This is a genomic window from Shewanella electrica (assembly GCF_022321485.1).
Lineage (GTDB): Bacteria > Pseudomonadota > Gammaproteobacteria > Enterobacterales > Shewanellaceae > Shewanella > Shewanella electrica.
Genome location: NZ_JAKOGG010000004.1, coordinates 1 through 57,671 on the forward strand (window position 1 = coordinate 1; position 57,671 = coordinate 57,671).

A 57,671-nucleotide genomic window follows, 5' to 3' on the forward strand; every position below is an offset into this window, starting at 1 on the left:
AGCAGAGCAGAGCAGAGCAGAGCAGAGCAGAGCAGAGCAGAGCAGAGCAGAGCAGAGCAGAGCAGAGCAGAGCAGAGCAGAGTGTAAGGTTATTCATGCCTTGGGCCTGTCGGGACGTGGCTGTTGACCTTTGCAGCTAGTTCCTGCATCAGGCATAGCGTGATTTAAATTTAAATCTAGCGTTGGTCGCACTACCGAGCTTCGCAGCTTGATTTCTTTTTTTTCGCCCTCATATTGAGGCTTATGAAGACGCATTTGTTGCAGTTTATCCATCGTTTTATTTTGCTTGTAGCGATTGGATTATTAGTATCGGTTTATTCTGGCGTGGCATCGAACGCGACCTGGAAGGCTTTTACGCCGATAAACACTGTGTCTCATGTCATTGTGCAGCATGGCGGCGCGGTGGATAGTTCTCCGGGCGATTTTGTACCGCCGGTCGAAATTCATCACCATGCCGTTACTAGCGATGGTCTTTGGTATGCACCTTCCACCAGTCAGCGCTGTTTGAGCATGTCTGTACTGGCGCAGATTATTGATCCTCCAAGTTATTCACTCGCTGCTGTTTTACCTCTGCCTTTGGTGCCTCTGTTTAGCTATGGATACGCTGTTGCGTTGCCAAGCAATGCATGGACATTGAGTTATCAAAGCCATCGGCTCAGGCTTAATGGCTGGCAGGATGCCAATCTTCAATATCGATTTAGCCAGCAGGCTTAGTTGTTTTTGTCGCGTCGCTAATTAGCGACAACATTATTCATTAGGTAATGGATGGGAACGTCGCTACAGATGTTCTGCACTGTTGCCTGTGTCTTGTGGTCAAGGCCACAGCTCAATGAGACAAAGAGCATACTATGTTAATCGATCCTATTTTGGGCGCTTCGCACAAACGTCGCCCTGCCGCTGTACTCAATCACTATGCTAAGTGGAAATACTTAGTCCTCATTGTGACGTTAATCATTATGGCACTAAGCGCTTTGCCTACTTGGTTTGGGGAAGACAGTGCGATTCAGATCCCGGCCTCTGCTGGGTTACGTCTTGATAGCCAAGCTATCGCGACCACCTTACAGCAACATCAGATCGCCCTAAAGCGGTTAGATGCCTCTGCGCAGAAAACCCTTGTGGTGCTTGATGATCCACAACAGCAGACCAAAGCCAAAGCGGTATTGGCGGGTTACGCTGCCAGCCCTGACAAGCTGGCGTTAGCGCTGACACCTGCAGCGCCATCTTGGCTACTTAACCTTGGTTTTTCGCCGATAAAACTGGGCCTCGATCTTAGAGGCGGCGTGCAGTTTCTGCTTGATGTGGATGTTATGCCCGTCTATCAGCAGCAAGGCGAAGCGTTAACCAATGGATTACAGGAATTTTTGCGTAGCAAACATCTGCCCGCAGTCACTGTGCGTACGCTTAACGACGCTAGTTTACAGTTGAATGTTACTGCGGATACGAGTAGTGCCATACGCAGTTTTTTAACCGCCCAATATCCGCAGTGGCAAGTGCGCCATGATGGCGAACAACTACTGCTACAGCTCATTGCGAAGGAGCAAGACAACTTACGCAATGAGACGGTACAGCAGAATTTGCAAATCATGCGTAGCCGTATCGAAGAGTTAGGTATTACTGAGGCATTAGTACAGCGCCAAGGTGAGAATCGTATTCGCATTGAGCTTCCCGGTGTACAAGATCCGGCTGCTGCTAAAGACGTTATCGGTGCCACGGCGACATTGGCATTCTATGAGGTGTCGCCACGCAGTGTGGGGACGCTGTCGTTGCCAGATAACCAAGGAAGGCGGGTTAATGTGACTAAACAACCGGTTATCACTGGTGCCCATATTCTCGATGCCAGATCCGGCGCAGGAGAGATGGGCCAAGCTGAGGTCAATATCACCTTAGATGCCGTTGGCGGCAAACAGATGACGGCTTTCTCTAAAAGTCATCTCGGTAAACCCATGGCTACTGCGTTTAGTGAATATGCGCGCGATGCTGAGGGTAAGTTGACGCAGCGCACCAAAGTGATCAGTGTGGCAACCATCCAATCGGTACTGCCTGAGCGTTTCAGAATCACAGGTGTGGGCAGCCATCAAGATGCACAGCAATTGGCGCTATTACTGCGGGCCGGTTCCATGACGGCGCCGGTCACAATTGTGGAGGAGCGTACTATCGGCCCCAGCCTCGGTGCTGAGAACATCCACAATGGCTTTGCCGCATTGGCGCTCGGTATGGCGGTCACCTTGTTATTTATGGCGCTGTGGTACCGTCGCCTAGGTTGGGTCGCTAACGTCGCGTTGCTTGCCAATATGGTGCTGTTGTTTGGGCTCATGGCGTTGATTCCCGGTGCAGTATTAACCTTACCGGGGATTGCTGGGTTGGTGCTAACTGTCGGCATGGCGGTCGATACTAACGTGCTCATCTTTGAACGCATACGAGATAAATTAGCCGAGGGGCGTAGTCTTGCACACGCCATCGACCGCGGCTTTGATAGCGCGTTCTCCACCATCTTTGATGCCAACTTCACCACCATGATCACCGCTGTCGTACTGTATTCCATCGGTAACGGTCCGATCAGAGGCTTTGCACTCACACTCGGTTTAGGACTGTTGACCAGTATGTTTACCGGTATTTTTGCCTCCAGAGCCATCATTAATTTGGCCTATGGCCGTAATTTTTCTCGTGATGTAAGGATCTGATATGAAACTCTCTTTTTCAAATAGCTGGCGTTACGCGTGCAGCGGGATATCGGTGGTTTTGATGGTGCTTTCTATCGCGATTATTGGCTGGAAAGGGCTAAATCTCGGCTTAGATTTCACTGGCGGGGTGGTGAGCGAGATCCGCATTGATAAGCAGATTAGTGCCACCGAGATGCGGCCGCTGTTACAACAAGCCTATGGCAGTGATGTGTCTTTAATTGCGGCTGATGAGCCTGGTCGTTGGGTATTACGTTATCCCGCAGCGGCGGGCGATACAACGCCGCCATCTTTGGCGCAAATACTGTCACCACTAAATACTTCACTGGAAGTACTCAATACCAGTATTGTCGGGCCACAGGTGGGGGCTGAGTTAGCGGAACAAGGTGCGCTAGCGTTATTGGTGGCGGTTATCTGTATCCTCGGTTACTTGTCGTTTCGCTTTGAATGGCGCTTGGCGAGCGGTGCCTTGTTTGCCTTGGTGCACGATGTGATTTTTGTGATCGCTTTTTTTGCGTTAACGCAGATGGAGTTCAATCTGACCGTATTAGCCGCCGTGCTGGCGATTCTCGGCTATTCGCTGAATGACTCGATCATTATTGCGGACCGTATTCGAGAATTGTTGATAGCTAAGCCGCAAACGCCAGTGGCTGAGGTGAATAACGCCGCGATAGTAGCGACTTTCTCGCGTACTATGGTGACCTCGGGCACAACGTTGATGACCGTTGCGGCGTTGTGGCTGATGGGCGGTGAGCCGCTTCAGGGCTTCTCTATCGCGATGTTTATCGGCATTTTGACGGGCACCTTTTCCTCTATTTCGGTAGGTACATCGTTGCCTGAGTGGTTGGGGCTAACCAGCGAACATTACCGACCCAAGGCGTTACCCGAAACGCCTTAATGGACGTATGCAGAAGCCAACTATTCGAGGGATACTCGCCCTCGAATAGTGGCGTATGAGCAGAGGGTTGATGTTGGTGCGTGAATGCAAATCATCAAAGACGCCAACTGGCGCAACAGCACCTGTGTTGCGTCGGTTGCCGTACCAAAGCGGTTTAAATCCTGAACTGACTCACTGACGCTTGTAACGCGTCAGCCAATTGGGCGACTTCATTACTGGCGCTGGCGGTTTTGCTGGCACCCGCGGTAGTTTCATCTGACAGTTGGCTGATATCAGTCAACATGGCTGAGATCTGGTTAGTGACGTGACGTTGCTCCATCGCGGCGGCGGCTATCTGTGAACCCGCTTGATGCGCCTGCTGCACGGCGTCAGTGATGGCGCGCAACGCATCTTGAGTGCTGGCGGTGCTTTCAACACATGCTTGTGCTTGCTGCTGACCTTGTGACATCACTTTGACCGCTTGTTGTGCGCCTTGTTGTAACATTTCAATCATCTGGCGGATTTCATTGGTGGACTCTTGCGTGCGCGAGGCAAGGTTACGCACTTCATCGGCGACGACTGCAAAGCCTCGTCCTTGTTCGCCTGCGCGCGCCGCTTCAATGGCTGCATTCAGCGCCAATAGGTTAGTTTGTTCGGCCACGCCTCGAATAACCTCCAAAATCGAGTCGATCGCATTGGTGTTTTGATGCAGTGAATCAATGACCTCCGTCGCTTTGATGACCTCTTGCGCCAATAACAGAATGGTCTGTTGATTCTGCGCCATGACGTTGGTCATGCTTTGGGTTTGTTCATTGGCCAGCTGGATTTGGGTTAATGCGCTATCGGCACTGTCAGAGACTTGAGCGGCGCTGGATTCTAATTGGTCCGTTGCCGAGGCGGCTTGGATAATCTGCTGCTTTTGTTGCTGGATATGATTTACGGCACTGTCAGTCACGTGTGAGGTTTGCTCGGCTGAGCGACTGAGCTGATTGGAACGGTCAATGATGCTACTGATGACATTACGCAGATTGTTAATCAGCTGATTGCAGTTTTTGGCAACTTCGGCCAGTTCATCTTCGCCGATGTCGTTGAGTTTATGAGTGAGGTCGCCAGCGGCGATGACGTTTAAGGCCGAGTTGATGTTATTCAGTGAGCGTTTAAGTGGCACGATCACCGCGGCAGCGACACCAATGGCAACCACAATGGCAATACACACCACAATCAAGGTGTTGACGGCTGAGTTGTCAATCTCGCCAAGGGTTTGAGCATTTAGCTGTTCAGAGAGTTGTTCTATCGCTTCAGATAGCTGCTTCATGGTCGCGACCATGGTGGCTTTCAGTTCTGCGGCTTGGCTGAGTATGGTTCTGGCGTCTTGCGCGAGCTGTAACTGCACGTCTTTCTGGGTTTGTATTGATTGCTCGCCGTTGATTTGCGCAATGAAGGTGACAACCGTTTGCTGAAATTTGGCGAGGTTGGCGGCACTCGTTATTCCCGCCGGGGTCGCTTGTTGTTGCAGTCGTTCAGTGGCCTCCATGGTCGCATTAGCCATGTAGTTGAGTTCATTGATTAGTAGCTCAAACTTACCTTGTTCAGTCACGGCCACCAGATCGTAGAGGCTAGTCATCATTTTGTTGATATTACTATCAATGCTACTGGCTGTTTGGGCGGCTTGCTGCTGCATCGGATCATCACTTAACTCAAGATCGGTCAGTTGCATGATGGCGCTGCCAAGATCTTCATCAAGTTCGCGTTCTAGCGCTCGTTGTTGTTTTACCAATGTCTCTTGAATGTCCAATACTTGTTTGCGGTCTTGGAGTAGCTGATTGCTGAGCTGGCTAAACTGTTGGTACTGCTGCGTGAGGCTTTGCAGGTTTTCAATCACTTTGGGCTGTTGTTGTACCAGTTCTGTCAGCTTGCTGATCTCTTGATTGAAACGGGTTTGTTCCTCGGCATATTGCTTAAGGATGTCGGGCATCTGCGAGACGCTGTCATTGTAGTAGCCCACCAATAGAATACGTTGTGCTTCACCTAAGGTTGCGGTCAGCCGGGTGGTGCTAGTTAAGGTCGGAATGGTGAGCTGCTGCGTAATGGCGGTGGTGGTTTTAAGCGATTGGTTGCTTAACCAATTAACCACACCTAGCACTAACAGCAGCAGGATCAGCGTGGTAAATCCCGCAATGATACGGGTGGAAACATTGAGCTTCATAAGGACTCCGTAATAGTGGTCAGCCGTGATGGCTTAGCAAATACGGAGCGGCTTATGACTTGTGCTATTTAATGGCGTTCTGAGTGATAAACTGATTTGCTTCCAGATGCCACATGGTCATAAATTCTCCCCAGCAGCAACCAGTATCTAATGGCATAAACTCATGATTGGTTGACTGTCCCATCAGCGCCGCCCAGTGACCGAACACTTTGGTGGTGCCTTGGCTACTAGAAGGGAAGCTGTACCAAGGTTTGAGATCTGCACGAGTGCTCTGGGATGGCGGTAACTTACATGAAAAATCCAGCCGTCCGTCAGAATAAAGATAGCGCATTCTGGTAAGAGCGTTGATGCAATATCGCAATTGGGCAAATCCGCTAAGCTGGTCGTTCCAGCCTTCGGGCTCGTTGGTATACATCTTTTGCAGGATTTCTTGCACGTAGTCAGGCCGCTGTAATGCGTTAGCCACTAAATCCGCTTCCTGCTGCGCGGTGGCAATATCCCACTGTGGTGGTATGCCTGCGTGGGTCATCACGATTCGGTGTTCTGGCAGTTGCTGAATAAGTGGTTGCTGTCGCAGCCAATCAATAAGGCTATTAACGTCTTTAGCTGCCAGCAGTTTGGTGAGTTTATCCGAGTTTTTCACGCGGCGAAGCCCGGCATGAACTGCCAGTAAGTTAAGGTCATGGTTGCCCAGTACCACGCGGCCGGCATTATCTAGCGACTTGAAATAACGTAGCGTAGCGAGTGAATCTGGCCCGCGAGCGACTAAATCCCCCACAGCCCATAACACGTCTTTGGCCGGATTAAACGCCACACTATCGAGCAGCAATTGCAGTTCGGTAAAACAACCTTGAATATCGCCGACAAAATAATTAGCCAAAACAACTCCTAGGGGCCGATGATCTATCGTGTTTAATGTTTACTGCCAAAGTATCCAGTGCTGGTCAGCTAGTGAATAATACCTGGCACAGCTAACCGGAAAGGGGCGATCAGTACGTCAAATGTTTTGCCGTGGTCATCGACCATCTGATATTTACCATGCATGACGCCAACAGATGTCTCTAACACCGTGCCGCTAGAATAGCGATAGGCCTCGTTCGGTTTGATGCGAGGTGTTTCGCCCACTACGCCTTCTCCTTGCACTTCACTTATTTTGCCGTTGGCATCGGTGATGATCCAGTGGCGAGTCTTGAGGGTGACCGCTTGGTCACTCAGATTGACTATGGTGATAGTGTAGCTAAATAAATGGCGGTGTTGTGGCGCTGATGATTGATCATCCAGATATTGGGTTTCAACGTGGATTTTAATGGCACTATCTTCGTTGGTCATATCCCTTCCCATGATCAAAAGGGCCGCAGTGATTGCGGCCCTGCTGTTAAGCGTTTTTACTGGTTAGCAGGTTGGCCAGTGCGACATATTGCGCCACACTGATCTGCTCAGGCCGCAGGCTGGCGTCAATATCCAGCTGGGTAAACTCTTCGTCGCTGAATAATCCTTTGAGGTTATTACGCAGCGTTTTACGGCGCATGTTAAAGGCCGTGCTAGTCACATGCTGTAACTGTTTGATGTCGTCGCATGGATAGGGCGGCTGTTCATATGGCAGCAAGCGTACCACGGCTGAGTCCACTTTGGGTGGCGGAGTAAAGCTTTCTGGCGGCACTTCGAGTACCGGGATCACTTGGCAATAATACTGTGCCATCACGGTTAAGCGGCCATAAGCTTTGCTTCCCGGCGTTGCCGACAAACGCAATACCACCTCTTTTTGCAGCATAAAGTGCATGGTGGCGATGTGTTCGGCGTACTCAAACAGATGGAACATCAGCGGCGTAGAGATGTTGTAAGGCAAGTTACCAAACACCTTTAGCTTTTTGCCCGGTTGGAGCAACTGACTAAAATCAAACTGCAACGCATCACCTTGATGAATTTCCAGTTTGTCTTTTAGCACCGGATGTTGTTTAAGGCGCTCAACCAGATCGCGGTCTAGTTCAACCACAGTCAACTTGTCGATTGACTCGGCTACCGGCTCGGTCAGCGCGGCTAGACCGGGACCGATTTCCACCATGATGTGATCATTATCGGGTGAGATCGCCCCAACAATACGGTTAATAATATTGTCGTCAGTTAGGAAGTTCTGACCGAAGCGTTTTCTGGCCGTGTGGCCAAGATGGACTTTATTGCTCATTAACTCTCAATCTAAATCAGTTCTTCGTCGCTAGCTCAATGGCTTTGTTCAATGCACAGGTGAAGCTGCCGAGATCGGCTGTGCCAGTGCCAGCTAGTTCCAGTGCGGTGCCGTGATCGACCGACGTTCTTATGTAAGGAAGACCGAGGGTAATGTTTACCGCTTGGCCAAAACCCATGGATTTTAGCACGGGTAGGCCCTGATCGTGATACATAGATAGCACCACATCAGCATCTTCAAGATATTTGGGTTGGAATAGGGTATCGGCAGGCAGCGGACCGACTAAATGTAATCCTTCGGCACGCAGTTCATCGAGTGCGGGAATCATTACGTCTAACTCTTCACGGCCAAGATGACCATTTTCACCGGCATGCGGATTGAGACCACAAACATAGATTTTTGGCTGTTCAATCGCAAAACGTTCCACTAAGTCATGATGCAGGATGCGAATGACTTGATGTAAGCGTTCACGGGTAATCGCTTTAGACACATAGGCCAACGGGATATGCGTGGTGACCAAGGCAACTTGCAGTTTAGGGCAAGCCAGCAGCATCACCACATCTTTACAACCTGCTTGATGTGCAAAAAACTCGGTATGACCGGAAAACGGAATGCCCGCTTGGTTGATAATCCCTTTATGGACGGGGCCGGTCACTACCGCATCAAATTCGCCGCTGATGTTCTTCTCGCCAGCGTAGGCCAGTGTATCGACCACGTAGTTACTGTTCTGTTCGTCTAACACACCACAGCGCGATTCCACCGCCATACTAAATGGCACAATGGTCAGAGTACCTGCCTCTTGCGGTTTTGGCGGCATGGACGGCTGATACGGTCGCAGGTGCAAGGTTAGGCCAAGCATTCTGGCGCGGGCTTGCAGCAACGATGGATCAGCGCAAACGACTAACTCAACAGGCCAGTCGTGCTGAGCGAGTTGTACCACTAGCTCAGGTCCAATACCGGCAGGCTCACCGGCGGTAATCGCGATACGTTTGGTAGTCAAACTGATTAACCTCTGATAGGCGCAGGCTCAAAGACTTCAATGTAGGCACTTGCGCGCATTTCGTCGAGCCAAGCTTGCAACTCTTCATTGAATTTTCTTCTAAAAATCAACTGATGAGCGCGGTTAGTATTAAATTGTTCGGTTGCATCTGTCATACGAGTGTCTTCTAACTCGATGATGTGCCAACCAAAAGTAGAACGGAACGGTTCACTGATTTCGCCCACTTTCATATGGTCCAGCGTGTCTTTAAATGCTGGCACGTAGACGTCAGTTTGCGACCAACCCAGTTCGCCACCTTTGGTTGCTGAACCTTCATCTTCTGAATATTGGCGCGCCAGATCAGCAAATTTAGCGTCACCGCTGCGTATTTTCTTCAGGAACTCTTGCAGCATAGCTTTGGCGCGTTCTTCTGACAGAATTGGCGATGGTTTCAACAGAATATGACGGGCTTTAACTTCTTTGATCTCTTGAGTTTCCAGACCACGAGCATCCATCACTTTGATGATGTGGAAGCCTGCGCCACTCTTGATTGGGCCGATGATGTCACCTTTTTTCGCGCCGTTGACGACTTCGGCAAATAGGGTTGGCATCTCGTTGATGTTCATGTAATCCCAGATACCGCCTTCCAGCGCTTTCGGGCCTGAAGACGCCGCAATCGCGGTAGTACGGAAATCGGCGCCGTCATTTAGACGTTTCAGTACCGTTTCTGCACGATTACGTGCTGACTCAAGTTGTTCGGTGGTGGCGTTTTCTGGTACATCGATCAGGATATGACCGATTTGGAATTCCACGTCTTTTAAGCCTTGGTCTTGGATCAATTTGACCAAGTGGCTGATCTCTTGTGGAGACACTTGAATACGACGTTGCACTTGAATGCGTTGGATTTCGCCTAGGGTGATGTCCTGACGCAACTGTTCGCGATAATGGCTAAAGCTTTCGCCGTCAGCTTCTACTTGCGCTTGCAGCTGTTGCACGCTCATGTTTTGTTGCTTAGCGATGTTGGCGATGGTTTCATCCAGTTGCAAGTCGCCCACATGCAGACCAATACGGTCAGCGGTTTGCATCTGCAAGCGGGTCAAAATGAGTCGTTCAATGACTTGGCGACGCAGCGCTTCCGAAGAGGGCAGCTCCTGCTTGTTTTTTAGCGCATCGGTTTTTACTTGTTGGAGCATGTTCTGAATTTCACTTTCCAGAATTACCCCATCATTCACCTGTACCGCAATCCGGTCCAAAGGCTGTGGGTCTGCTACAACGGCATGGCTCAACGCCAGTGCAAACAATCCGAATATCAGTTTTTTACCAGGTACCATTAAAAAAATCCTTGCCACATTTTTTATCTAGCTGCAGACGCTCTGCGGCCATGTCGTTCAGTTTTGACTACGAGTTCATTTCGAGGTTCAGCAATCTAACATAAAAGTTACCTAATTCCTTAGATAAAGTGGTTTACGGTAACTGAACACCCCATCATCCATCATATCGGCAACGCCGAGCGGACCTGTGCCACCAAGGCCTTTAATCACAAAGTTCAAGGTGAATGAGGTTTCAAATAACTCGCGGTTATCTAACACCGGATTGTAGTTATCTTCGTAGTTGGTTTTGATGCGATAGTGATAAGCAAATCGCACTGCCCAGCAGCAAGATTCATACTGCAGACCGGTATAGTTTTCTACTGAGCGGTCTTCGTTTAAGTCGTAATAGAAGTTACCCACAAAGTAGAGATTATCGGTGAGCGGCCAAGCCGTACGAATACCGGCTTGTTTGATATCCACTTGGTCATTGGTGTTACTGTTCAGCAGATCTGGCACGTAACGATAACTGAGCTGTACCAACTTGTTTGGGCCTGGACGGTAATCAAGGGTCGCTTCGCTTTTTTTGTTATCGTGATGGCGTGTGTCGTATTGAATCGCTGTGCTAAAGAACCAGTCATCATAGAGATGCAAGTCCATCTCGGCCGCTAGCACCGAGGTGGAACTATCTTCTGATAGCTCATCAGCATACATGTTGACTTTGCTGTTTTCGAAGTACGCAATCTGCCCCAAACTAAAACGGAACTGCTCGACGTTGTGTTCGTCAAACAAGCGGCTAGTCAAACCTACGGTTAACTGGTTGGCATCAGCAATCCGGTCAAGGCCGGAGTAACGGCGATCACGGAATAAGCCGATGTAATCCTGTTGCAGTTCAGCGGTATCGTAAATACCAATATTGGACTGATCGCGGTGGCCAACGTACAGATATTGAAACTGCGGCTCTAAAGTTTGGCGATAGTTCTCATCGAAGTATTCAGTAAAGCGCTCAAAGTTAATTTTGCCATGTACTCGCACTTCAGGAATGGTGCGGTTTACGTCTTCATCCAACTGTTCTACAGCGAGGTTACGTTGCGAATAGTTAGTTTGGAACAGTTTCACTTCACTGGTGATTGAGCCTGCTGGTCCTTGGATCGGTAGAGATAAACTTGGCTCAACATGTAAACGGGTAGCGGTATTAAAGCCGTTACCGCGATGTTCAAAGTTAGTCAGCTCTGAGTAGAGATTAAAATCCAACTTTTGCCAGATGGAGGGGGCTCGGTAAGCAAAGCTCAACTGTGGCATCACTTGGTATGGGCTGGTGACTTCGCCCAGCACTTTAATATCTTGCACGCGAGCACTGAAATCCCAGTTATCAGTTAAATAGCTGATGTCACCAATACGCGATAATTGGTTTTCTGTGGCGCGACTGACGTCAGAATCTAAATCGGTAAAGTAGTTGTTATCCGAGATATCGACATAGTTAGCCATCACACGCCAGTTTTTATCGATGGCGCCTTGATGGTTAAAGTTGACTAACCAGCGGTCAGCATGGTTCGACAACATGTCATCTTTACCGAGATATTCTAAGTTAACTTGGCCTGCTTGACGTTCGCCCGCTAAATAACGGAATTCGGTCTTGGTATAGATACCGCGCGAGGTCATGTAATCCGGGGTAAACGTGAGGTCGTATTCTGGGCTGATATTCCAGTAGAACGGCGTCGCAAACTCAATACCGTTTTTGGTACTGGAGCTGAACTTAGGAAACAGAAACCCAGTCTTACGCTTATCAGAAATAGGGATGGTCATGTACGGCACATAAAACACCGGTACACTGCCGATCTCTAACTTTGCGTCCCAGATTTCCCCCCACTCGTCATCAGGATCAAGTTGAATGCGGCGTGCATGCAACGCCCATGATTCATCACCGATAGGGCAAGTGGTGAAATTACTGTTTTTTAAAATGACTTTATTGTCTTTAGTAATTTCAAGTTTTTCAGCACTACCGTGTAATTGCTGCCCATTGAGCCAGTACTGGGCGCTATCGAGCGTGGCGACTTTTGAACTCATCTGTGCATTTAGTGAGTCAGCGGTAACCGTCACCACGCCATCTTGGAACACTAAACGACCGTTGGCTTCAAAGCTTTGTCGCTGTTGATCAACAATGGCCTGATCGGCCTTAATCTGACGGCCATTTTGTTGAAAGGTAACATCACCATCAAAGGTGGCCTTGTCGCCTAAGGTCCCTTCAGACTGATTCGACTTGATATGGACTATCTGGTTGGTCACTTTGTCCAAGTTGGTCGGCTTGGCTAACGGCGATACCGGAGGAGTAATGATGCATTGGTCATCACTACTGGCGTCATTCTGCGTCGCCTCAGCTGCAACCGCAGTTACAGAGGGCAAAAGGCATAGCGTCACTAAAGTTCGTTTCAGCATCGTTGGTCTTATTTTGCTGGATTCTCATCTGGACAAGTTTAGGTGGGGAAAAGTTGCATCGCTGCATGCAGCGCTGTCAGCGAAAAATCATCCGCAAACTCGACTGTTTCCTAGTGTTTTCCGCCGCTATAATAATGCAATTTTACGCCAAGAGCCACGAGGTTGCCTTGTCTGATCCGAGATTTCTACACCTACAGCAATGGCTTGCTGAATTTTTTGGCAGCCCTGCGCAACTTAATTTAATTTCCGGCGATGCCAGTTTTCGGCGCTATTTTCGCGTCCAACACGGGCAGCAACACTATATTGTTGCTGACTCGCCCCCACAAAAAGTGGATAACCAGCCGTTTATTGCGTTGGCGAATGCTTACTTAGCGGCGGGCATAAAGGTGCCAAACATTGTGGCTGTAAATCAACAACAAGGCTTCATTTTGCAACAAGATTGTGGCGATACGCAGTTATTGTCATTACTTAATGAACAGAATGTAAGCCATTGGTATCAGCAAGCGTTGGCGATTTTGCCAAAAATAGCCACAGTGACCGCTTCAGACATCGGCCCATTACCCGATTACGATGCGGCGTTTGTTGAGCGGGAATTGGCGATTTTCCCCGAATGGTTGTTGGCTGAACATTGGCATATCAGTTTATCCAGCACCGAACAGCAACTATTACAACAGAGTTTTGCGCTGTTGGTTGATAACGCCTTAGCACAGCCGAAAGTTGGCATGCATCGCGATTTCCATAGCCGCAATTTGATGGTGATGGACGATGAACTGGCGGTGATCGATTTTCAAGATGCGGTGCTCGGCCCGATCACTTACGATGCGGTGTCCTTGCTACGCGACTGTTATGTACGTTGGCCTGATGCCATTGTCGATACGTTATTGGAGCATTTTTACCAACAGTGTCTCGCTCAGCAACAGCTGAGTGCGGCGGTGAGCTTGACCCAGTTCCGTCGTTGGTTCGATTTGATGGGATTACAGCGCCACATCAAAGCTGCGGGGATCTTTGCCCGCCTGCTACATCGCGATGGCAAGTCAGGTTATATCAAGGATATTCCGTTGACGCTGCAGTATATTGTCGACATTTGTCGCCGCTATCCTGAGTTACAAGCCTTGGGTGATTGGGTTGATGAGCAATTACTACCGCGCACATTACAAGGATAGCTGTCTGTGAAAGCGATGATTTTAGCCGCTGGCCGTGGTGAACGGTTGCGGCCCCTTACCGATACCTTACCTAAACCGCTGGTAGCAGTGGCGGGTAAGCCATTGATTGAATATCATATTGAGCGTTTGGCTGCGGCCGGCTTTAGCGACATAGTGATTAACTGCGCTTGGCTGGCGGATATATTGCAGCAGCGGTTGGGTGATGGTTCTCGCTTTGGCGTGACGCTGCACTTTAGCGTAGAGCGCGAAGCACTCGAAACTGGCGGCGGTATTAAACAGGCGCTGCCGCTGTTGGGGAATGAGCCATTCTTGGTGATCAATGGCGATATTTTTATCGAACGGTTACCGACATTGCCGCTGCAACTCGCTGCCGACAGCTTGGCGCATTTGTGGCTGGTACCTAACCCAGAACATCATCCCGAAGGCGATTTTGCCTTGCAAGCTGGCAAGGTCAGCAATGCTGGCTCTGATAAATTTACCTTTTCCGGTATCGGCATTTATCATCCCGCGCTTTTCGCCGATTGCCCACAGTCCCGTTTTGCGTTGGGACCGGTGCTGCGTGATGCCATGACGCAAGGGCGGGTGAGCGGGGAAATCTTTACACCTTACTGGTGCGATGTCGGCACCATTGAACGTTTGGCGCAGGCAGAAGCCTTTGTCACTCATCACTCAATCTCTCAGTAACAACAAAAGTATTAAGAGCCGCCGTAGGCGGTAGCACAGGAATAACCATGCAGATTTGGGGTAAGTTTTTTGGTGGCGTGATCGGCTTTATGTTTGGCCGTTTTTTTGGCGCAATTTTAGGTATTTGGCTTGGTCACCAATTTGATAAACGCTTGTCTGGCGCGCCTCAAGGCATGCAAGAACGCCAAGCGCTGTTTTTTAACACCACCTTCGCGGTGATGGGCCACATGGCCAAAGCCTCTGGTCGTGTGACCGAAAATGACATCCGCATGGCCACCGCGCTGATGGACAGTTTGCGCTTAGATGGCGATGCTCGCCGTGAAGCCCAAGCGGCATTTCGTCGCGGTAAAGCCAGTGATTTTGATTTGGAAGCGCATCTGCGTAGCTTTCGCGATCTGACCTTTGGCCGCCGCGAAGTGCAGTTAATGTTTTTGGAAATCCAAATCCAAACCGCATTGTCGGATGGCGACCTGCATCCACGTGAATATGCTATTTTGCAAACCATTGCTAATCGTCTTGGCCTTGGGCAAGCGCAACTCGACGCGATGCTGGCACGTTGGCAAGCGGAAAGCCGCTTTCAAGGTGGTGCTGCCAACAACTCTGGCCCATCGATTAAAGACGCGTATAGTGTATTGGGCGTCAGCGAAGATATCTCTGACCAAGACCTGAAGCGCAAATACCGTAAACTGATGGCTGAGAATCATCCCGACAAACTGGTTGCCAAAGGCCTGCCACAAGAGATGATGGAAATCGCCAAGCGCAAGGCGCAGGATATCCAAGTCGCCTACGACAAGATCAAGAGTACTCGCGGCATGCGATAACGACCCATTCATTCCGAGGAGCAGCAGGTGAAGGCACAACTTAGCAGTTTGTTAATTAGTTTATCTGTGTGTAGCTCCTCTTGGGCGGAAGTATTTGTCGCACCGTTTGGCGGCTACAGTATTGGTTCCGACGGTATCAACCTCGCGCGTTACGACGATGGTGCGGCGCAACTCAAAGACTCAGTGCATGGCGGCATCATGCTGGGACTGGCACAACGCGGTTACGGCGATGTGTATCTGTTTTACAGTCGCCAACAAACAGACTTGTTGCTGCAGCGCGATGTGGCACCGCCAGAAGAGATGACATTGGAATATTGGCATCTCGCTGGCACCCTCTATTTTAGCGAAGGTGACGTGCGGCCATATGTGGCTTCTAGCATCGGCCTGACGCGCTTTGCTGCCGATGCCGCCCGTGGCAGCACCAATAAGTTTTCCTTAGGCCTAGCCACTGGGCTCAACTATCAACTCGCCCACAATTTAGCGCTATTTACCGAGTTACGTGGGTTTGCCACCTTCTTTGGCGACGATAGTGGTATTGCATGTCGCCGCGATGAGCAGTGTACTTGGTACATTTCTCGCGACACCTTTTGGCAAGGGCAAGCCAATCTCGGTTTGCAATTTCGTTTTTAACAAAACAATGGAGTACAGCCGTGATCAACAAAACCAAAATTGTGGTGTTAGATGGATTCACTTTAAATCCCGGCGATCTATCTTGGGCGCCGTTACAGCAACTGGGTGAATTGACCGTCTATGATCGCACTAGCGCCGCAGATACCGTCGCGCGCGCACAAGACGCTGAGATTGTACTGACCAACAAGACGCTGCTGGGGGCCGATGTGTTGGCGCAACTGCCCAAGCTGCGCTATGTCGGTGTATTAGCAACGGGTTATAACGTGGTGGATCTGGCCGCTGCGAAAGCGCGTGACATTGTGGTGACAAACGTACCAGGTTATGGGCCGGATGCGGTCGCGCAAATGGTATTTGCGCATCTACTGCATCACACCCAACAAGTGGGCGCGCACCACCAAGCGGTGGCGAACGGCATGTGGCAAAACAGCATCGATTTTTGTTTCACCTTGTCACCGCTGACATCGCTGGCGGGCAAAACGATGGGCGTGGTCGGCTACGGCGATATTGGTTCGCGCGTGGTGAATATTGCGCTGGCGTTGGGGATGAAGGTGCTGCTTAATACCCGCTCGGAACGTACCGATTTACCCGACGGCGTGGTTTGGGCCACGTTGGATGAGTTGTATCGCGAGTCGCATGCCATCTCATTGCATTGTCCATTGACCGACGCCAATGCTGGCATGATCAACCGTGATACCTTGGCGCTAATGCGCGATGGCTGCATCATCATCAATACTGCCCGTGGTGGCTTGGTAGATGAAGCTGCGCTAGCCGAGGCGCTAAACGCTGGTAAAGTACGTGCCGGTGTTGATGTGTTATCGACTGAACCACCCAAAGCTGACAATCCGCTGCTAACCGCCGCTAACATCAGTATTACGCCGCACAATGCGTGGGCAACGACCGAGGCACGGCAGAACCTGCTGAACATCGCCATCAATAACGTGCAAGCGTTTGTCGATGGCAAGGTGATCAACTGCGTTAATCGCTAACGAGCTATGAGCTACGAGCTACGAGCTACGAGTTACGAGCTACGAGTTACGAGCTATAAGCTATAAGCTATAAGCTATAAGCTATAAGCTATAAGCTATAAGTTACGAGCTAAGAGTTACGAGCTACGAGTTACCAGCTAAGAACTACGAGCTTCTACGGATATGAAAAAGCCCAACACTGAGAGGTTGGGCTTTTTGCTGTTTAATCACTTACTCGCAGCGATTGAGCATCTACTTAGAACGTCACCGTCACTTTAGAAGCAGCAGCTAGCGCCTTTTCTACCGCAGCTTCAATGCTTTCATCACGCGCTAAGGCAACACCTAAACGGCGGCGGCCATTGATTTCTGGTTTGCCAAATAAGCGCAGTTGCGTGTTGGGTTGTGCCAGCGCTTCCGCTAAGCCGTCATAACGGATGTTGCTTGAGGTGCCTTCGCGCAGAATGACTGCCGAGGCACTGGCGCCGTGCTGGTGGATGTTGCTGATAGGCAAACCAAGAATGGCGCGCACATGCAGGGCAAACTCTGACAAATCTTGGCTGATTAAGGTCACCATGCCAGTATCGTGTGGCCGTGGCGAAACTTCAGAGAAATACACCTCATCGCCCTGAATAAACAGCTCAACCCCAAACAGGCCATAACCCCCTAAGGCATCAACAATCTTACGGCCAATCGCTTGGGCGCGCTCCAATGCCAGTGGACTCATGACTTGTGGCTGCCACGATTCGCGGTAATCACCATCTTCTTGGCGATGACCGATCGGCGCGCAGAAGTGGATGCCGTTAACGGCACTGATGGTCAGCAGGGTGATTTCATAATCAAACGCGACAAAGCCTTCGACAATCACGCGGCCTTGACCGGCGCGACCGCCTTCTTGGGCGTATTGCCAGGCTTTGGCGATTTGCGCGGCATCGCGGATCACGCTTTGGCCTTTACCGCTGGAACTCATCACCGGCTTGACCACACAAGGCATACCAATGCGGTTAACCGCGTCAGTGAACTCGGCTTCGGTATCGCAAAATTGATATGGTGAGGTCGGCAGACCGAGTTCTTCCGCTGCCAGACGGCGAATGCCTTCGCGGTCCATGGTCAAACGGGTGGCACGCGCGGTTGGCACCACGTGTAGCCCTTCCGCTTCCAACTCCAGTAGGGTTTGAGTCGTAATCGCTTCGATTTCAGGAATGATCAGGTGTGGTTGTTCCGTCGCAATCACTTGGCGCAGTGCCGCACCATCAAGCATATTGATCACGTGTGAGCGGTGCGCCACTTGCATCGCTGGCGCATTTGGGTAGCGATCCACACCAATCACTTCTACACCAAGGCGCTGCAACTCGATGGCGACTTCTTTGCCGAGTTCACCACAGCCCAGCAACATAGCGCGTTTTGCGCCTTCACACAGTGGAGTGCCTAACATCATTCGGGTACCTTTATTTCATTTTTAGTAGCGCAGGTGCGCGCGATGCCCGCTAGTGTACTGATTTCACCTCGCAACTTCAGCTAAAGCCACGTATTCGCTGCCAAACTCTCTGTGCGGATTTTGAAATAATCGTTTTTGTAGTGCTGAAAAAATCGCCTTTTAGCGAGCAAAGTGCTATACGTTAGCGTTCGATGATATGCCGATGGCATGAGTGTTTTTGAAATTCTGAGCGGGCGAGGTATGGAACAGTTAGCGTTTTTTGAAATTCCAAGTCCCTGTATTGGCATCTGCCAAACCGACGAGCGAGGTTACTGCAAAGGCTGTATGCGTAGCCGCGATGAACGCTTTGGTTGGCTTAATCTCAGCAATGCGCAGAAAGAAGAAGTGGTGCGTTTGTGCAAAGACCGCAAGCGCCGCCGTGCTTATGCGGCATTTAAGCAAAAGCAGCAAGCCCAACAAGCGGCCAGTGCCGAGCTGAGCCTGCAAAATCAGCAATTGGACTTTGATGATAAGCCAACGGATGACGTTGACCTGAGTGACTTTTCGCTGGACTAACGTTTTTAATTCAAATCATTAATGGTTTTAAGTGCTAATTTTTAGGCAATAAAAAAGCGGCTTACTCAGCCGCTTTTCTGCATTTTCAACTAGCTTACGCTTCCAGCTTCGCCAGTTCTGCTTTCTGTTCAGTCAGCTTTTCTTGGTCGCGTTGGTAGTCCGCCAGTTTAGCGCGTTCTTTTTCAATCACGTCTGCTGGTGCTTTAGCAACAAAGCCTTGGTTCGAAAGTTTGTTTTCGATACGGCCAGCTTCTTGCGCCAGTTTTTCCAGCTGTTTGTCGATACGCGCCATTTCGGCGGCAACGTCAATCAAACCCGCCATTGGGATCAGCAGTTCCATTTTGCCCACCAGTTGCGTGGTCGACATTGGTGCAGCTTCGCCGTCAGCCAGTACAGTGATGCTTTCCAGCTTCGCCAGTGAAGCTAAGAAGGTTCGATTGGCGTTCAAACGGGCAGCGTCTTTGTCGCTGACATCTTTCAGCAACGCGTTCAGCGGCTTAGATGGCGCGATGTTCAGCTCAGCGCGAATGTTACGTACCGCGACAATCACTTGTTTAACCCATTCCAGATCCGCTTGCGCTTCGGTATCGGCTTTATCGGCTTGATACTCAGGGAACGGCATCAACATCAGGGTTTCGCCTTCCACACCGGCCAGCGGTTTCACGCGATGCCAGATGGTTTCAGTGATGTATGGTGTCAGAGGGTGCATCAGGCGCAGCAGTTGCTCCAGTACGGTCACCAGAGTATGGCGAGTACCGCGTAGTTCTGCTTCAGTGCCGCTGTTCAATACCGGTTTGGTCAGCTCCAAGTACCAGTCACAGAATTGGTTCCAAGTGAACTCGTACAGGGTGTTAGCGGCCAAGTCGAAACGGAAGGCATTGATGTGGTCATCAAAGGTTTTTACGGTTTCGTTGAACAGGCTGATGATCCAGCGATCCGCCAGTGACAGGGTCATCTCGCCACCGTTCTGTCCGCAATCTTGCTCTTCGGTGTTCATCAACACGTAGCGTGAAGCGTTCCACAACTTGTTACAGAAGCTGCGGTAACCATCCAGACGTTTCATGTCCCAGTTGATGTCACGACCAGTTGATGCCATCGCTGCCAGAGTAAAGCGCAGCGCGTCAGTACCGTGGGCTTCAATGCCTTCAGCAAACTCTTTGCGGGTGCTCTTTTCAATTTTGGCGGCCAGTTGTGGCTGCATCATGTTACCGGTACGTTTTTGTACCAGTGATTCCAAGTCGATACCGTCGATCATATCCAATGGGTCAAGCACGTTGCCCTTAGATTTCGACATCTTGTTACCTTGCTCGTCACGGATAAGACCGGTGACGTACACGGTTTTGAATGGTACTTGTGACTTGCCATTCTCATCTTTGATGAAGTGCATAGTCATCATGATCATGCGCGCCACCCAGAAGAAGATGATGTCGAAACCAGTCACCAACACATCAGATGGGTGGAACAGTTTCAGATCTTCAGTGTTTTCTGGCCAGCCCAAAGTGGAGAAGGTCCACAATGCAGAGCTGAACCAAGTGTCCAGTACATCGTTGTCTTGGCGCAGCGCGATATCGGCACTCAGGTTGTTTTCGCTACGGACTTCCGCTTCGTTACGGCCAACGTAGACGTTACCAGCGTCGTCGTACCATGCAGGAATGCGATGACCCCACCATAGCTGACGCGAGATACACCAGTCTTGAATGTCGCGCATCCACGAGAAGTACATGTTTTCGTACTGTTGTGGCACGAACTTGATGTCACCATCTTCAACCGCTTTGATCGCTGGCTCAGCCAGAGATTTCACAGCTACATACCATTGGTCGGTCAGCAGCGGTTCGATCACCACGCCAGAACGGTCGCCGTATGGCACTTTCAAACTGTGTGGCTCGATTTTTTCAAGTAAGCCCAGTGCGTCAAACGCTTCAACAATCGCTTTACGCGCGGCGAAACGTTCCATGCCAGCGTATTCGCTTGGCAGGCTGTTATCCAATGCGGTGTTTTGGCTGCCGTCGGTGTTCAACACTTCAGCTGTGGCACGAATGTCAGCGTTCAGGGTCATGATGTTGAACATTGGCAGGCTGTGGCGCTTACCAACTTCGTAGTCGTTGAAGTCGTGCGCTGGAGTGATTTTCACACAACCCGTACCAAATTCGCGGTCAACATATTCGTCAGCCACGATAGGAATGCGACGATTGACCAGCGGCAGAATGATCTCTTTACCGATGAGTGACGCGTAGCGTTCATCTTCTGGATGTACCGCCACGGCGCTGTCACCCAGCATGGTTTCTGGACGAGTAGTGGCGACAACTAAGTAATCTTTGCCATCAGCCGTCAGGGCATCGCCCGCCAGCGGATAGCGGAAGTGCCACATGGAGCCTTGTTTTTCTTGGTTTTCAACTTCCAGATCGGAAATCGCGGTGTGCAGTTTTGGATCCCAGTTCACCAAACGTTTGCCGCGGTAGATCAGGTTGTCTTTGTACAAACGGACAAACACTTCTTGAACTGCTTTGGACAAACCTTCATCCATGGTGAAACGTTCGCGATCCCAATCTACAGAAGCGCCCATACGACGCAGCTGTTTGGTAATGGTGCCGCCAGATTGCGCTTTCCATTCCCATACTTTTTCCATGAATGCATCACGGCCTAAGTCGTGGCGGCTTTTGCCTTCTTCGGCTTCCAGCTTACGCTCAACCAGCATCTGGGTGGCGATACCGGCGTGGTCGGTACCGACTTGCCACAGGGTATTTTTGCCTTTCATGCGTTGGTAACGGATCAGCGTGTCCATGATGGTGTCTTGGAACGCATGGCCCATGTGCAGGCTGCCAGTGACGTTCGGCGGCGGGATCATGATGCTGTAGTTGCCGTTGCTGCTATCACCACTTGGTTTGAAGTAGCCTTTCTCTTCCCAGGCTTTATAGAGTGCCTGTTCAATCGACTGCGGGTTGTATGTTTTATCCATGGAACCAGTTTTCTCAAACAAAATTAATGGGTTGTGTTGCCAAATCTTGCGTACTCAAAGCAAAACCTTGGTCGCGATACTGGCGGTAACGGTTGCGCGCAATCGCCTTACGGGCGTCATCACCGGCAACAAAATCGATGATCTGGCTGAAATTGCCGGCAAATGCAGGGATTTCGGTCGCCAGATTAATCAGTATTGGCCGCCGTAAATTGGGGCCAACACGGTCAAATCCTATCTCTACCGGCGCACCTTTTGCGGGGCCTTCACCTTTAAGGTTGTGCGGCACAAAGGCGCTCGGTTCAAACTGCCACAGCAGTTCATCTACTTGATAAGCTTGCGATTGGTCATCGCAATGAATGTAGATCCACTGGCCGCTGCGATAATGTAACTGCGCTAATTGGCAGGCAAGCAACTGCGGCTGTTCCTCGTGGTTAACGGTTGAGGGCAGCAAGTAAAACAGCGCTTGAGTCATTGTCGTGGCATGCCTTATTGGGATCGATTCGCGAAGGATGGATTCTACACTAAAGCCTTAGGTAGGTTAAATAGATAGCGCCAATTGCTGCTGGCTTTGGGGTGAAGTTTTCAGTCGTTTTGCCAAGTTAGAAGACATCACGACTGAAAACGTCAGCGCGTTGGTGGCAATTAGCCCCGTTAAGCGTGGCTCAACTGCAGTTGATGACCGCCATTGTCGCTTGGCACAAAATCGGCGAAGTGATGAATGGCGTCCAATGAATCTTCGTGGTGGTGCGTTACATACAGCAACTGGGTGATATTACTGCTGGCGATGCGATTGAGCGCATGGAACACCAGTTTGCGGTTGAGGTAATCCAGCCCTTGATACGGTTCATCCAAAATCAGCAGTGCCGGTTGTTTGATGAGTGCGCGCGCGACGAGTAACAAGCGCTGCTGGCCGTAATCGAGTGAGCGGAAACCGGTTTTCTCAAGCGCTTGCATCTCTAACATGGTCAACCAAGTTTTGGCTTGGTCGATTTGCGCCAGCGAGGGTTTTTGATACAGCCCAATTGAGTCAAAAAAGCCCGAGAGCAACACTTCCAGCGCGCTGCAGTTGACCCGATATTGCAGGTGCAGTGACGATGACACCACACCGATATTCTTTTTAATGTCCCAGATGCTTTCACCGCTGCCGCGTTTCACCCCAAGAATGGTGATGTCGTTGCTGTAGCACTGCGGATGATCGCCGAGGATCAAACCGAGCAGGGTGCTTTTACCGGCGCCATTGGGGCCGCGCAGTTGCCAGTGCTCGCCGGCACGAATTGTCCAATTCACATCCTCAAAAATCAGCGTGTCGGTGTAGGCTACCCGTACGTTATGCAGTTCTACGCGTGGATCTGGGTATTCGTTGTCATTCTGCTGTTTTAGCAGCGACAGAATCTGCTCACTTTTTTGCGCTGACAGCGCCTGCATCTGCGTCAACAAAGGGTGGTTATGCCATTCATCGCGGCGCATGGTTTGCGTCAGCTTTTGCTCATCAAACAGCGCGATGTGGCTGATAAACTGTGGCAGTTCATCTTCGCGTGAGGTGAGAATAATGATTTGCGTGGTTGGCAGCAGCGATTGCAGCAGCTCGGTTAATGCGGCGCGGTGCGCCACATCTAACCCAGCGTACGGTTCATCCAAAATCAGCAGTTGTGGCTGACGGGCTAAGGCGCGCGCAAGCATCAAACGGCGGGTTTCGCCGGTAGACAGCATGCGAAAGCCACGGTTTTGCAAATGCACTAAATCAGTTTTTTGCAGCAAATCATTGAGTGTCGCTTCATCAATTCCTTCGGCGCGCAGCAATGCGCTCACGCTGTCACCGGCTTGAGCTTCGCTCTCATCGTCGGCTATTTGCTCATCCAGCAGCTGTTGCTGTTGGTGCAGCGACACACACGCCACTTTTTCTGGTAAGCCGTCAATGTGGCCTTTGCGTGCGGTGAGTTCACCAGTAAGAATGCCAACCAGCAGTTCGGCGGCTTGGCCGTGGCTGGCAAACACGCCCCAGTGTTCATCAGCGTTAAGTTGCCAATCATCAATAAACAGGGCGGTAGACGCGGTTTGGTATTTGAGGTTTTCGATATGCATTTGACGAACAACGGCTTACAACAAAAGAGGCGATTAATACTGCAACAATTGTTGAGCAATTGCCAGCGTGGAACAACGGCTCAGCCATGAGTCGATGGCTGAGCACGGCTAGTGATTATTGTTGTGGTGCTTTTGTTGGGTGCAGGTCGTCGGCCGTATGCGCTTTGCCATCTTTACCTACGCCCAATAGCTGGTAGCTATCTTCGCTGCGTTGATACACAAAATCCGTATTGGCTGAGCCCTTGGTTTTAGAGCTATCCAAATAAGAAACCTCGGCCAACGGAAAAGCCGCTTTGACTTGCGCCAGTGACTCGGGATATTGCCCTTGGCGATAGCGATATAGCTCAATCAGACGCGCAACGTCATCAATATCGCCGCTTTGCACGGGGTCAACGTGGTCGGTCTCAATCTGCACTGTTTGTGTGTCGGGGGCGCGAGCGTCAGTTATCTTGTGATATTGAATAAACACCATCACGCACAGGAGTACTAAATAGACGATACCGAGGCCACCGACTAAGGCCAAGGTTTTCCCATCCTTGCGTTTAGTTGTCAGTCCCCACACCAAGGCGATGATAGAAAATGGCAGCCCCAAGAAAGGGATAAAGCCAAGCCCACCAATCACATATTCCCCTACGCCGATAGGGCGTAAATATCTTGGTGGCGCGGTTGATGCTGTTGTGTCTGCGGCCGCCTCTGCTGCGGCTTGTTGGCGCTGGGCTATTTCGGCACAGATGGTTTGGTAGCGCTCAGGGTAGGCATCTTGATTAATCGCCTGTTTTACCTGTTCGAGTTCTTGGTCTGAGTAGCTGCTGTAATCTGGAGTCATGAGCTTAACTAATTTAACGGCTTAGCCTTGTATAGTTACTCATTGATATTAAAAGGTAAAGCCCCAGTTTTTTGGCTGGGGCTTTTGTTAAGCGCGATTAAGTAAAGCCGTGCTTATTTCACCGTAAAGGTGTTGTTGGCGCGGTTAGCATCAGGCAGTTTGTGCTCTGGGTCTAACGTCACCGACTGCAATGGCTTGGTTAGTGGCAACACAATGCTTGGGGCGTTGTGATTCATCCACACCTCAATTGGCAGGCGCATATCTTCGCTAGTGCCATCTTTAAACTGCAAACGTAACGTGGCAGGCATCACCAGTTTTTGTTGGCTAGCAAAATGGATTTCAGTGCCTTTGATGCGTTTAGTATCAACAGCGTTGATGCCAGTAACTGCCATATCTAACTGCCAGTTATTGAGATACCAACCACGCCACCACCAAGTGAGATCTTCACCTGCGGCGCTTTCCATAAAGCGGAAAAAGTCTGAGGGGGTTGGATGTTTGTAAGCCCAGGTTTTGATGTAAGCCTTAAACGCAGGGTCAAAACGGTCGGGGCCTAAAATCTGCTCGCGCAGCAAGATCAGCCCCAAGGCGCCTTTGAAGTAACTCACTGAGTGACGATATTTTTCCGCCACCGCTTCTGCGGGTTGCATCAGTGATGGCGCTTCGGCATCGGCTAACAGTGGCAGAATTTCATCTACTGGATTACCGCCTTTAGGCGCGTATTCACCATCGCGTTTTGGCGCAAACTCACCGTTGTTGAATGCATCAGAGGCGTAGACGTCAATAAAGGTGTTAAAGCCTTCGTCCATAAAGGCATGACGGCGTTCATCGGAGCCGACAATCATCGGGAACCAAGTGTGGCCGAGTTCGTGAGCGGTGATCCAAAACAGTTTGTCGTCTTTATCGTTCATGCCATCAAACACAATGCCCGGATATTCCATGCCTGCGCCGTGGCCACCTAAGTTGACCGCGGCAGGCCAAGGATAGGGATACCATTGGCTGAAGTGTTCAATCGAACCTTTGACGTATTCAGTTGAGCGATCCCACTTATTGCTACCGGCGGCTTCTGGCGGATAAGCCGACATTGCCAGTGAATGTTTACCATCTGGCAGATTGATTCGGGCGGCATCAATAATAAAATCTGGCGAGGCGGCAAACGCCACATCGCGGGTATGCTCCATGCGGAAATGCCAATCTCGCGTGCCGTTGCTGCCTTTAGCAACTGCGGCTTGTGCATCGGCGGCGGTGCGAATGTAGACGGTTTTATCGCTTTCTTTGGCTTTAGCTAAACGTTGCTGCTCTGTCTTGCTCAGCACCGCTTTGGGATTGATCAGTTCACCGGAACCAACCACGTAATAGTTGTCTGGTACGGTCACGGTGTAATCGATGGTGCCGTATTCCAAGTAGAATTCGGAGCCCACATACGGATTGTTGTGCCAACCGTGTTGGTCGTCATACACCGCCATGCGCGGGTAAAACTGCGCCATCTCAAAAATCTTGCTGTTTTGCGTTGGCGTTACGGCAGTACGGCCACCCCAAGTACCGGGAATTTGATAGCTGTAACTGATCTTCAACTGCAACTTGCCGCCTTTGGCTGCCAGTGGCTGCGGCAGGCTGACGCGCATGCGGGTGTCATCAATCAAGATTTCGGCTGGATAGGTTTTGCCGCGATAAAGCACCTCTACCGAGGCGATCTGGTAACCATCGGTAAATTGGCTGCGATGCCATTCCGAAGCGATGCTGGCGCGCGAGTCCTTCTGGTACATGTTTTGGTCGAGCTGCAACCACAACTGTTCCAGTTGGTCTGGGCTGTTGTTGGTGTAAGTGATGACCTCTTCGCCGTGCAGTTGCTGCGTATCGATATCGATACGTGCCTGCAGGTTGTAATCCACTTTGTTTTGCCAATACAGTTCACCCGGTTTGCCAGCGCCGTTGCGATAGGCTGATACCGAGGTTGGCAGGCTTAATGGGGCGAACAATTCGCGGGCATCGTACGGGGAGGGGGCGGCGATGGTGCTGGCACTCATCAATATGGTTGAGCTAACAGCCACAACGCTAGCCACGGTTTTTGGCCAGTTGAATGACATATTACGTCCTTTTATTGTTTTTTTAGTTTCTCGTGCAGAGGAGATTTGTGCTCGCCGCAAGGCGACACAGCACCATACGATAACCATTGCCGTTTGACCAGAGGAGTGTCGCATTGGTTGGCAGAGGATTGAACGAAGGCTTAATTGTTGCTGGAGAGAGACAGGACGTGCGGCAAAGACCGCACGTCCTTCATGCTTAGCTGGCGCGGCTACTGACTAATGGCGCGCTTTGGCTGCTGGTGGTTACTTTCACCAAAATCGATTTAGACGTTGGCGTAAAGCTGCGGTCACCATAGCTATCTAATGGAATGAGCGCGTTAGCTTCTGGGAAGTACGCCGCCAAGTTGCCTTGAGCAATCTGGTGCGGTACGGCTTTAAAACCTTGGATTTTACGCTCAACACCATCATGCCAAATGGTGGTGATATCGACTAAATCGCCGGTTTCCAACCCCAAACGTTGCATATCGGTTTCGTTGAAAAACACCACATTACGTTCACCAAAGACACTGCGGTAACGATCATCGTAACCATAGATAGTGGTGTTGTACTGATCGTGCGAACGCATGGTTTGCATCAGGAAGGTGTGGTCTTCCGCATTGGCAGTCACCGGCACAATCTGTGCTGGCAGCGCGTGCCCAAAGAAGCGGGCTTTGCCAACCGCCGTGTTCCAAACGCGCTCACCCGCCGAGTTACCCAAGTAGAAACCACCTGGTACATCTAACCGTTGGTTAAAGTCATCAAAACCGGGAATCGTCTGTTCAATCAGATCGCGAATGCGGTCGTAGTTATCAACCATCGCTTGCCAATCCACTGGATTACGCGCGCCCAAAGTGGCCGCAGCAATACCTGCAATGATGGCAATTTCTGAACGCATCTGTTCACCGCGCATATCCACGCGGCCAGACGATGCATGCACCATAGAGAACGAATCTTCCACGGTAATTTTCTGCTCACCGCCAGCTTGAATATCAATATCGGTACGGCCCAAACATGGCAGGATGATGGCGTCTTTACCCGGATTGACATGGGTACGGTTCAGCTTGGTGGCGATGTTAACTGTCAGCTCAGCATTGCGCATGGCAGACGCCACTTTAGCCGTATCTGGTGCGGCGGCGACTAAGTTACCACCGAGACCGATAAACACTTTGCTCTCGCCCGCTTCTAACGCTTGCAGTGCTTCAACCACGTTGTGGCCGCGTGCTGCAGGTGGCGCAAAACCAAACACTTTTTCAAAGCGACTCAGGAACGCGGCATTCGGTTTTTCGTTAATACCCACGGTGCGGTCGCCTTGCACGTTAGAGTGACCACGTACCGGACACAAACCCGCGCCTTCTTTACCAATTTGACCAAACAACAACTGCAGGTTAACCAACTCTTGGATGGTGTTTACAGAGTGTTTGTGCTGGGTAATGCCCATCGCCCACGTGACGATGACGCTCTTAGCGTTTTGGTAGATATCGGCAATATTCTCGATATCGGCGCGCGACAAACCTGATTGCGCGATGATGTCATCCCACGGCGTGGCATCAACTTGCGCCAAGTAATCATCCATACCATCGGTATGTTCAGCGATAAACGCCAGATCGAATACTGACTTGCCTTGCTGCTGCGCAACTTGATGGCGCTGATACAAGGTTTTAACCACGCCACGCACTATGGCCATATCGCCGCCCAACTTAGGCAGATAATAGTCACTGGTGGTTGGCGTGGAGCCATTCTTCAACATCTCCAGCGGATGCTGTGGGTTAGTGAAACGTTCTAAACCACGCTCTTTTAAGTTGTTAAAGGCAACGATGCGCGCACCACGTTTGTAGGCTGAAGCCAATGTTTCCAGCATGCGCGGATGGTTGGTGCCGGGGTTTTGCCCAAACAGGAAAATCGCATCAGCTTTTTCAAAATCTTCGATAGTGATGGTGCCTTTACCAATGCCGATGGCTTCAATCAACGCCACGCCGCTGGCTTCGTGGCACATGTTGGAGCAATCAGGGAAGTTATTGGTACCAAAACGGCGTACAAACAGCTGATACATAAACGCCGCTTCGTTACTGGCACGGCCGGAGGTATAAAACTCGGCTTGGTTCGGATTGTCTAGCGCATTGAGATGTTGCGCAATTTCGCTGAACGCTTCATCCCAGCTTATCGGCAGGTAGTGGTCGCTGGCCGCATCATATTTCATCGGCTCGTTTAAGCGGCCTTGAAACTCTAGCCAGTAATCGGTTTGTTGATTGAGGTAACTCACGCTGTGTTCAGCAAAAAAGTGGCGATCAACGCGTTTGCTGGTGGCTTCCCAGTTAACCGCTTTGGCGCCGTTTTCACAAAAACGGAAACGGCCAGATACGCCTTTTTCACCCCAAGCACAACCGGGGCAATCGAAGCCATGATCTTGGTTGGTGCGCAGTAAATTGAGGATGTTTTTCGCTACGTTGTTACTTTTCAGCAGGTGTTCGGTGGTGGCTTTTAATGCGCCCCAGCCGCCAGCTGAACCATCATATTGTTTGATACTCATTGCAATACTCCCGACGCGACCACGCCTTGGACTATTAAGCCTAGCAATGATTACGTTCTAAATGAGATTTATGTCACATTGGGTCGCAATTTACGCCTTTGATCACAAAATGGCAAGGATACTGCAATAAATAAGCTTGTAAATTCAATGGCTAACAAAATGTTACCTGTCGTTAATTAATTGTTTTCTTAATTAGTTTGTGACGATGGGAAGTTTTTCGGCCATCGGGCTGGGCATTTGATTAACGGCAACAACAATAGCGCTTGTGAGTGGCAGTGAGATGATCACGCGCTAGTCAGCTTGCTTAGCAGCACTCAAGCAAGCTGCAGCTTAAAGCGCAGAATCGGGGCCATAGGAGAGATATCAAAGCGCAGCCACTGCTAACGACTAATGGCTGCGGAAACCTTCGGCGGTACGTTCGAAGGTCATGGCGATACGCTCGCACATCCCCTCGATGACTTGGCGCTGTTGCTGCGAAATTTCTGTCTGCTGCAACGCTAATACCAAGGCGTTGCTGGCGTTGGTGAAATGCGAGGATGTTTCACCGCGACTCGCTGCCAAATAAGCGTCGGCCAAGGCGTTTTGCCAATCATTGAGCAGCGGCGTGATATCATCATCCACACTGCGCAGCGAGCGTTGTAATCTGGCGGAGATATGGCCCAAATTCAGTCCAGTTAAGCCCAAGTCGGTCAGGCGATGGCCTGCGGCAGGCGAGCCCTTATCGGCATTGGTAAGGCGTAACAAGCGTTCCCCCATGCGGGCATTAAACCAGTCTTCAGGATTGTGGTGTTTGTGCAACTGGCGTAGGTCCTTCACGGCTGACTTAATCAAAAATGCCTGCATCATGGCGGCGCTGGGGCCGGTGATCATTCTGAAAAGACAGATCAAAATGGTCACGCCGACCGCAATAGCAAAGGCATTACTCACGGTGTAATCAATGGAAAATGCCCGCGACATGTCGTTACCCGGTTGCACTAAAATCACAAAGGGAATACAGATGCCTAAACCATAAGGCAGCGTCGGTTGGTTGCTCAGGGCAATTAAGCCGACAAAAAATGGCCCGGCGAGGATCAGCACCAACAACTCAAAGTCGCCACTGCTTTGTGCTAACAGATTTAACGCAAAAAAGATGGCGAGCGGAGTGGAAATAGCGATGCCAATCAGCAAACGCTTGAGCACAACCATCAAAATCACCATCGGCAGTCGTGCCAACATGATCGAAAAAATCACCGGCAAGAGCATAATCATCAGCGCCGAAGCGGAGCCGGTGCCAATCCAGATGCCGGCACCAATCAGAAACATCAAGGTGGTGCGCAAGCCTGTCGTTAGTCCAACCAATGGATCGCGATGGGGCACCAGCGCTGGAGCGTTGAGCCGCACCGTGCTGCTGTTTTGCAATGCATCATAGGCTTTCATCACCAACATCAAGTCGGAAATTAGCTCGGAGGCCACGCGTAGCAGGCGTCTCTCCAACGGCGTTTCGCAATGGCTATCGTTACGCTGCTGCAAAAACTGGCCGCGCTGGGCTTTTGCCAGTTGATAGCACTCATCAAAATCTTGCGAGGCGGACATGCGCGAAAAGTCGCTGCTGAGCGACGCCAACATCTTGTTCAGTGACGGCGGGATCTGCTCCGGATGGTTACGCTGCAATCGGCCAAAGATTTGGATAACCGCTAACAATGACATCACTTTGTTGCATAGCAAATTGGCCGCGCGACTTCTGCCGGGGCCGAGCGGGCCTTCATAAGTGACGGCGGTAGCATCATCGGTCAGTGCAGTTAGCGACGCTAAAATGGTGTCGATATGTTGATGTCGTTGTTCGTGAGAGCTGTCTTTGGCAAGTTCCGCGGCTAAATAATCCAGCGTTTGGTTTACGACGGTACGTGCTTGTTGCTGCAGAATTTGCGCCACGCTCACCGGCCAAAGTAATTGGCTGACCAAGGCGGCGCAGATGGAGCCAACGACAATCTCACTGATGCGCGCTTGCGCCACGGCGAAAATGGTTTGTGAGCTGGCGGTGGCCGGATTCACCATCACCAGCAGTACGATAATGCAGGCAGTAATGCCCGCCATCGCGAAGGCGTAGATAAAGTTGGTTGAGCGCATCATGGCCGAGGCGGTGGCGTTGATGCCGAGCCACAATGCCAACGCGCCAATTGCCAATTCGGGATAACTTACAAAGGCTTCGAGAATAGCGATACCCACCGCACCGCCGATCAAGGTGCCGAATATCTGGCACAAGGATTTTTCGATCACCAAGCCACTTTGCGGGCGAAGTTGCAAAAATACCGCTGAGATCAACGCCCAATAAGGTCGATCGAGATTGAGGTACATTGCCACCAACAAACTCAGCGCCATGGCGATCACGCCTTTGGTGGCGAAGATCACGCTGGCTTTGGAGGGCGTCAGAAATACCGCTTGAACCGGAGATAACTGCATTGCGCCAATTACTCTTGCAGATGGATCGACGCGGTCATCCCAGCGCTGATACTCACGTTCTCAGGCAATGGGTCGAGCTTGATATCGACCGGGATCCGCTGTGCCAGCCGCACCCAATTAAAGGTTTGCTGTACTTGCGGCAGTAACTGACCATTGCTGGAAGTGTTGGTATCGGCAATGGCTTTACCTATGCTTTCTACTCGCCCGCTCAGTGTCGGGCCGCCACTCATGAGACTGATTTTGGCGGTTTGCCCGACATGGATCAGCGGCAGCTTGGTTTCTTCAAAATAACCGGTGACATAGAAAGAGTCTTGTTGCACCAGCGACAACACTGCTGTTCCTTGATGTACATAGTTACCTTGGCGCAGCGTTAGATTGATGATGTTACCGCTTTCGGGCGCCACAATTTGAGTGCGCTCAAGGTTGATTTTGGCGGTGTTGAGTTCGGCTTCTGCTAGCGCATAATCCGCTTTGGCTGATTCCGTATTGATGCGGGCGGTTTCTAAGTCTTCATCGCTGATCAGTTCAGTTTTGGTGAGTTTCTTCCGACGTTCATAACGGTGTTTTGCCAGCTCAAGCGCGATTTCTCGGCTGTGCAGTTGCGCCTGCAACTCGGCTAGTGCCGCTTGGTAACGGGTATCATCAACCGCAAACAACAGTTGGCCTTGGGTAACCCTGGCGTTGTCTGCCACATTGAGTTGCTTCACCCAGCCTGAAACATCGGGCGCAATAGTAATAATGTTGGCGCGTACGCGACCATCACGGGTCCATGGGGAGTAGAGGTAATGATCCCATATCCAGCGACCGCACAGTACGGCGACAACCACCACTATCAGGGTAATAGTAATGCGCGTAATTTGTCCTGCCATGAAATTATTTTCCTAAAATATAAACGACTAACGCTAAATAACTGACGAATAGGCCAATTTCAAACCACGCGGGTTTCCAAATCTTCTGATAAAGGCCGCTGCGGTACAGCACTGAGCGGGTAACAAATGACAACACCAGTGCAATCGGGGCAAATAACACCAACGGGCTAAACAATAGTCCCCCGAAAGATATTTCTTCAAGCATAGGATGACTCACCCTTTGGGGCGTGAAAAGTAGATGAATTTTAGCGTATTTTTACCGGAGTGCAGCGGTTAAACAAGCTACGCAAGATCCTGTCCGCAGCGCAAGTGAACTGCCAATGAACTAACAATGGCGCTTGTTGCTACATCATCGAAAGTGTGACCCGGCTGATGATCGACTGCGCGAAGCTAAATCGCAAGTCGCTAAAAATCGTTAATAAAATGTGGCTGTCAATATGAGCTTACATTGGCAGACGCTGCAAGAGCCAATAAGAGGGGCAAATCGCATGTGATATCGATTGAAAAATTGCACCACATCGGGAGCACAATCATGCTACACTGCGCCGCTGAAATTAATCATAAAACCGAGAGTAAACCGATTATGTCTGAGAAGTTCACAACTGTTGAACAGCAAGCCAGCTACGGCGTTGGTCGTCAACTCGGCGAGCAATTGGCCGCTAACTCATTTGAAGGCTTGGATATTCCTGCGGTACAAGCGGGCTTAGCCGATGCTTTTGCAGGCCAAGAAAGCGCTGTATCAATGGAAGATTTGCACGTCGCATTTACCGAAATCAGTACCCGTCTCAAAAAAGCGCAAGAAGAAGCTGCTGAAGCTGCTGCCGCTGAAGGTACTGCATTCTTAGCTGAAAACGCTAAACGTGACGGCGTAGTTGTGACTGAGTCAGGTCTGCAATACGAAGTGATTAATGCTGGTTCAGGTGAAAAACCTACCTATAACTCCACTGTACGTACTCACTACCATGGTACGTTCATCGACGGTAGCGTATTCGATAGTTCAGTGACTCGCGGCCAACCTGCTGAATTCCCAGTATCTGGCGTTATCGCTGGTTGGACTGAAGCACTGCAACTGATGCCAGTAGGTGCTAAGTACCGTTTGTACGTGCCACACGAATTGGCCTACGGTGAACGTGGCGCAGGCGCTGCGATTCCGCCGTACTCAGCCTTAGTATTTGAAGTTGAGTTGTTGGACATCATCTAATGACAAAATCGCTTGAGATTATCTCAGGCGATTTTTTTGCCTTGGAGGATTGTGAATATGAGTTCAAACATTAGAGTCGCGATTGCTGGCAGTGGTGGCCGTATGGGCCGGACGCTGATTGAAGCAACCACTCAATTTGAGCATATTGCACTGGGCGCAGCCATTGAACGCAGTGGTTCATCATTGGTGGGCGTGGATGCCGGTGAACTAGCCGGTGTGGGTAAGTTGGATATCACCGTGACCGATAGCCTCGATGCTATTGTCGATGATTTTGACGTGCTCATTGATTTCACCAGCCCCGAAGGCACGTTAGCCAATCTTGAATGGTGTCGTCGCCATGAAAAACCTATGGTGATTGGTACCACAGGTTTTAATTCATCGCAGAAAGCACAATTGGAAGCCTTTGCTGAAGAGTTGCCGCTAGTGTTTGCGCCAAACATGTCAGTTGGCGTTAACCTGATGTGGAAACTGCTGGAAGTGGCTGCCGAAGTGATGGGTGACTATACCGATATCGAAATTATCGAAGGTCATCATCGCTTTAAAAAAGATGCGCCATCAGGCACCGCGCTCAAAATGGGCGAAGTGATTGCTGAGACTTTAGGTCGCGATCTGGAAAAAGTCGCGGTTTATGGCCGTGAAGGCATTACTGGTGAACGTGATCGTCAGACCATTGGTTTTGCCACCATTCGTGCTGGTGATTTGGTTGGTGAACACACCGCCATGTTTGCCGATATTGGTGAGCGGCTAGAGATCACCCATAAGGCGTCGAGTCGTATGACGTTTGCCAATGGGGCGATGCGAGCTGCCAGTTGGTTGCATGATCAGAAGCCCGGTATTTACGATATGCAGCAAGTGCTTGGGTTAAAACCTTTGTAGTTATTTAAAAACCGCCAATGGCGGTTTTTTTATGAATGTTATCCGCAATGGCTAGACGAGGTGTGGTTTTACCTATATAATCCTCGGAATTTGTCAAAATTTCGTAAATTGCGGAAGATAACTGTACAAATACTTTAAAAATATATAATTTCAATGACTTGGCTCTTTACGGAGGTCGCGTTGACTAAGTCTGCCTTACTTGTACTCGAAGATGGAACCGTCTTTAAAGGAACAGCAATTGGTGCTGATGGCATAGCTGTTGGGGAAGTCGTTTTTAATACTTCCATGACTGGCTATCAAGAAATTCTCACCGATCCTTCCTATTCTCGACAAATCGTTACCCTCACATATCCCCATATTGGCAACACTGGCACTAACAGTGAAGACACCGAATCTAGCGCAGTTCATGCATGCGGCCTGATTATTCGTGACCTGCCACTCGTTGCTAGCAACTTCCGCTCTGAACAAACCTTAAGTGAATACCTCACTGCCAATAACGTTGTCGGCATCGCTGACATCGATACCCGCAAACTGACGCGCATTCTGCGTGAAAAGGGCGCGCAGGCAGGTTGTATTTTGGTGGGCGAAGACAATGTTGAGAAAGCTCTGGCGGAGGCGAAAGCTTTCCCTGGCTTGAAAGGCATGGACTTAGCAAAAGAAGTGACCACGGATAAAGCCTACCAATGGCGTTACGGCACTTGGGATTTGATGACAGGTTTACCTGAAGCAACACCTGCTGAGCAGCTGAAATACAAAGTGGTTGCTTACGATTACGGTGTTAAACGTAACATCCTGCGTATGCTGGTTGACCGTGGCTGCGATGTCACTGTCGTACCGGCACAAACTCCTGCTAGCGAAGTGTTAGCGATGAATCCGGATGGCATCTTCCTGTCTAACGGCCCAGGCGACCCAGAGCCGTGTGACTACGCTATTGCTGCGATTAAACAGTTTTTGACCACAGATATTCCAGTGTTTGGTATCTGCTTGGGTCACCAATTGTTAGCGCTGGCGACCGGTGCTAAAACCCTGAAGATGAAGTTTGGCCACCACGGTGCTAACCATCCAGTGAGCGACCTTGCCAAAGGCAATGTGATGATCACTAGCCAAAACCACGGTTTTGCGGCGGATGAAGCGAGCTTGCCAGCTAACGTCAAAGTGACTCACAAATCACTGTTTGATGGTTCACTGCAAGGCATTCACTTGACCGACAAGGCGGCGTTTAGCTTCCAAGGTCACCCCGAAGCCAGCCCAGGCCCGCACGATTGTGCGCCACTGTTCGACCATTTTATCGAACTGATCGAAGCCAATCGTCAAAAGCAGTAATCGTCGGGAGAGATTTTAGCAATGCCAAAACGTACTGATTTAAAAAGTATTCTTATCCTCGGCGCCGGCCCGATTGTTATCGGTCAAGCGTGTGAATTTGACTACTCTGGCGCCCAAGCATGTAAGGCGCTGCGTGAAGAGGGTTACCGTGTCATTCTGGTGAACTCTAACCCTGCCACCATCATGACTGACCCAGAAATGGCCGATGCGACCTACATTGAGCCGATTCATTGGGAAGTGGTACGCAACATCATCGCCAAAGAGCGTCCTGACGCTATCCTGCCAACCATGGGCGGCCAGACAGCACTGAACTGTGCGCTAGAGCTGGAAGAACGTGGTGTACTGAAAGAATTCAACGTGGAAATGATTGGCGCCACTGCTGACGCCATCGACAAAGCGGAAGACCGTGCTCGCTTCGATAAAGCGATGCGCGCTATCGGTTTGGAATGTCCACGTGCGGGTATCGCCCACAGCATGGAAGAAGCGCAGCAAGTGCTGGATCAAGTTGGCTTCCCATGTATCATCCGTCCTTCATTTACTATGGGCGGCTCTGGTGGCGGTATCGCATACAACATCGAAGAGTTCGAAGAGATCTGTACCCGTGGTTTGGACTTGTCGCCAACCAACGAACTGCTGATCGACGAAAGCCTTATCGGCTGGAAAGAGTACGAGATGGAAGTGGTGCGTGACCGCAACGACAACTGCATCATCGTCTGCTCTATCGAAAACTTTGACGCCATGGGCGTGCACACTGGTGACTCCATCACTGTGGCACCAGCACAAACCCTGACCGATAAAGAATACCAGTTGATGCGTAACGCCTCGATGGCGGTACTGCGAGAAATTGGCGTAGAAACCGGTGGTTCGAACGTACAGTTTGGTATCAACCCGAAAGATGGCCGTATGGTTATCATCGAGATGAACCCACGTGTATCACGCTCATCAGCACTGGCTTCAAAAGCGACTGGTTTCCCTATCGCCAAAGTGGCCGCCAAACTGGCAGTAGGTTTCACCCTTGATGAGTTGATGAACGACATCACCGGTGGCCTGACACCTGCGTCGTTTGAACCATCCATCGACTACGTGGTAACTAAAGTGCCACGCTTCAACTTCGAAAAATTCGCTGGCGCTAACGATCGCCTGACCACGCAGATGAAATCTGTGGGTGAAGTGATGGCCATTGGCCGTACTTTCCAAGAGTCAGTGCAAAAAGCGTTGCGTGGTTTGGAAACTGGCAAAAACGGTTTCGACCCAGTTATCGATTTGAATGACACCGATGCGATGTCACGCATTCGTCGTGAGCTGAAAGAGCCAGGTGCCGAGCGTATTTGGTACATCGCTGACGCATTCCGCGCTGGCATGAGCATCGATGACATCTTTACCCTGACCAACATTGACCACTGGTTCTTGGTGCAGATTGAAGACCTCGTCAAACTGGAACAACAAGTTGAGTCCGTGGGCTTAGCCGGTATCGATGCTGACTTCCTATTCAAGCTGAAACGCAAAGGTTTCTCTGATGCGCGTCTGGCCGATGTTCTCGGTATCAGCGAAACAGAGATGCGCAAACTGCGTCATCGCTTAGAGATTTTCCCAGTGTACAAACGGGTAGATACCTGTGCGGCAGAATTCTCAACCGACACCGCTTACATGTACTCAACTTATGAAGATGAGTGTGAAGCGAACCCAAGCGACCGTGAAAAAATCATGGTGCTCGGCGGTGGCCCTAACCGTATCGGCCAAGGTATCGAGTTCGATTACTGCTGTGTGCACGCATCATTGGCGCTGAAAGAAGACGGTTACGAAACCATCATGGTGAACTGTAACCCTGAAACCGTATCAACTGACTACGATACTTCAGACCGCCTGTACTTCGAACCTGTAACACTGGAAGACGTGCTGGAAATCGCTCGTCTGGAAAAACCCAAAGGCGTTATCGTGCAGTACGGTGGTCAAACCCCACTGAAACTGGCACGTGCTTTGGAAGCCGCAGGTGTGCCAATTATCGGTACCAGCCCAGATGCGATTGACCGCGCTGAAGACCGTGAACGTTTCCAACAAGCGATCCGTCGCTTGGAAATGAAACAGCCAGAAAACGAGACCGTGACGACTGTTGAAGGTGCGGTGTTAGCGGCTGAAAAAATCGGTTACCCGCTGGTGGTGCGCCCATCTTATGTACTCGGTGGCCGTGCGATGGAAATCGTCTATGAAGAGCAAGACTTACGTCGCTACTTCAACGAAGCGGTGAAAGTATCGAACGAATCGCCAGTATTGCTGGACCACTTCCTCGATGACGCGATTGAAGTCGATATCGATGCAGTCTCTGACGGCAAAAACGTGGTGGTGGGTGCCATCATGGAACACATCGAGCAAGCGGGTGTTCACTCCGGTGACTCAGGCTGTTCATTGCCACCTTACTCACTGAGCCCACAAATCCAAGACGAGATGCGTGAGCAAGTGCGTAAACTGGCGTTCGAGCTGGGCGTTATCGGTTTGATGAACGTGCAGTTTGCCGTGAAAGACAACACCATCTTCATGATTGAGGTGAACCCACGTGCCGCCCGTACCGTACCATTCGTTTCTAAAGCGACGGGTGTGCCGCTAGCAAAAATCGCTGCCCGCGTCATGGCTGGTCAATCACTGGAACAGCAAGGTTTCACTCAAGAAGTGATCCCACCTTACTACTCAGTGAAAGAAGTGGTGCTGCCGTTTAACAAGTTCCCTGGCGTTGACCCACTGCTCGGCCCTGAAATGCGTTCAACCGGTGAAGTGATGGGCGTAGGTGAGACCTTCGCTGAAGCTTATGCCAAAGCGCAACTGGGCGCTGCGCCAAAAGACTCACCTCGTTCAGGTCGTGCACTGTTGTCAGTGCGTAACAGCGACAAAAAACGTGTGGCGGATTTGGCGGCTAAGTTGATTGAACTGGGCTTTGAAATCGATGCGACTCACGGTACCGCAGTGGTGCTGGGAGAAGCGGGTATCAACCCTCGTTTGGTTAACAAGGTGCATGAAGGTCGTCCACACATTCTCGACCGCATGAAGAATGGTGAGTACACCTATATCGTCAACACCACTGAAGGTCGTCAAGCGATTGAAGACTCGAAGCAACTGCGTCGTGGTGCACTGCGTTATAAAGTGAACTACACCACTACGCTGAATGGTGCATTTGCTACGTGCCAATCGTTACGTGCTGATGACCGTAATAATGTTGCCTCGGTGCAGGAACTGCACGCACGTATCAACAAATAAGCGTTAACTGCGTTAAAAGGCTGCGAATTTCGCAGCCTTTTTTATTTATCTATCGGTTAAACCATAAATTTGTCTGGCAGCACTAGCATGCGCCCATGAGCTTAGGTAAGCTGTTACCAAGATGAATTTATGTCGATAGCTGTCGCTTTAGACACTCATAAGTACTTCTTGGCGCCGTGTTAATTAGTTGCGCGCCTAATCTACCCATATTCCATCTGTGCTGACCAACGCGTCTGCACGGGACGCTTTTGTTTTACAGGAGGCGAAAAATTCATGAACAAAGTACCAATGACGCTGACAGGTGCTGAACAGTTACGTAAAGAGTTGGATTACCTCAAATTCGAGCACCGTCCAGAATTGAGTGAAGCAATTGCTAGCGCACGTGAACTTGGCGACCTGAAAGAAAACGCTGAATACCATGCGGCGCGTGAAGAGCAGGGCATCTGCGAAGCACGTATTCGCGACATCGAAGGTAAGCTGTCTAACGCCCAAGTGATCGATGTGACCAAAATGGCCAATACTGGCCGAGTGATTTTTGGTGCCACCGTGACCATCTTGAATCTGGACACCGATGCTGAAGTAACCTATCGCATCGTTGGCGATGATGAAGCGGATATCAAAGCCAACCTGATTTCTGTTAACTCGCCTATCGCTCGTGGCTTGGTGGGAAAAAACGTTGGTGACGAAGTGAGCATTCAAACCCCTGGAGGGGTTGCGGATTACGAAATCACCGAAGTGGAATACATTTAATCAGCAAAATCGTTGATCGATTAAGGCTGTGTTAATGCGTCTTACTGAGAATATTGTTTAAACAAAAAGGAAGCCAATTGGCTTCCTTTCGTTTTGGGTCTTTAGCGCTTATTTTGCTTTTGGCAAAGCAATTTTCTTCTCTTCCGATTGACGGAAGATAACCAGCACGTGACCGATTAACTGGACTTTGACGGACTGAGTTTCGCGTACAATGGCATCAACGATAGCTGCTTTCATTTCTCTGTCTTCTGAAGCCACTTTAACTTTGATCAGTTCATGGTACGACAGGGCATTATCAATTTCAGCCAGTACTCCCTCAGTCAGACCATTGGCACCAAGCAGTACGACTGGCTTTAAAGGGTGAGCCAGACCTTTGAGGTACTGCTTTTGTTTGGTTGTTAAGTTCATTTTTACCAACTTTCGACGAGTTACTGTTGAAAACGCGCTATTCTACCCTTATATAGCCTTCGTGTAACTCAGATTTGTTGCGGAATTTAAATGTCAGGAAAAAAGCGAACAGCTAGCTCCACACGCTGGATGCAAGAGCACTTTGATGATCACTACGTCAAATTGGCACAAAAACGAGGGTTAAGATCTCGTGCGGCGTTCAAGCTCGAAGAGTTGCAGCAAAAAGACCAATTGATTAAACCGGGAATGACCGTGGTCGACCTTGGCGCTGCGCCGGGCGGTTGGTCACAGGTAGCGGTAAAGTTGGTGGGGGACCACGGTAAAGTGGTTGCTTGTGATATTTTGCCGATGGACCCAATCGTTGGCGTCGATTTCCTCCAAGGTGACTTTCGCGAAGAGAAAGTACTGGATGCCTTGTTGACTCGCGTTGGTGATGAAAAAGTCGATATTGTCCTGTCTGATATGGCGCCGAATATGAGCGGTGCTGATGTTGTTGATCAGCCTAGAGCAATGTATCTTGTTGAATTAGCTTTAGATATGTGTCATCAAGTGTTGGCGCCTAACGGCAGCTTCGCGGTTAAAGTGTTCCAAGGTGAAGGCTTTGACGAATACATGAAAGCAGTACGTGACGCATTTAAAGTAGTAAAAACCCGCAAACCAGAGTCATCCAGAGCACGTTCAAGGGAAGTGTATCTGGTAGCGACAGGGTATAAGTTGTAGTACCCTGAATGATGTAGGTCTCAATACTGAGAGGTTCCATAATTGAGTGACATGGCAAAAAATATAATCCTGTGGGTCGTCATCGCCGTGGTGTTGATGTCGGTCTTTCAAGGCTTTTCTCCGTCGTCTTCTTCGTCAAAGTCGATAGAATATTCAACGTTTCTGGATGACATTCGCGCCGGACAAATCGCTTCTGTCGAAGTGAAAAGCGATCAACGTACCATTGAAGGTATGCGCAAGACCGGTGAAAAGTTTGTCACTATTATGCCTGTTTATGATCGCGATTTGCTGAATGACTTAGATCGTAAAGGCGTTGCCATGAAAGGGCAGGAAGCCGAGGAGTCAGGGTTCTTAACCCAGATTTTCATCTCTTGGTTCCCGATGCTACTGCTGATTGGTGTGTGGATTTTCTTCATGCGTCAGATGCAAGGCGGTGGCGGCAAGGGCGCAATGTCGTTTGGTAAGAGTAAAGCCAAGCTGATGAGCGAAGACCAGATCAAAACCACTTTTGCTGACGTGGCTGGTTGTGACGAAGCCAAAGAAGAAGTGAAAGAACTGGTGGATTACCTGCGTGACCCAACCAAATTCCAAAAACTGGGTGGTCGTATTCCAACTGGCGTACTGATGGTCGGCCCTCCGGGTACCGGTAAAACCTTGCTGGCAAAAGCGATTGCTGGTGAAGCAAAAGTGCCATTCTTTACCATTTCAGGTTCAGACTTCGTTGAAATGTTCGTCGGTGTTGGTGCATCACGTGTGCGTGACATGTTTGAACAAGCGAAGAAATCAGCGCCTTGTATCATCTTTATCGATGAAATCGACGCCGTAGGTCGCCAACGTGGTGCGGGTCTTGGTGGTGGTCACGATGAACGTGAGCAAACCTTGAACCAGATGCTGGTGGAAATGGACGGCTTTGAAGGTAACGAAGGCGTTATCGTGATTGCCGCGACTAACCGTCCAGACGTGCTTGACCAAGCGTTGTTGCGTCCAGGTCGTTTCGACCGTCAAGTGGTGGTTGGCTTGCCAGACGTACGTGGTCGTGAACAGATTCTGAAAGTGCATATGCGTAAAATCCCGCTGAGTGACGATGTCAAAGCCAGCGTGATTGCTCGTGGTACGCCAGGCTTCTCCGGTGCTGATTTGGCTAACTTAGTCAACGAAGCTGCACTGTTTGCTGCGCGTGGTAATCGCCGCGTAGTGACGATGGAAGAGTTTGAACGCGCCAAAGACAAGATCATGATGGGCGCAGAACGTCGCTCGATGGTGATGTCTGAGCCAGAGAAAGAATCCACTGCGTATCACGAAGCGGGTCACGCGATTGTGGGTTGCTTGGTGCCTGAGCACGACCCCGTGCACAAGGTGACCATTATTCCTCGCGGCCGTGCCTTGGGTGTCACTTTCTTCTTACCAGAAGGTGATTCAATCAGTGAAAACCGTCGCAAGTTAGAAAGCCGTATTTCGGTGGCTTACGGTGGTCGTCTGGCGGAAGAGATCATCTACGGTGCAGATAAAGTCTCTACCGGTGCTTCGCAAGACATCAAACAGGCAACTGCCATTGCGCGTAACATGGTGACCCAATGGGGCTTCTCTGAAAAACTTGGCCCGCTGTTGTACGCCGAAGAGGAAGGTGAAGTATTCCTCGGTCGTTCAATGGCAAAAGCTAAACACATGTCAGATGAAACAGCGGCGATCATTGATGCCGAAGTGAAAGCCATTATCGAACGTAACTATCAACGTGCTGAAAAGTTACTGCGTGAAAACATGGACATTCTGCACGCCATGAAAGACGCACTGATTAAGTACGAAACCATCGACTCTCGTCAAATTGAAGACTTGATGGCGCGCCGCGAAGTGCGTCCGCCGGTTGATTGGCAGATGGACGACAAAGGTTCAGGTGATGGTAGCCACGGTGGTAATAAAACATCGCCGTTGGATGAGACAACTGAGCCTGACTCAGATTTAACCAATCCAGGTGAATCTCGTCACTAACCGTTTAGTGGTATTAGCGAAAGCCCCTTTTTAGGGGTTTTCCTTTTTATTCTGGTTAATTTTTATCGCGTTGTTAATTGACGCTAGTTGGAGGTTGTGTGTTTACGCTGAAATCAGGCAATAAGCAGTTGCTACTGGATTCACCCAAAGTGATGGGTATTTTGAATGTCACCCCAGATTCATTTTCTGATGGTGGCCGTTATTCCCAGTTCGACTTGGCGCGTAAACATGCCGATGAGATGATCGCCGCTGGCGTTGATTTTATTGATATTGGCGGCGAGTCAACTCGTCCGGGGGCGGCTGAAGTCTCTTTGGATGAAGAACTGCATCGTGTATTACCGATGGTGGAATATATCGCCAACAACTCGAATGTATGGATTTCAGTGGACACCAGTAAAGCGCAAGTGATGACCGAATCGGTGGCGCTTGGCGCGCACCTCATCAACGATGTGCGCTCGTTAACCGAGCCGGGCGCCTTGGCCGCTGCGGTTGCGGCACAAGTGCCGGTTTGCATTATGCATATGCAAGGACAGCCGCAAACCATGCAGCAAGCGCCGCTTTATGACAATGTCACTGACGAGGTGCTTGGGTTCTGTCGAACGCGTACCGATGAGTGCGTTGCCGCAGGATTGAGCAAAGAACAGATATTGCTTGATCCAGGGTTTGGTTTTGGTAAGACTCTGGCGCATAATTACCGCCTATTGGCCGAACTTAATCGGTTTCATGAATTGGGCCAGCCACTACTCGTTGGGCTGTCGCGCAAAAGTATGATTGGTAATTTGCTGAATCGCCCGGTGACGGAGCGTATGGCTGGTAGTCTTGCGGGAGCGATGATTGCCGCACAACAAGGCGCACATATCATTCGTGTACATGATGTTAATGAAACGCTCGATGTACTTAAAGTGCTTGCGGCAGTAAAGACAGCTAATTGACAACAGAAACTATTACAAAGGTTATATCTCGTGGGTAAACGGCAGTTTTTTGGTACCGATGGAATTCGCGGTAAAGTGGGCGCAGGAAAAATGACGCCGGAGTTGGCACTGAAACTTGGCTGGGCTTCAGGTCGCGTGTTGTCTAGAACTGGGTCTCGTAAAGTGCTGATTGGTAAAGACACCCGCATTTCCGGCTATATGTTTGAGTCAGCACTTGAAGCGGGTCTGTGTTCCGCTGGCCTTGATGTGATGTTGATGGGGCCGATGCCCACCCCTGCGGTTGCCTACTTGACCCGCACCTTCCGCGCTGAAGCGGGGATTGTGATTAGTGCTTCGCATAACCCTTATTACGATAATGGCATTAAGTTTTTCTCCTCTCGCGGCACCAAGTTAGATGATGCATTAGAGCTTGAGATTGAAGCCGAACTCGAACGCCCACTGGAATGTGTAGAGTCACAGCAGCTTGGCAAAGTATCGCGTATCACTGACGCCGCAGGCCGTTATATCGAATACTGTAAAGGTAACTTCCCTTCTGATCAGACGTTAGAAGGTATGAAGATTGTGGTTGATTGTGCCCACGGCGCTACCTACCACATTGCGCCGAATGTATTCCGTGAACTAGGTGCTGAAGTGGTTGTTATTGGTGATAAACCTAACGGCACCAACATCAACGATCAAGTCGGTGCGACCGCTATGCAGGCTATCTGTGACAAGGTCGTCGCTGAGCAAGCCGATCTGGGGATTGCCCTCGATGGCGATGGCGACCGCATCATGATGGTTACCCGTGATGGTCAAGTGGTCGATGGCGACCAGATCCTCTATATCTTAGCCGCTGACACGCAATTTCGCGGGCAGTTACGTGGTGGGGTTGTCGGCACACAGATGTCCAACCTAGGCCTAGAATTGGCACTAAATGCACTGAATATCCCGTTCGCCCGTTCTAAAGTGGGCGACCGTTATGTGATGGAGATGCTGACTGCCAATGATTGGCGCATCGGTGGGGAAAACTCCGGTCACATTGTGCACCTTGACCACAGCACCACCGGTGACGGCATTGTGGCCGGAATTCAAGTGCTAGCTGCAATGTGTCGTCGCGGCATGACCTTAGAACAGCTGATTGAGCCAGTGACATTATTGCCGCAAGTGTTGCTCAATGTACGCTTTGAAGGTAGCAATAATCCTATTGAGTCAGCCGATGTGCAGCAGGCGGTTGCTACCGTCGAGCAGGCGCTTGGCGACACTGGTCGCGTATTGTTGCGTAAGTCGGGTACTGAACCGCTGATCCGTGTCATGGTCGAAGGTACTGACAATGCTACTGTGACCAAACACGCTGAATTTATCGCCACGGCGGTGAAAGCTGCGGTGTAAGCTAAGCTGATAAAATAATTCATAAAATCCTGTGGTTTTTCACCACAGATGACCATGTTATATGCGCTAAGTGTAAAAAATGTGCGAACGTGGTCCAAAACTTAAAATTTGTCGGGCTGGCTATTGTAACTTGATAATTGGTCCGCTATTATTCACGCCGCTTTCTAAGGAGATGGTCAATGGCTCTTAGACGCCCGATGGTCGCCGGCAACTGGAAAATGAACGGTAGTGCGCTGTTAGCACAAGAGTTATTTAAAAAGTTTGCCTCTAAACTCAACAACGACGCTGTTGAAGTTGTGTTGTGTCCACCAACGATTTATCTAGAAAGTGTTCGGCAGCAGCTCGAACTACACAAAGATGCGCTAAACGGTTCCATTGTCAGAATGGGCGCGCAAAACCTGAGTCAACACGATTTCGGTGCTTACACAGGTGAAATCTCTGGCGGAATGCTCAACGATGTTGGCTGTAAATATGTCATTATCGGTCATTCTGAACGTCGTAGAATGTATGGCGAAACCAGTGATGTAGTTGCAGAAAAGTTTGCTGCTGCACAAAAGCATGGCCTTACTCCAATACTGTGTGTTGGTGAATCTGGCCCAGCTCGCGAAGCTAGACGCACATTTGAAGTGCTAGCAGAAGAGTTAGATGTGGTCATTGAAAAAAATGGCACCATGGCTTTTGATAACGCGATTATCGCCTATGAGCCACTATGGGCTGTAGGAACAGGTAAAAGCGCGACGCCTGAACAGGCGCAGGAAGTGCATGCGTTTATTCGTAAACGACTTTCTGAAGTTTCACCCTTCATCGGTGAAAACATAAGAATTCTGTACGGTGGCAGTGTGACACCGAGTAACGCGGCTGATTTATTTGCCCAGCCCGATGTGGATGGTGGATTAATTGGTGGCGCAAGTTTGAACTCTACCGAGTTCTTGAGTTTGTGTGCCATAGCAACGAGCGCGTAATTATGTACCAAGTACTGATTGTAGTTTATCTGTTGGTCGCTTTAGCTCTGATTGGGCTGATTCTGATCCAACAAGGTAAAGGTGCTGATATGGGAGCCTCTTTTGGCGCCGGTGCATCAGCAACTTTATTCGGTTCTTCAGGTTCAGGTAACTTCCTGACCAGAACCACAGCAATATTAGCGATTTTGTTCTTTGTGTTGAGTCTGGCAATTGGCAACTTGAGTGCTAACCATACCCAACAGGAAGAAAGCTGGAATAACTTAGGTTCAGACAGTGCGGTTGAAACTCAGCAACAAGCACCTACTGCACCAGCTCAACAAGAGAAAGTTCCAGAGTAAGACCTTTTAGCCGAGGTGGTGAAATTGGTAGACGCGCAGCCTTGAGGTGGCTGTGACCTAACGGTCGTGCGGGTTCAAGTCCCGCTCTCGGCACCATTATTAGCTCTGTTTAAATTGGTTAGTTTACACAGAGTTATTGCAAATTTTACTGGGTATCAGTAGAATTGCAGCAGTTGACGCGGGGTGGAGCAGCATGGTAGCTCGTCGGGCTCATAACCCGAAGGTCGTCGGTTCAAATCCGGCCCCCGCAACCAGCTCCAAGTGTAAGCAAGTAATTGATTACACTAATACAGGTTCTCGGAACAGCAACAGCCTCGTATTAAACGGGGTTTTTTGTTATCTGGACCTAGATGCTTTACTGCATTGTTCGGCAGTGTGATATTGGGGCTTTATGCCCTTTTTTAGTTTCAGGAGTAGTCATTTGGCAACATTAGAATCAAGACTCGAAGAGATGCTGACTCCCACCGTTGAAGCGCTGGGCTATCAGCTCTGGGGAATTGAATTCGTCAAAGCGGGTAAGCATTCAACTCTACGCATTTACATTGATGGTGAAAACGGCGTCAATGTGGAAGATTGCGCGACTACTAGTCGGCAGGTAGGGGCTCTTCTTGACGTTGAAGATCCCATTCCAGCCGAATACACCCTGGAAGTATCCTCTCCCGGATTAGATAGACCTCTATTTAACGCCACTCAATATCAACGCTACATTGGCGAAGATGCCAAAGTGCAACTCACTATGCCTGTTGCAGGCAGCCGCAACCTCAAAGGGGTGATTACCCAAGTTGAAGGGCAGATGTTGACGCTTAAAGTAGATGGAAAAGATCTGACGATTGCCTTGGATAATATCCGCAAAGGCAACTTGATAGCTAAATTTTGATGGATTCAAGGTGAACGAGGCAAGACATGAATAAAGAAATTTTGCTGGTCGCTGAAGCGGTTTCTAACGAGAAAGCCGTACCCCGTGAGAAGATTTTTGAAGCCTTGGAAATCGCACTGGCCACCGCGACTAAAAAGAAATACGAAGGCGACATTGACGTACGCGTAGCAATTGACCGTAAAAGCGGTGATTACGAGACTTTCAGACGTTGGTTGGTGGTTGATGACCAAGGCCAAACGTTGGAAAACCCATATCGTGAAATCACCTTGGAAGCGGCGCGCGTTGATGAGCCTGAAATCCAACCGGGCGATTATGTAGAAGACGAAATTGAGTCTGTACAATTTGACCGTATCACTACCCAAACTGCTAAGCAGGTTATCGTACAAAAAGTACGTGAAGCTGAACGCGCCCAAGTGGTAGAACAGTTCATCGATAAAGAAGGTGAATTGGTTACCGGTATCGTTAAGAAAGCGAACCGCGATAGCATCGTAGTGGACTTAGGCAACAACGCTGACGGCGTGTTGTACAAAGAAGATATCATTCAACGTGAATCTTTCCGTCCGGGTGACCGTGTGCGCGCATTGCTTTACGCAGTACGTCCTGAAGCACGTGGTGCGCAGCTGTTCCTCAGCCGTACCAAGCCAGACGTATTGATTGAATTGTTCCGCATTGAAGTACCAGAAATCGCTGACGAGATGATCGAAGTGATTGGTGCGGCGCGTGACCCAGGTAGCCGCGCCAAAATCGCGGTGAAATCCAACGACCGTCGTATCGATCCAATTGGTGCTTGTGTGGGTATGCGTGGTGCACGTGTACAAGCGGTTACCAATGAGTTAAGCGGTGAGCGCATTGATATCGTGTTGTGGGATGACAATCCTGCGCAATTCGTTATCAACGCCATGGCACCTGCTGATGTGGCTTCTATCGTAGTTGATGAAGATAACCACTCAATGGATATCGCGGTTGAAGCAGACAGCTTAGCGCAAGCGATTGGCCGTAACGGTCAGAACATCCGTTTGGCGACTCAACTGACCGGTTGGGAACTGAACGTGATGACAGTTGATGACCTGAACGCTAAGCATCAAGCTGAGAGCGCAAAAGTTACCTCATTGTTTGTGAGTGCGCTCGACATCGACGAAGAGTTTGCTCAAGTACTGGCAGACGAAGGTTTTACCTCTTTGGAAGAGATCGCCTACGTCCCAGCATCTGAGCTGCTGTCTATCGATGGTTTAGACGAAGACATCGTTGCAGCACTGCGTGAACGTGCTAAAGAAGCATTGGCGACACGCGCGCTGGCTTCAGAAGAAGCGCTGGACGGAGCCCAGCCAAGTGAAGATTTGCTCGCATTGCCGGGATTAGAGCGCCATCTTGCTTTCGTATTAGCAAGCAAAGGCGTGAAGACATTGGAAGATCTGGCTGAGCAAGGTATTGACGATTTGATCGATATTGAAGAACTAACAGAAGAACAAGCAGGCGAGCTGATCATGGCTGCCCGTAATATCTGTTGGTTCGGTGAAGATGCGTAAGTCGGTCAACAGAGAGGGGAGTTAACGGATGGCAGATACAACCGTAGAACAGTTGGCCACAGAAGTAGGCAAAGACGTTGACCGTCTTATCGAACAGTTTGCTAAAGCTGGCATCAAAAAGAGCCGTAATGACGCGGTAGCTGAAGATGAAAAACAACGCCTGCTTGACTATTTAACCAAGCAGCATGGTGGAGATAACGTGCCTTCAAAAATGACGTTGCAGCGTAAAACTGTATCGACTTTAAGTGTTTCAGGTGCCGGTGGCCAATCTAAAGACGTTAAGGTGGAAGTTCGTAAGAAGAAAACCTTCGTTAAACGCGACGTAGCCGAATTGGAACGTCAGGCTGAAGCTGAAGAGCAAGCAAGAGTTGAAGCCGAAGCTAAGGCAAAAGCCGATGCAGAAGCTAAAGCGGCGGCAGATGCTAAAGCTAAGGCGGAAGCTGAAGTAAAAGCCAAGGCAAAAGCAGAAGCCGATGCGAAAGCGAAAGCCGCTAAAGCTCAGTCTGCTGATGGCGAAGCTAAACAAGCTGCAGAGCCTGAATCAGAAGAAGATCAAGTGAGCAAAGCAGAAGCTGCCCGCATTAAAGCGGCGCAAGAAGAAGCGGTTAAACGCAAAGCGGATGAAGAAGCAGCTCGCGCCGCTGAAGAAGCGCGTCGTATGGCTGAACAAAATTCTAATCGTTGGGAACAGGAAGAGAAAGAACGTCTCGAAGCTGAAAAACGCAACGATCACCACATCACTACCTCTAAAGTGGCGCGTGCTGCTGAAGACACCAGTGACATGGAAGAAGAGAAACAAGGTCGTCGTAGCCGCCACAAGAGTGCCGGTAAAAAACGTTCTAAAGACGCTCGCCAAAGTAGCGAAGGCGGTCGTGAACGCGACATTCGCAACAAGAAAGCGGCCAAAGCTAACAAGCACGGCTTCAACAAGCCTGTTGCTGCAGTAAACCGCGACGTGCGTATCGGTGAAACCATTACCGTAGCTGACCTCGCTCAGCGTATGGCGGTTAAAGCCACTGAAATCATCAAAGCGATGATGAAAATGGGCTCAATGGTTACCATCAACCAAGTACTGGACCAAGAAACTGCACAATTGGTAGCAGAGGAAATGGGCCACAAAGTGATTCTGGTGCGTGAAAACGAACTGGAGCATGAAGTACTGGCTGACCGTGACGGCGAAGATGTCAAAGTAGAACCACGCGCACCGGTTGTTACCATTATGGGTCACGTTGACCATGGTAAAACCTCGTTGCTGGACTACATTCGTCGCACCAAAGTGGCCTCTGGCGAAGCCGGTGGTATTACTCAGCACATCGGTGCATACCACGTTGAAACCGACAACGGCATGATCACCTTCCTGGATACTCCAGGCCACGCAGCGTTTACCGCAATGCGTGCTCGTGGTGCGCAAGCGACCGATATCGTGGTACTGGTAGTTGCAGCAGATGACGGCGTAATGCCACAAACCATCGAAGCTATCCAACACGCAAAAGCCGGTGGCGCGCCACTGATTGTTGCTGTGAACAAGATGGATAAACCAGAAGCTGACGTAGACCGCGTGAAGAGCGAACTGTCGCAACACGGCGTAATGTCAGAAGATTGGGGCGGCGACAACATGTTTGTTTACGTTTCAGCCAAAACTGGTCAAGGCATTGATGGACTGCTTGAAGGCATCCTGCTGGAAGCTGAAGTACTCGAACTGACAGCCGTTCGTGACGGTATGGCTGCTGGCGTGGTGGTTGAGTCTAAACTCGACAAAGGCCGTGGTCCTGTGGCTACTGTACTGGTTCAAGAAGGTACGCTGCACCAAGGTGATATCGTACTGTGTGGTCTTGAGTACGGTAAAGTTCGTGCGATGCGCGACGAAGATGGCAATGAGATCAAAGAAGCTGGCCCATCAATTCCAGTGGAAATCTTAGGTCTGTCAGGTGTGCCATCAGCCGGTGACGAAGCCACCGTTGTTAAAGATGAACGTAAAGCACGTGAAGTTGCTCTGTACCGTCAAGGTAAATTCCGTGAAGTGAAACTGGCACGTCAACAAAAAGCGAAACTGGAAAACATGTTCGCTAACATGACCGAAGGTGAAGTTCAGGAATTGAACATCATTCTGAAAGCAGACGTACAAGGTTCTCTGGAAGCGATTTCAGACTCTCTGACCAAACTGTCTACAGAAGAAGTGAAAGTGAACATCATCGCTAGCGGTGTAGGTGCACTGACTGAGAACGATGCGACTCTCGCGGCAGCGTCTAACGCTATCATGGTCGGCTTTAACGTTCGTGCTGATGCGCAAGCGCGTAAAGTGATTGATGCTGAAAGCGTTGATCTACGTTACTACAGCGTGATTTACGACCTGATTGATGAAGTGAAATCAGCGATGAGCGGTATGCTGTCGCCTGAGTTCAAACAACAAATCATCGGTCTGGCTGAAGTACGTGACGTGTTCAAATCACCTAAGATCGGCGCGATTGCTGGTTGTATGGTTACCGAAGGTGTGGTTAAACGTAGCGCGCCAATCCGCGTTCTGCGTGACAACGTGGTGATCTACGAAGGTGAACTTGAGTCACTGCGTCGCTTTAAAGATGACGTTAACGAAGTTCGTAACGGTACTGAATGTGGTATCGGCGTTAAGAACTATAATGACGTTCGTGTTGGCGACCAGATCGAAGTGTTCGAAACCGTTGAAGTGGCACGTAGCCTCTAAGCGGTAACAACAGATTTTTGGGCGGCTACGGCCGCCCTTGTTGGTTTAAGAGGGTAAAAAGATGGCGAAAGAATTTAGCCGTACCCGGCGTATCGGCCAGCAGCTGCAGCAAGAGCTGGCGCAGGTGCTGCAACGCGATATGAAAGATCCACGCATTGGCATGGTCACAGTGAACGACGTTGATGTTTCACGTGACTTGAGTTTTGCCAAAGTGTACGTGACCTTGTTTGAAGAAGATCCGCAAGTGATCGAGGACAAAATGGCTGCGTTGATGAAGGCTGCGCCATACGTGCGTACGCTGGTGGCTGGTCGGATGAAACTGCGCGTGATGCCTGAGCTGAAGTTTGTATATGACTCCTCATTGGTTGAAGGTATGCGCATGTCTAACTTGGTAAGCCAAGTGATCAATACCGATAAAGCCAAACAAGAGCAGTTTGGCTCAGATGATGAGCAGACTGAGGAAAAAGATTAATGGCAAGACGACCGAAAGGCCGTTTTATCGATGGCATCGTGTTGTTGGACAAGCCAACAGGCATTAGCTCCAATCATGCGTTGCAACAAGTAAAGCGTTTTTATCAAGCCGCTAAAGCGGGTCATACCGGTGCATTGGACCCATTAGCAACCGGCATGTTGCCTATCTGTCTCGGTGAAGCGACCAAGTTCTCCCAGCATTTGCTCGAGTCTGATAAGCGCTATCTGGTGACAGCCAAACTGGGTGAACGTACCGATACCAGCGATTCTGATGGCGAAGTGGTGCAGACGCGTGTGGTGAACTTCAGTCAAGAGGCGCTCGAGGCTGCTTTGGATAGCTTCCGTGGCGAAACCATGCAAACGCCATCGATGTTCTCCGCGCTGAAATATCAGGGACAACCGCTATACAAATATGCCCGCGAAGGCGTTGAAGTACCGCGCGAAGCACGCCCAATCACTGTGTATGACCTTAAGTTTATTGCCCTTGAAGGTGATGAACTGACACTGGATATTCGTTGTTCTAAAGGCACTTATATCCGCACCATCATCGATGATCTGGGTGAAAAGCTCGGCTGTGGCGCACACGTGATCATGCTGCGCCGTACCGAAGTGGCGGACTATCCAACCGACAAAATGGTCACCATTGAGCAATTAGCTACGCTCATTGAGCAAGAAAAAGCCGCTGAAAGTGCGCCGTTTAGCTTGCTTGATAATTTGTTACTACCCATGGATACCGCGGTGGCCGATCTGCCAGAGTGCCATTTGGACGAAGCATCAGCCGGTTATGTGCTCCATGGCAATCCCGTGCGAGTTAACGGCCCGGCAGCGGGCACGATGGTGCGATTGACCAGCGGTGCTGAGCGCCAGTTTATCGGTGTTGGTACCATGAACGATGATGGTTACGTTGCGCCAAAGAGGTTAGTGGTTTTTCAAGAAAAAAGCCCTAACTAAACTTGCGGTAGTGCGGTTAGCACGGTATTATGCGCAACCTTCGGCTGAGTTAGTGATCGGCTGAAGTTACATTAAAATTTATTTTGGAGATTCTCATGTCACTAAGTACTGAGCAAAAAGCAGAAATTCTGGCTAAATTTGGCCGTGGCGAAAACGACACTGGCTCACCAGAAGTTCAAGTTGCCTTGTTGACTGCACAGATCAACCACCTGCAAGGTCACTTCAAAGAGCACAAAAAAGATCACCACTCACGTCGCGGTCTGCTGCGCATGGTAAGCGCTCGTCGTAAACTGTTGGCTTATCTGAGCAAGAAAGACAACACTCGTTACGCTGCTCTGATTCAAGAACTGGGTCTGCGTCGCTAATCCAGTTGTATGAACAAAAAAAGGAGGCTTATTAGCCTCCTTTTTTGTTGCTCAAGCGTTAGCTTAGAAACGGTATTCTAAACCGATAGACGCTTGTTTGAAGTCGGTACTGGTGTTGGCACCATCGACCACGTCACCAGCATCAATCTCGGCATCATACCAAGTGTATTCAGCATTGATGAGGAAGTTTTCGGTGATTTTAAAACCGACACCGGCACCTGCGAATACACCAGTATCGTCATCACTGGCGCTGATGCCCGCTACGTTATAATCCGTGTCATACCAAAGTTGACCACCTTTAGCGTAGAGTTCAACGCGCTCGCCAAGCGGTAGCATCAGTTTCAGCGCTGCGGTGTAACCATCGGTTTCGGCACCCGCGACACTGCTGCCATATTTACCAAAATCGATGTAACTCCCTTCGACAGCGATATATGGGTTAAATTTATAACCGACTAATCCTTGCCAGACATCGTTGTCATCATCAAAATCATCGTCACCATCGACTTTTAAGTAACCATAGTTACCACCCACATAAAGCCCACTGTCGTTTTTGACATCGGATTCTGCTGCCATAGATGCAGCGCTATAAGTGGTGGTAAGAGCTAAGGCTGCGATAAGGAAAGGTGTTAATTTTTTCATCATGAGACTCCTGATTATCTTCCTGATTCGAGAGATATTTTCACTTGTATTTCTCAATGTGCAGTTGGATATAAACAAAGCTTGTGCCAAGAGCAGATGAAACATCATTTAGTTAACATTTGCTGATTAGAAGGATAAAAATCCTAGATTTTTCAGGTGGAAGCGTTATCAGCTTTTAAACAGCTTTGTAAGCTGGCTGTTCTATTTTTGTTTTTGATGATTTTACGTTTAATTTTAATGAGTTATCGGTCGGAAATTTCTTCATGCCGATCGGAAAAAACTGCTTTTGGCGGCAGTAATACTGGCAGTTAGTGGATTGGCGCCAGCCGCTGTTGGTTGAATGTCGCCGTTAACGCAAGCTGGCACAGGTATGCTGTCCCTAAAGCTTTACATTATTGCTAGTTTACTGGGCAAATTTATCTGTGAAATCTCACTAATAGGACACTACAAACGGCCGCTAACTTACTATAATACTTCGGTTTTTAGCTCAATTAATGCGCGAAGTATGCGCTTTGGCTAAACATTATTAATGGCACAATGTGGTTCGATAGAGAGGCATAACATGGCAAGGCATCGGCAGATGTTGCTGTTAAGTTTGGGAGTATCGCTAATGATGGGGGCGCTGGCACAAGTGAGTGTAGCCGCAGAACAAAATACCGCGATTGAACTACGCGCCGCGGGTAGTTTAAAGGCGGCGATGACTGAGATTATTCGTCAGTATCAAGCCGAGACTCAGCAGGCAGTGGTGGCGCAGTATTCATCATCTGGTATCTTGCGCGAACGCATTGAAGCGGGCGAGAAAGTCGATATTTTTGCTTCGGCTAATATGCAGCATCCACAGGCGCTAGTGAACGAACAGCGCGGTACCGAAGTGGTGATGTTCGCCCGTAATCAACTATGTGCCTTAGCTCAGCCGAACTTGCCACTAACCACCGGTAATTTTTTGGACGTGTTGTTAGATCCCGAAACCAAATTGGGCATCTCGACACCTAAATTTGATCCCGCAGGTGATTACGCACTAACCGTGTTTGAAAAAGCGGAAACGCTGCAACCTCAAGCACAAAACATATTAACTAAGAAGGCGTTAAAGCTGACGGGCAGCCCAAACAGCGCCAAAGCGCCTGTCGGGCGTAATCTTTATGCGTGGGTGATGGAGAACGAGCGGGCTGATGTGTTTCTCACTTATTGCACTAATGCCAAATTGGCGCAGCAAGAGGTCCCCGAGCTGCAGATAGTTGCTTTACCCGCTGAGCTAGCCATTGGTGGCAAATTTGGCTTGGTGGTGCTGAAAGACGCCAATCCGCATGCGGCAGCGCTGGCTAACTATATTTTGTCTGACAAAGCTCAAGCGATACTGGCTGAATACGGTTTTCAACCACCGCAGCGTTAAGAGTCTGCGGATGTCATTACTCATGAAGGGCGGATCTGATGATTCGCCCTTTTTTGTTCGCTCATGAATTCTTCGTTAGCCAACTTTGCCATGCGCCAGCATGCCCGCAGTTAGCAGCCTTGAACTGCTATGGCTTACCAATCCAGAGCGTCGGGCAGGCTTATCCGCAACTTCCCTAGCTTTATTTTGAATAATGCAGTTAACTACATGTTCTAACGTTGTTTTTCAAGGATGAGTCACCATGGAAGCTGTAACCTCTATCGGCCAATTTCGCTGGCGTTTTTTCATTATTCGCGCGTTTAGTGGCTTGATCATGGGCATTATTGCGCCTGTGATGTATCTGGTGCTGCAAGCAAAGGGGTTTAACATGCTGCAAATTGGCACCTTGGTGATTGTTAGTTCAATAAGCACCATGGTGTTGGAAGTGCCGTGTGGCATGTTGTCTGATCGTCTCGGTCGCAAAACGTTATTTATCTTCGGCCAGCTGAGCATGCTGTTGTTCGTGTTGGGCATGTATAGCCTCAACTCTTGGGGGATCATGTTGTTAGTGATGGTATGCGCCGGCATGAGCACCGCGATGATCTCAGGCACGCTCGATGCGTTGTTTGTCGAGCAGCTTAAGGCGCAGCAACTCGGTAGTCGTCAATTACAACGTGGTTTGGCGCATTTCAGTCTCGCTAATCAGATGGGTATGTTGCTGGGGGCGCTGTTGTCCGGCGCGTTATTTGCCGATGCGGTGCTGGTGAGCAGCCGCGACAGCTCATCGAATCTTGCTGATTACACGATGAACTATGGGCTGGTGGCGTTATTACTACCATTGCAGATGTTACTTAGCGGCTATCTGCTGCATGAAGCGACATCACCTAGCGCAACCCCGGTGCGCCAAGGTTTGCTGCCTCTGTTGCAGGAAGCTTGGCAGCCGTTGATGCAGCAAGCTACGCTGCGGCTATTACTGCTATCCAGTGCCTTGGGTGCCACGGCTTATATCAGCTTCGAAAAATTCTGGCAGCTCCAGTTAAAAACGCTTATCGGCGAGCAACCGTTGGCATGGCTGTTCGGCGCATTGTTCGCCGGTTCTATCCTATTAGGTATGGCGGGGCAGGCGATGTCACCGCGCTTTTGTCGGCTGTTTAACTACAACTATGTCGCGGCCAATATTGCTATTCGGCTGTTACAAGCAGCGTTGTTTGCCGCATTATTTTGGGCGCAGCACTGGCTTAGCTTCGTGTTGGTATTTGCGCTGATCTATTGGGTATCCGCCTTATCCTATTCGCCAGTGATGACGCTATTTCACAGTGAAGTGCGTGATAGTGAACGCAGCACTATGTTGTCGATCCGTTCGGTGTTTATCCAACTCGGTGCCGTGCTTGGCGTGGGCATTGCGGCGTGCAGTGCCGAATACGGCTCGCTGCGGCTGGCGTTTTTCGTGTCGGCGCTGATTTATCTGTTGTCGATTGCGGTATTGTTTGCGCCATCGTTACGGCGTTTAGGCGTGCGTTTGGCTGAAGAAGCCTAACGCTAGTGCGCTAGTAACGATTGCAGCGGCTGAGGTGGCGGCCATGGGCTGGTGAATGCGGCGAATCTTGATGGGTGGCTGTAGTGTTTTTATCTAATAAAATGCTTTATTAGTAGTTTAAAGTGTTATTATTTTTTTACACCAACAAATTTAGATGTGAAGTTGACAGATTTTGTAATTAGATCTACTTTATGCGCCGAGATATGAACAGCCCTATGGTTTCCCCTTTCGCTTTCTTCCATATCTCAATATCAGTGTTGTTAAATAGGCCGCTAACTCAGTTGGCAGAGTAGTTGACTCTTAATCAATCGGTCGTGGGTTCGAGCCCCACGCGGCCTACCAACATCCCTCTTTTCAAGCTCACATTTTCCTCCTTTCGTTGTTGATTTTTGTAGCGCTGCGCCTGATTTCGGCAATTGGTGCGCCATTAATGGCACTCTCTAGC

Annotated in this window: 47 protein-coding genes and 3 tRNA genes; 31 read left to right on the forward strand and 19 right to left on the reverse strand. The window is 49.9% G+C overall.

Going from position 1 to position 57,671, the window contains the following annotated elements; translation table 11 throughout:
• Positions 1-243 precede the first annotated feature (243 nt).
• The 3 genes from L9G74_RS07000 (at position 244) to secF (ending at position 3,576) form a co-directional block, all read left to right on the forward strand.
• Positions 244-714: a hypothetical protein gene (locus L9G74_RS07000; protein ID WP_238895589.1), complete on the forward strand. Its 471-nt coding sequence runs from the start codon at positions 244-246 to the stop codon at positions 712-714.
• A gap of 134 nt (positions 715-848) precedes the next feature.
• Positions 849-2,681, forward strand: a complete 1,833-nt coding sequence (gene secD / locus L9G74_RS07005) for a protein translocase subunit SecD (protein WP_238895590.1) — start codon at positions 849-851, stop codon at positions 2,679-2,681.
• 1 nt (position 2,682) lies between these two features.
• Complete coding sequence (secF, locus tag L9G74_RS07010) at positions 2,683-3,576, forward strand: protein translocase subunit SecF (protein WP_238895591.1); 894 nt, start codon at positions 2,683-2,685, stop codon at positions 3,574-3,576.
• Positions 3,577-3,730: 154 nt separating this feature from the next.
• Here the strand turns inward: secF and L9G74_RS07015 are convergent, their stop codons facing one another.
• The 7 genes from L9G74_RS07015 to lptD form a co-directional block, all read right to left on the reverse strand.
• Positions 3,731-5,761 (reverse strand): methyl-accepting chemotaxis protein, encoded by a 2,031-nt coding sequence (locus tag L9G74_RS07015; RefSeq protein ID WP_238895592.1) that lies wholly within the window; start codon positions 5,759-5,761, stop codon positions 3,731-3,733.
• A gap of 64 nt (positions 5,762-5,825) precedes the next feature.
• Entirely contained in the window at positions 5,826-6,641 is an 816-nt protein-coding gene (locus L9G74_RS07020) for a symmetrical bis(5'-nucleosyl)-tetraphosphatase (RefSeq protein ID WP_238895593.1), read from the reverse strand.
• A gap of 68 nt (positions 6,642-6,709) precedes the next feature.
• Entirely contained in the window at positions 6,710-7,090 is a 381-nt protein-coding gene (gene apaG, locus L9G74_RS07025) for a Co2+/Mg2+ efflux facilitator ApaG/CorD (protein ID WP_238895594.1), read from the reverse strand.
• A 46-nt stretch (positions 7,091-7,136) separates the two neighbouring features.
• Positions 7,137-7,943, reverse strand: a complete 807-nt coding sequence (rsmA, locus tag L9G74_RS07030) for a 16S rRNA (adenine(1518)-N(6)/adenine(1519)-N(6))-dimethyltransferase RsmA (protein ID WP_238895595.1) — start codon at positions 7,941-7,943, stop codon at positions 7,137-7,139.
• A gap of 16 nt (positions 7,944-7,959) precedes the next feature.
• Positions 7,960-8,943, reverse strand: a complete 984-nt coding sequence (gene pdxA / locus L9G74_RS07035; protein ID WP_238895596.1) for a 4-hydroxythreonine-4-phosphate dehydrogenase PdxA — start codon at positions 8,941-8,943, stop codon at positions 7,960-7,962.
• 5 nt (positions 8,944-8,948) lie between these two features.
• Positions 8,949-10,253 (reverse strand): peptidylprolyl isomerase SurA, encoded by a 1,305-nt coding sequence (surA, locus tag L9G74_RS07040; protein WP_238895597.1) that lies wholly within the window; start codon positions 10,251-10,253, stop codon positions 8,949-8,951.
• Positions 10,254-10,364: 111 nt separating this feature from the next.
• Positions 10,365-12,665, reverse strand: a complete 2,301-nt coding sequence (lptD, locus tag L9G74_RS07045; protein ID WP_238895598.1) for an LPS assembly protein LptD — start codon at positions 12,663-12,665, stop codon at positions 10,365-10,367.
• Positions 12,666-12,799: 134 nt separating this feature from the next.
• Between lptD and L9G74_RS07050 the strand changes: the two genes are divergently transcribed.
• From L9G74_RS07050 to L9G74_RS07070, 5 genes are read left to right on the forward strand one after another with little or no spacing between them, the layout of a single operon-like run.
• On the forward strand, positions 12,800-13,828 hold the full coding sequence (locus L9G74_RS07050) for an aminoglycoside phosphotransferase family protein (RefSeq protein WP_238895599.1): 1,029 nt from the start codon (positions 12,800-12,802) through the stop codon (positions 13,826-13,828).
• A gap of 6 nt (positions 13,829-13,834) precedes the next feature.
• Entirely contained in the window at positions 13,835-14,512 is a 678-nt protein-coding gene (murU, locus tag L9G74_RS07055) for an N-acetylmuramate alpha-1-phosphate uridylyltransferase MurU (RefSeq protein WP_238895600.1), read from the forward strand.
• Positions 14,513-14,559: 47 nt separating this feature from the next.
• Positions 14,560-15,333 carry a co-chaperone DjlA gene (gene djlA, locus L9G74_RS07060; protein ID WP_238895601.1) on the forward strand — a complete coding sequence of 258 codons (774 nt, stop codon included), beginning with the start codon at positions 14,560-14,562 and terminating at the stop codon, positions 15,331-15,333.
• Positions 15,334-15,360: 27 nt separating this feature from the next.
• Entirely contained in the window at positions 15,361-15,963 is a 603-nt protein-coding gene (locus L9G74_RS07065; protein ID WP_238895602.1) for an outer membrane beta-barrel protein, read from the forward strand.
• Positions 15,964-15,983: 20 nt separating this feature from the next.
• The gene (locus tag L9G74_RS07070) at positions 15,984-16,949 is read left to right on the forward strand and encodes a D-2-hydroxyacid dehydrogenase (protein ID WP_238895603.1); all 966 of its coding nucleotides are present in this window, start codon (positions 15,984-15,986) and stop codon (positions 16,947-16,949) included.
• 235 nt (positions 16,950-17,184) lie between these two features.
• On the opposite strand, the gene purT is transcribed toward L9G74_RS07070, so the two are convergent.
• A complete protein-coding gene (gene purT / locus L9G74_RS07075) occupies positions 17,185-18,360 on the reverse strand; it encodes a formate-dependent phosphoribosylglycinamide formyltransferase (RefSeq protein WP_238895952.1) in 1,176 nt (391 codons plus the stop codon).
• A gap of 243 nt (positions 18,361-18,603) precedes the next feature.
• Between purT and L9G74_RS07080 the strand changes: the two genes are divergently transcribed.
• Positions 18,604-18,918: a DUF1289 domain-containing protein gene (locus tag L9G74_RS07080; RefSeq protein WP_238895604.1), complete on the forward strand. Its 315-nt coding sequence runs from the start codon at positions 18,604-18,606 to the stop codon at positions 18,916-18,918.
• A gap of 94 nt (positions 18,919-19,012) precedes the next feature.
• Here L9G74_RS07080 and L9G74_RS07085 read toward each other — a convergent pair whose 3' ends face one another.
• The 9 genes from L9G74_RS07085 to L9G74_RS07125 all read right to left on the reverse strand — a co-directional run bounded on the left by L9G74_RS07085 (position 19,013) and on the right by L9G74_RS07125 (position 32,885).
• The gene (locus L9G74_RS07085) at positions 19,013-21,874 is read right to left on the reverse strand and encodes a valine--tRNA ligase (protein ID WP_238895605.1); all 2,862 of its coding nucleotides are present in this window, start codon (positions 21,872-21,874) and stop codon (positions 19,013-19,015) included.
• A 13-nt stretch (positions 21,875-21,887) separates the two neighbouring features.
• A complete protein-coding gene (locus tag L9G74_RS07090) occupies positions 21,888-22,346 on the reverse strand; it encodes a DNA polymerase III subunit chi (RefSeq protein WP_238895606.1) in 459 nt (152 codons plus the stop codon).
• Positions 22,347-22,525: 179 nt separating this feature from the next.
• The gene (locus L9G74_RS07095; RefSeq protein WP_238895607.1) at positions 22,526-23,956 is read right to left on the reverse strand and encodes an ATP-binding cassette domain-containing protein; all 1,431 of its coding nucleotides are present in this window, start codon (positions 23,954-23,956) and stop codon (positions 22,526-22,528) included.
• 115 nt (positions 23,957-24,071) lie between these two features.
• Positions 24,072-24,782 (reverse strand): phage holin family protein, encoded by a 711-nt coding sequence (locus tag L9G74_RS07100; RefSeq protein ID WP_238895608.1) that lies wholly within the window; start codon positions 24,780-24,782, stop codon positions 24,072-24,074.
• 113 nt (positions 24,783-24,895) lie between these two features.
• The gene (locus L9G74_RS07105) at positions 24,896-26,866 is read right to left on the reverse strand and encodes a M1 family metallopeptidase (RefSeq protein ID WP_238895609.1); all 1,971 of its coding nucleotides are present in this window, start codon (positions 26,864-26,866) and stop codon (positions 24,896-24,898) included.
• Between the two features lie 196 nt (positions 26,867-27,062).
• Complete coding sequence (locus L9G74_RS07110; RefSeq protein ID WP_238895610.1) at positions 27,063-29,372, reverse strand: FdhF/YdeP family oxidoreductase; 2,310 nt, start codon at positions 29,370-29,372, stop codon at positions 27,063-27,065.
• 387 nt (positions 29,373-29,759) lie between these two features.
• Positions 29,760-31,811: an FUSC family protein gene (locus L9G74_RS07115; protein ID WP_238895611.1), complete on the reverse strand. Its 2,052-nt coding sequence runs from the start codon at positions 31,809-31,811 to the stop codon at positions 29,760-29,762.
• Positions 31,812-31,819: 8 nt separating this feature from the next.
• On the reverse strand, positions 31,820-32,680 hold the full coding sequence (locus L9G74_RS07120; protein ID WP_238895612.1) for an efflux RND transporter periplasmic adaptor subunit: 861 nt from the start codon (positions 32,678-32,680) through the stop codon (positions 31,820-31,822).
• A 4-nt stretch (positions 32,681-32,684) separates the two neighbouring features.
• Complete coding sequence (locus tag L9G74_RS07125; protein ID WP_238895613.1) at positions 32,685-32,885, reverse strand: DUF1656 domain-containing protein; 201 nt, start codon at positions 32,883-32,885, stop codon at positions 32,685-32,687.
• A 378-nt stretch (positions 32,886-33,263) separates the two neighbouring features.
• Between L9G74_RS07125 and bamJ the strand changes: the two genes are divergently transcribed.
• From bamJ to greA, 5 genes are all read left to right on the forward strand, one after another.
• A complete protein-coding gene (bamJ, locus tag L9G74_RS07130; protein WP_238895614.1) occupies positions 33,264-33,881 on the forward strand; it encodes a BamJ family beta-barrel-assembly machinery protein in 618 nt (205 codons plus the stop codon).
• Positions 33,882-33,938: 57 nt separating this feature from the next.
• Positions 33,939-34,757: a 4-hydroxy-tetrahydrodipicolinate reductase gene (gene dapB / locus L9G74_RS07135; protein ID WP_238895615.1), complete on the forward strand. Its 819-nt coding sequence runs from the start codon at positions 33,939-33,941 to the stop codon at positions 34,755-34,757.
• A 153-nt stretch (positions 34,758-34,910) separates the two neighbouring features.
• Positions 34,911-36,080, forward strand: coding sequence for a glutamine-hydrolyzing carbamoyl-phosphate synthase small subunit (gene carA, locus L9G74_RS07140; protein WP_238895616.1), 1,170 nt, complete (start codon positions 34,911-34,913; stop codon positions 36,078-36,080).
• A gap of 21 nt (positions 36,081-36,101) precedes the next feature.
• Entirely contained in the window at positions 36,102-39,326 is a 3,225-nt protein-coding gene (gene carB, locus L9G74_RS07145) for a carbamoyl-phosphate synthase large subunit (RefSeq protein WP_238895617.1), read from the forward strand.
• A 273-nt stretch (positions 39,327-39,599) separates the two neighbouring features.
• On the forward strand, positions 39,600-40,076 hold the full coding sequence (greA, locus tag L9G74_RS07150; protein ID WP_238895618.1) for a transcription elongation factor GreA: 477 nt from the start codon (positions 39,600-39,602) through the stop codon (positions 40,074-40,076).
• A 108-nt stretch (positions 40,077-40,184) separates the two neighbouring features.
• Here greA and yhbY read toward each other — a convergent pair whose 3' ends face one another.
• A complete protein-coding gene (yhbY, locus tag L9G74_RS07155; protein ID WP_238895619.1) occupies positions 40,185-40,484 on the reverse strand; it encodes a ribosome assembly RNA-binding protein YhbY in 300 nt (99 codons plus the stop codon).
• A gap of 90 nt (positions 40,485-40,574) precedes the next feature.
• On the opposite strand from yhbY, the gene rlmE reads away from it, so the two are divergent.
• From rlmE to rpsO, 14 genes are all read left to right on the forward strand, one after another.
• On the forward strand, positions 40,575-41,204 hold the full coding sequence (gene rlmE, locus L9G74_RS07160; protein WP_238895620.1) for a 23S rRNA (uridine(2552)-2'-O)-methyltransferase RlmE: 630 nt from the start codon (positions 40,575-40,577) through the stop codon (positions 41,202-41,204).
• Positions 41,205-41,246: 42 nt separating this feature from the next.
• A complete protein-coding gene (ftsH, locus tag L9G74_RS07165; RefSeq protein ID WP_275297303.1) occupies positions 41,247-43,190 on the forward strand; it encodes an ATP-dependent zinc metalloprotease FtsH in 1,944 nt (647 codons plus the stop codon).
• A gap of 98 nt (positions 43,191-43,288) precedes the next feature.
• Complete coding sequence (gene folP, locus L9G74_RS07170) at positions 43,289-44,122, forward strand: dihydropteroate synthase (RefSeq protein ID WP_238895622.1); 834 nt, start codon at positions 43,289-43,291, stop codon at positions 44,120-44,122.
• A gap of 30 nt (positions 44,123-44,152) precedes the next feature.
• Positions 44,153-45,490: a phosphoglucosamine mutase gene (glmM, locus tag L9G74_RS07175; protein ID WP_238895623.1), complete on the forward strand. Its 1,338-nt coding sequence runs from the start codon at positions 44,153-44,155 to the stop codon at positions 45,488-45,490.
• Between the two features lie 179 nt (positions 45,491-45,669).
• Positions 45,670-46,452, forward strand: coding sequence for a triose-phosphate isomerase (gene tpiA, locus L9G74_RS07180; protein ID WP_238895624.1), 783 nt, complete (start codon positions 45,670-45,672; stop codon positions 46,450-46,452).
• A gap of 2 nt (positions 46,453-46,454) precedes the next feature.
• Positions 46,455-46,790, forward strand: a complete 336-nt coding sequence (secG, locus tag L9G74_RS07185; RefSeq protein ID WP_238895625.1) for a preprotein translocase subunit SecG — start codon at positions 46,455-46,457, stop codon at positions 46,788-46,790.
• Between the two features lie 9 nt (positions 46,791-46,799).
• A tRNA-Leu gene (locus tag L9G74_RS07190) sits at positions 46,800-46,886 on the forward strand.
• A gap of 81 nt (positions 46,887-46,967) precedes the next feature.
• Positions 46,968-47,044, forward strand: a tRNA-Met gene (locus tag L9G74_RS07195).
• 167 nt (positions 47,045-47,211) lie between these two features.
• A complete protein-coding gene (gene rimP, locus L9G74_RS07200; protein WP_238895626.1) occupies positions 47,212-47,667 on the forward strand; it encodes a ribosome maturation factor RimP in 456 nt (151 codons plus the stop codon).
• A gap of 26 nt (positions 47,668-47,693) precedes the next feature.
• Positions 47,694-49,193: a transcription termination factor NusA gene (nusA, locus tag L9G74_RS07205; protein ID WP_238895627.1), complete on the forward strand. Its 1,500-nt coding sequence runs from the start codon at positions 47,694-47,696 to the stop codon at positions 49,191-49,193.
• Positions 49,194-49,221: 28 nt separating this feature from the next.
• Positions 49,222-51,894 (forward strand): translation initiation factor IF-2, encoded by a 2,673-nt coding sequence (infB, locus tag L9G74_RS07210; RefSeq protein ID WP_238895628.1) that lies wholly within the window; start codon positions 49,222-49,224, stop codon positions 51,892-51,894.
• 61 nt (positions 51,895-51,955) lie between these two features.
• Positions 51,956-52,366: a 30S ribosome-binding factor RbfA gene (gene rbfA, locus L9G74_RS07215; RefSeq protein ID WP_238895629.1), complete on the forward strand. Its 411-nt coding sequence runs from the start codon at positions 51,956-51,958 to the stop codon at positions 52,364-52,366.
• Positions 52,366-53,316, forward strand: a complete 951-nt coding sequence (truB, locus tag L9G74_RS07220) for a tRNA pseudouridine(55) synthase TruB (protein ID WP_238895630.1) — start codon at positions 52,366-52,368, stop codon at positions 53,314-53,316. Before rbfA ends, truB begins: the two co-directional genes overlap by 1 nt.
• 95 nt (positions 53,317-53,411) lie before the next feature.
• Positions 53,412-53,681, forward strand: a complete 270-nt coding sequence (gene rpsO / locus L9G74_RS07225; RefSeq protein ID WP_238895631.1) for a 30S ribosomal protein S15 — start codon at positions 53,412-53,414, stop codon at positions 53,679-53,681.
• A 63-nt stretch (positions 53,682-53,744) separates the two neighbouring features.
• Here the strand turns inward: rpsO and L9G74_RS07230 are convergent, their stop codons facing one another.
• Positions 53,745-54,320 (reverse strand): porin family protein, encoded by a 576-nt coding sequence (locus L9G74_RS07230; protein ID WP_238895953.1) that lies wholly within the window; start codon positions 54,318-54,320, stop codon positions 53,745-53,747.
• A gap of 562 nt (positions 54,321-54,882) precedes the next feature.
• On the opposite strand from L9G74_RS07230, the gene L9G74_RS07235 reads away from it, so the two are divergent.
• The 3 genes from L9G74_RS07235 (at position 54,883) to L9G74_RS07245 (ending at position 57,568) form a co-directional block, all read left to right on the forward strand.
• Entirely contained in the window at positions 54,883-55,710 is an 828-nt protein-coding gene (locus tag L9G74_RS07235; protein ID WP_438944554.1) for a molybdate ABC transporter substrate-binding protein, read from the forward strand.
• 241 nt (positions 55,711-55,951) lie between these two features.
• Positions 55,952-57,226 carry an MFS transporter gene (locus L9G74_RS07240; RefSeq protein WP_238895632.1) on the forward strand — a complete coding sequence of 425 codons (1,275 nt, stop codon included), beginning with the start codon at positions 55,952-55,954 and terminating at the stop codon, positions 57,224-57,226.
• Positions 57,227-57,492: 266 nt separating this feature from the next.
• A tRNA-Lys gene (locus tag L9G74_RS07245) sits at positions 57,493-57,568 on the forward strand.
• Positions 57,569-57,671: the final 103 nt, after the last annotated feature.

Coding starts and splice junctions, on each gene's coding strand:
- L9G74_RS07000 (WP_238895589.1), top strand. CDS start 244: ATGAAGACGCATTTGTTGCAGTTTATCCATCGTTTTATTTTGCTTGTA.
- secD (WP_238895590.1), top strand. CDS start 849: ATGTTAATCGATCCTATTTTGGGCGCTTCGCACAAACGTCGCCCTGCC.
- secF (WP_238895591.1), top strand. CDS start 2,683: ATGAAACTCTCTTTTTCAAATAGCTGGCGTTACGCGTGCAGCGGGATA.
- L9G74_RS07015 (WP_238895592.1), bottom strand. CDS start 5,761: ATGAAGCTCAATGTTTCCACCCGTATCATTGCGGGATTTACCACGCTG.
- apaG (WP_238895594.1), bottom strand. CDS start 7,090: ATGACCAACGAAGATAGTGCCATTAAAATCCACGTTGAAACCCAATAT.
- rsmA (WP_238895595.1), bottom strand. CDS start 7,943: ATGAGCAATAAAGTCCATCTTGGCCACACGGCCAGAAAACGCTTCGGT.
- surA (WP_238895597.1), bottom strand. CDS start 10,253: ATGGTACCTGGTAAAAAACTGATATTCGGATTGTTTGCACTGGCGTTG.
- lptD (WP_238895598.1), bottom strand. CDS start 12,665: ATGCTGAAACGAACTTTAGTGACGCTATGCCTTTTGCCCTCTGTAACT.
- L9G74_RS07050 (WP_238895599.1), top strand. CDS start 12,800: ATGCAATTTTACGCCAAGAGCCACGAGGTTGCCTTGTCTGATCCGAGA.
- djlA (WP_238895601.1), top strand. CDS start 14,560: ATGCAGATTTGGGGTAAGTTTTTTGGTGGCGTGATCGGCTTTATGTTT.
- purT (WP_238895952.1), bottom strand. CDS start 18,360: ATGTTAGGCACTCCACTGTGTGAAGGCGCAAAACGCGCTATGTTGCTG.
- L9G74_RS07080 (WP_238895604.1), top strand. CDS start 18,604: ATGGAACAGTTAGCGTTTTTTGAAATTCCAAGTCCCTGTATTGGCATC.
- L9G74_RS07085 (WP_238895605.1), bottom strand. CDS start 21,874: ATGGATAAAACATACAACCCGCAGTCGATTGAACAGGCACTCTATAAA.
- L9G74_RS07090 (WP_238895606.1), bottom strand. CDS start 22,346: ATGACTCAAGCGCTGTTTTACTTGCTGCCCTCAACCGTTAACCACGAG.
- L9G74_RS07095 (WP_238895607.1), bottom strand. CDS start 23,956: ATGCATATCGAAAACCTCAAATACCAAACCGCGTCTACCGCCCTGTTT.
- L9G74_RS07100 (WP_238895608.1), bottom strand. CDS start 24,782: ATGACTCCAGATTACAGCAGCTACTCAGACCAAGAACTCGAACAGGTA.
- L9G74_RS07105 (WP_238895609.1), bottom strand. CDS start 26,866: ATGTCATTCAACTGGCCAAAAACCGTGGCTAGCGTTGTGGCTGTTAGC.
- L9G74_RS07110 (WP_238895610.1), bottom strand. CDS start 29,372: ATGAGTATCAAACAATATGATGGTTCAGCTGGCGGCTGGGGCGCATTA.
- L9G74_RS07115 (WP_238895611.1), bottom strand. CDS start 31,811: ATGCAGTTATCTCCGGTTCAAGCGGTATTTCTGACGCCCTCCAAAGCC.
- L9G74_RS07120 (WP_238895612.1), bottom strand. CDS start 32,680: ATGGCAGGACAAATTACGCGCATTACTATTACCCTGATAGTGGTGGTT.
- L9G74_RS07125 (WP_238895613.1), bottom strand. CDS start 32,885: ATGCTTGAAGAAATATCTTTCGGGGGACTATTGTTTAGCCCGTTGGTG.
- bamJ (WP_238895614.1), top strand. CDS start 33,264: ATGTCTGAGAAGTTCACAACTGTTGAACAGCAAGCCAGCTACGGCGTT.
- dapB (WP_238895615.1), top strand. CDS start 33,939: ATGAGTTCAAACATTAGAGTCGCGATTGCTGGCAGTGGTGGCCGTATG.
- carA (WP_238895616.1), top strand. CDS start 34,911: ATGACTTGGCTCTTTACGGAGGTCGCGTTGACTAAGTCTGCCTTACTT.
- carB (WP_238895617.1), top strand. CDS start 36,102: ATGCCAAAACGTACTGATTTAAAAAGTATTCTTATCCTCGGCGCCGGC.
- greA (WP_238895618.1), top strand. CDS start 39,600: ATGAACAAAGTACCAATGACGCTGACAGGTGCTGAACAGTTACGTAAA.
- yhbY (WP_238895619.1), bottom strand. CDS start 40,484: ATGAACTTAACAACCAAACAAAAGCAGTACCTCAAAGGTCTGGCTCAC.
- rlmE (WP_238895620.1), top strand. CDS start 40,575: ATGTCAGGAAAAAAGCGAACAGCTAGCTCCACACGCTGGATGCAAGAG.
- tpiA (WP_238895624.1), top strand. CDS start 45,670: ATGGCTCTTAGACGCCCGATGGTCGCCGGCAACTGGAAAATGAACGGT.
- secG (WP_238895625.1), top strand. CDS start 46,455: ATGTACCAAGTACTGATTGTAGTTTATCTGTTGGTCGCTTTAGCTCTG.
- nusA (WP_238895627.1), top strand. CDS start 47,694: ATGAATAAAGAAATTTTGCTGGTCGCTGAAGCGGTTTCTAACGAGAAA.
- infB (WP_238895628.1), top strand. CDS start 49,222: ATGGCAGATACAACCGTAGAACAGTTGGCCACAGAAGTAGGCAAAGAC.
- rbfA (WP_238895629.1), top strand. CDS start 51,956: ATGGCGAAAGAATTTAGCCGTACCCGGCGTATCGGCCAGCAGCTGCAG.
- truB (WP_238895630.1), top strand. CDS start 52,366: ATGGCAAGACGACCGAAAGGCCGTTTTATCGATGGCATCGTGTTGTTG.
- rpsO (WP_238895631.1), top strand. CDS start 53,412: ATGTCACTAAGTACTGAGCAAAAAGCAGAAATTCTGGCTAAATTTGGC.
- L9G74_RS07230 (WP_238895953.1), bottom strand. CDS start 54,320: ATGAAAAAATTAACACCTTTCCTTATCGCAGCCTTAGCTCTTACCACC.
- L9G74_RS07235 (WP_438944554.1), top strand. CDS start 54,883: ATGGCAAGGCATCGGCAGATGTTGCTGTTAAGTTTGGGAGTATCGCTA.
- L9G74_RS07240 (WP_238895632.1), top strand. CDS start 55,952: ATGGAAGCTGTAACCTCTATCGGCCAATTTCGCTGGCGTTTTTTCATT.